A 57671-nucleotide genomic window follows, 5' to 3' on the forward strand; every position below is an offset into this window, starting at 1 on the left:
CCGGCGGCGGGGCGGCGGAGGCGCTGCGTCGCGCGGCGGCCCGCTGATCCGGCAGTGGAACTGCCGGACCCGCGGAATCCGTCCGGGTGTCAGACGCCCGCGCCGAGACCGGAGTTGATCCGCTCCGGGTCGCCGCAGACGATCAGCAGCACACCGGCGCGTTCCCGCGCCGCGGGCAGCTTCCGGGCCAGGGCGTCGGTGGCCCCTGCCTCGTCGTTCACCGCGACGACGACCACCGGACGTGCGGCGGCGCGCCCCACGGCATCGATGCCGGCGTAGAACACGTCGTCCCGGGCATCGTGCTGCGCCCAGTAGGACGCCTCGCCGAAGGACAACTCGTGGGCGGCCCACGGGTGTTGTTCACCGGTGGTGAGCACCAGCACGTCGCCCGGCGCACGGCCGGAGTCGAGGAGCAGGTCCACCGCTTCGCCCGCGGCGTCGAGCGCGCCGTTCGCGGGAGCCGGGATCAGCTGGATCTGGGCCTGCGCCGGGCCGGAAGCCGGAGCGGCGGGCGCTGCAGGCGTGGCGGGTGCGGCAGGCGTGGCGGCCGGCCCGGCAGCGGGCTGGGCGGAACGATTCTCCCCATGGGAGGCCTGGGGCCGGTTACCCGGCTCCTGCGTCCGCTGCACCGGAGGGGCGGGACGGACGGGACCGGGGCGCGGCACCGCCGCGGGGCGCGGGCCGGGTACGGGACGAGGGGTCGGCGCGGTGCGGCTGGCAGCCGGGGTGGCGCGGGGACCCTGGGCGCTCTCGTGAATCTGAGACTCCTGGTGGATGAGTGGATGAGAGGCATGCGTGGAAATCTGTCGGACGCCGCTGCGCCAGGCATCGGCGGGTGGTGCGTCGGGGCGTACGGGAGCCGTACGTACCTCACGTGTTCGTATCGTCGCGCGCGTCAGGCGCGGTACACCGTGTGTGAACAGTCAGAAGTCGAAGCCGAGTTGGCCCCCGCTTTCCAGTGCTGCGGCCTCGGCCGACATCCGGTGCTTCTTGAGGTGCCGCCACTGCGGAAGTCCGTCGAGATAGGACCAGGAGAGGCGGTGGTGCGCGGTCGGCCCGAGTTCCGCGAGGGCCGCCTGGTGCACGGGAGACGGATAGCCGGCGTTGGCCGAGAATCCGTAGGGCGCGCAGCCCCCGGACTCCGAATCCAGCTCCGCCATCATCGCGTCCCTGCGTACCTTGGCGATCACCGAGGCTGCCGCGACCGCGATGCAGGACTGGTCGCCCTTGATCACCGTACGAACCCTCCAGGGTGCCCCGAGGTAGTCGTGCTTCCCGTCGAGGATGACCGCATCGGGCCGTACCGGCAAGGCATTTAGCGCGCGTTCGGCGGCGAGTCGCAGGGCTGCCGTCATCCCGAGTGCGTCGATCTCCTCGGGCGTGGAGTGGCCGAGCGCGTACGCCGTCACCCACTCTTCGAGCAGCAGCACGAGCTCGTCGCGGCGCTTGGGGGTGAGGAGCTTGGAGTCGGTGAGTCCGGCGGGCGGGCGGCGCAGTCCCGTGACGGCGGCGCACACGGTGACCGGTCCGGCCCACGCTCCGCGCCCGACCTCGTCGACACCGGCGACGATCTTGGCACCGGTGGTGGCGCGCAGTGAGCGCTCGACGGTGTGTGTGGGTGGTTCGTACGGCATGGCGCCAGCCAGCGTACGCCGCCGGGGCCCGACCGCAACACCCCGGTCCCGGGGCGGGGCCGCAACGGGCCCCGTCCCGGGGTTCAGACCGCGAATTCCCTTGTTCGCTTCCGCACATCAACGCCCATCAAAGAGCAGCGAAGCGCAACAGCGGGCGACCCCGTCAGCGCCCGTACTCCCCGCTGTTCGCCGGTCCGGTGTTGCGGCAGTCCACGCCCCTCGTGTCGATCGGGCGCTCCGCGAGGAGGTCGAGCGCGCGCCGCTCACCGATGCTGGTGGCGTACCAGGGCCCGTCCTCCACACTGTCCGCGATGCCGAGCAGCGCACAGGTCCGCTGCGGCTCCGGGAGGCCGTTCAGTGCGGGCACCGCGTCCGCCGACAGGTCCCGGAGGTACTCGATGTCGATCGTCCCGTGGTCGGTGAAGCGCTGTACGTTGCGTTCCGCGACCAGCGCGTCCGGCGACATGAGCCCGAAGGCCAGCACCGCGGCCCCCGCACTCCCCGCGATCGCGCGCGGCAGCCAGCGGGCGCCGAACACCCCGGCGGCCATGATCAGCACGATCACCAGACCGAGCCACAGCTCCATCGCCGCCACCGAGATCCGCAGCCGCGTCAGCCCGTACTCGTCGACGTACAGGTACATCCTGCTCAGGGCGGACGCGACGACCACCAGGGTGAGCAGGCACAGGACCCCGAGCACGGACCGCACGAGCGTCCGGTCACGGGTGCCACCCCTCGGCGCCCAGCGCTTCGCGAAGGCAATGACGACGAGGGTCAGCACGGTGGCCCAGAGAAGCTGCCAGAAGCCCTGCCTGGCGTACTCGGAGTAGCTCAGCCGGGTCTCTTCGAAGACCTTCTCGTACCCGCCGATGAGCACCGTGAGCTGCACCGCGATGAAGGCCGCGAACAGCAGGTTGAGCACGACGAGCGGAAGCGCCCACTCCATGCGGCCGCGCGCACGTCCCGGCGCGATCCTGGCCTTGTCCCACTGGTGCGGTGCGGCTGCCGCACGGGCCGCCGCCAGCGCTCCGACGAGCCCCAGCCCGAAGAGCAGGATCCGCCACGGGCCGTCGGAGACCGACACCTCGGGCACGAGGTTGCCGAGCAGTTCGGCGAACGCGGCGTCCGCGCTCACGAACAGTGCCCCGAACACCACGAGCAGGACGGCGGCGACGGCGACGGTGCGCAGCACAGGACCCCAGCGGTCGCGCGAACCGCCCGCCCGCTCGCGCAGCCCCTTCCAGCCCCAGCCGATGCCCGGAATCACCGAGCCCCAGATCCCCAGGGATCCGACGAGGACACCGAACCAGGTCCGGCTGCCGTGCAGGGCGAGCGAGCCCAGTGCCAGCGCGGAGGCAACCGCGAGGAACGTCGGCCAGCCCGCGTCGCGCAGGGCGGGTACGACGAGCAGGGCGAGCCCGCCGAGCCCCCAGACGAGCGTCCAGGGGCGGATCCGCCGACCGGCCGCCTGCGCGGCGAAGTACGCGGCGAGGGCGGCGGGCACGGCCACGATCAGCAGGTTCAGGCCGAGTCCTTCGCCGAGGAACAGGGCGCTCAGCAGCGCGGTGGCCAGCACCGCCCAGAGCGAGGCGGCCCGCACCTTGGCCGGCGGGCCGGGGCGGACCCCGGCCCGCCAGGCGGGCGGCTGGGCGAGCTTCTGCTGGCGCTGCTGCTGCCAGTGCTGGTGAGCCTGCCACTGCTGCCACTGCTCCTGCTGCCGCCGCTGGAGCGCCGATTGCGGCTGCATGTACGCGGGTACGGCGGGCGGCTGCTGAGCGACGCCCTGTGGGGGCGCGGGAGCGGCAGCACCGGCACCACCAGCAACACCGGTGCCGGCACCGGCACCGGCCGATGCCGCGGAGGCTCTGGCTCTGCCGCGCTCCCCCTCCGCGGCCGAAGCGGCTTCAGCGGACGCGGCGGACTCAGCAGGCACAGTGGAATCAGCAGGTACAGCGGGCTCAGCAGCCACGGACGGCGCAGGCGCAGCAGCCGGTATCGCCGGTGGCGCATCTTCTGGTTCAGGCACGGGACCCCCTCCCGACCAGGCACTTTGCGCCTCGCGCAGTACGTGGCGGGGTGGGCCCGGTGTCTCGTTCGGCACTCGCCGGTGATGATCAACGCGGCGGCGTGGCCGTCAGACTAGCCCGGCGGCGGTGTGTCCTCCCCACCGCCTCATAGATGCGGACAGAACCGTGACGCTGCCCTCGGCGGACAACGCGTACCGAGGGCTCGCACGGAAGGCCGTACACGGGACCCACGCGGAAGGCCCGTACGCGGGACCCGTTCGGCGGGGCCCTACGGCGGACCCGTACGGCGGAAGGTCACCCCACCCGCACGGGCAACCACTCCGGCAGCGCCTCGGTCTGCCCCAGCCACTCCGTCGGCGGGCCTCCCGCCTTCGCTCCGGCGAGCACACCGCCGACAATGGCGCAGTTCGTGTCGACGTCGCCGCCCACCCTGGCGGTCACCCAGAAGGCCCGCTCGAAGTCGCCGAGCCCACGGGCCGCCGACCACAGTGCGAACGGCACGGTGTCGTGCGCGCTGGTGCGCCGGCCACAGCCGAGCACGGCGGCGACGGTGCTCGCGTCGTCGTAGTCCAGCATGTTGCGGGCCCTGCGCAGCCCGGCCGCGACGGCGCTGCGCGGGACGAGCGCGATCACGCCGTCGAGCAGCCCCTGGGGCGTGGGCGGTCCGGCGGGGTCGGCCGCGATCGCGGCGGCAGCGGCGACCGCCATCGCACCCATGACGGCTTCCCGGTGCTGGTGGGTGACGTACGCGGAGATCTCGGCCTGGTGGGTGGCCTGCTCGGGGTCGTCCGCGTACCAGGCACCGAGCGGCGCGATCCGCATCGCGGCGCCGTTGCCCCAGGAGCCTCGGCCGTCGAACAGCGCGGCGGCCAGCTCGCGCCAGTCGCCGCCCTCGCGGATCAGCCGGAGCATCCGGTTCACGGCGGGCCCGTAGCCGCGGTCGAAGTCGTGGTGGTCGGCGAAGGAGCGTGCGAGCACGTCCTGGTCGATCCGGCCGTGTCCGGCGAGTACGGCCAGTACGGAGGTGGCCATCTCGGTGTCGTCGGTCCACTGCCAGGGGCCGGACGGCAGTTCGCCCCTCTTGAGGAGCGGATAGTTGGCGGGTACGAAGAACTGGGAGCCCAGTGCGTCTCCCACGGACAGCCCGCGCAGGCTGTCCAGCGCGCGCACGAAGCGCGGGTCGGAATCGGAGTCAGCGGTCATCGCTCAGCACTCTAACCGGTGAATCAGCACTCTAACCGGTGATTCCGTACGACTCGGGGGCACACCAGCGCTCGAACGGCCGGTCCAGGGTGTACCGCCCGTCCGCACCGAGCTCCAGGACCCGTATCTCGGCGTTGCCGGGGTTGGACAGCGACTCGAACTCCGCGACCGACCAGTGGAACCAGCGCATGCAGAACAGCCGCATGGTCAGCCCGTGCGTGACGATCAGGACGTTCTCCGGATGGTCGGCCGCCTCGAAGCTGCGGTAGAGGCTCTCCAGGAAGGCCCCGACCCGGTCGTAGACGTCGGCCCCCGACTCCCCCTGTGCGAACCGGTAGAAGAAGTGCCCGTACGCGTCCCGATAGGCCTTCTGCAGCCGTACGTCGTCCCGGTCCTGCCAGTTCCCCCAGTCCTGCTCCCGCAGCCTCGGCTCCTCCCTGACCCGTACGCGCCCCGGATCCAGGTCGAAGGCGCGGAAGGTCTCGTGGGTGCGCCGGTAGGGCGAGACGTACGCGCTGATGCCCTCGTCGCCGAAGAGTGCGCGCAGCCGCTCCCCCGCCGCCCTGGCCTGCTGCCAGCCGTTGTCGGTGAGCCTGAGGGCATGGTCGGGCTCGCGTTCGTAGACGGTGTCATCGGCGTTGCCCTCGGATTCGCCGTGCCGGACGAGGACGATGCGTCGCGGTCGTGCCATGCCCGAAACCCTAGTGCGAACGGGCGGAGCGGGCTCGACCGGCCTGCTGCCGGGGCTCCATCCGGCGTACCCGGCCGCCCGGGACACCTCAAAGAGGCGTCGCACCCGAGGGGTGTGCACCGTCCGGGGCGCCTACACCGTCCAGGACGGCTCCAGCTCCACCACGTCCCCCGCCAGTGCCGCCACGTCCGCCTCGGTCTGGGCCCGCAGCGACAGCCGCTCCACCCGCTCCGCCCGGTACTTGCCGTGCTCGGCTGCCGACTGCCACATCGAGAGCACCAGGAACTCGTTGCCCGGCGCCTCCCCGAACACCCCGCGCAGCATCCCGGGCGACCCCGCCATCGCCGGGTTCCAGACCTTCTCCTGCATCAGCGCGAAGTGCTCGACCCGGTCCTCGCGCACCTTGCAGTGCGCGATCCGCACCACGTCGGCGTCGGTGAACTTCGGCTCGAAGCCCGTCTTGACGTCGAAGCGGTAGTCGAACAGCTTGACCTGGACGTCCTTGTACGTCCCGGACTGCGCGGCGGCCAGCCGGTCGTGCGAGCGCGCCATGAAGGAGTCGTAGAAGGCACGGCTCTCCCAGAAGGCGAAGACATGGGCCACCCCGTCCCGCCCTCTGCTCCAGCCGCCGCTCTGGCCCCGGAATCCGGGTTCACCGAGCAGTCCCGCCCATTTTCGCTGCCCCCGCTCAAAGCCTCGACGGTCGACCACAGTGCAGCGAATCCACTTGACCAGCACCGCGCCATCGTACGGCCAGGAGGGTGAGCCGAGTCACCCTGCGGCGGGGTGCACCCGGCGCACGGCCGCCGCGTCCCCGTCCCCGAGCTCGATGCCGAACACCTCTTTGAGGACGTCGGTCAACTCGTCGGGTGCCACGGGCCGTTCGGTGAAGCTGCCGTCGGCCCTGCCCGTACGCAGCGTGTCCGCGACGAAGCCGTAGCGGGCGTCGGGGGCGATGCGGTGCGCGACGGCCTTGCCGACGAAGCTGGAGCGGGGGTGGGTGGAGCTGTAGTGGTTCATGACGGTGAAGTCCCCCGGGTACAGCGTCTGCGGCGCGAAGGCGTACAGATCCGCCCACCCCTCGGCGCGCAGTGAGCGCAGCACCATGATCCCCTCGTCCTCCGCCCCGATCCCGAAGGTCCACCCGTCGCTCTGCCGCACTTCCGCGCCGGCCCGCAACGGCACCGGCTCCAGCGGCCCCTGCCAGCCGAACCCGCAGTCCACCAGCCACTGTTCGCCCTCGACCCGCACGACCAGAACGGCATGCGTCACCGGAAGCAGCGCATCGCCGCGCGTACGGTTGCGTGCCCCACGCCCCGCCACCTCGAAGCCCAGCCGCTCCAGCACCGCGGCCAGCAGCGAGTTCTGCTCGTAGCAGTAACCCCCGCGCCGCTGCCCGACCAGCTTCTGCTGCAGCCTCTTGAGGTCGAGGTGCACGGGCCGCTCCAGTGCGACTTCCAGGTTCTCGAACGGAATCGCGGTCACGTGTGCCCGGTGCACCGCGTGCAGCACCTCTCGCGTCGCCGCGCGCTCCCCGTCGTACCCGATCCGCGTCAAGTACGCGTCCAGGTCGATCTGTTCTCCGCCCCAAGTCGTCATGGGCACAATGATCGCCACAACCGCCCCGCTGTCCAACGCACTTGTCGCGCCCGGTGGGCCCTGTGAGGATCGGTTCACGACTGGAAGCGGAGGAACACACGGTGAGCAGCTTCAACAAGGGCATCCGGAAGGCCGACGTCGCCCTCAAGTGGGACCCCAACCCACTCGGCGCACCGGCCGCCGACCTCGACATCGTCGCCGGTGTCTACCGCACGGACGATCCGTACGGCGAGCCCGCGTACCTGGTGCACTTCGGCAGCCGTTCCCCGGACGGCACCATCACCCTGCACCGGGACAGCAAGACCGGCCAGGGCTTCGGCACGGACGAGCAGATGACCCTCGAACTCGACCGCCTGTCCCAGGAGTACGGCCGGGTGGTGCTCGGAGTGGCGATCCAACAGCGGGAAGGGCGCATGGAGTTCGGTGACATACACCGCACCCACCTGCGGCTGTCCGAGGGCTACACCGAGCTCCTGACCGACGACTTCACCACGGTCGAGCGGGCCACCGCCGCCACTGTCGCCGAGTTCGTGCGCGACTCGGACGGCAGTTGGGACCTGCACGAGACGGTGCGCGGCTTCGATGCGGAACCGGAGGAGTTCACCCGGCTGATGGGAGTGCGGCAGCGCTGAGTCCGCCGTACGACAGGAAGGGCGGCACTCCCGGGGGAGTGCCGCCCTTCCTGTGTGAACCGCTACCCGTTCAGGGCGTCAGCCGTGCGTCAGCTGCAGCCGCTGGTCGAGCCGCAGCCCTCGCAGATGTAGCAGCTGCCCGCGCGCTGCATCTTCGTGCCGCAGGAGAAGCAGAGCGGTGCGTCGGCGCTGATGCCCAGCTGCATCTCGACCAGCTCGGCCGAGGTGTGCGGTGCGTTCTGCTGCACCGCCGGGGCTGCGGTCTCCGCCTTGGGGGCGGCGACCGTGGCCAGCGGCGCGGACTGCGAAAGGCTCTCCACGTCCAGCTCGGCCTCGTCCAGCGACGGCTCGTACGAACCGGTGTCGAGGTGGCGCTGACGCTCCTCGGCGGAGTGGATGCCGAGCGCGGAACGCGTCTCGAAGGGCAGGAAGTCCAACGCCAGGCGGCGGAAGATGTAGTCGACGATCGACTGCGCCATCCGCACGTCCGGGTCGTCCGTCATGCCGGCCGGCTCGAAGCGCATGTTGGTGAACTTCGAGACGTACGTCTCCAGCGGGACGCCGTACTGGAGGCCCACGGACACCGCGATCGAGAAGGCGTCCATCATGCCCGCGAGGGTCGAGCCCTGCTTGGACATCTTGAGGAAGACCTCGCCGAGACCGTCGTCCGGGTAGGAGTTGGCGGTCATGTAGCCCTCGGCGCCACCCACCGTGAAGGAGGTGGTGATGCCCGGGCGGCCCTTGGGGAGGCGCTTGCGGACCGGACGGTACTCGATGACCTTCTCGACGGCCGTACGAATGGTGTCCTCGGCCTTGGCGGTGACCGCCTCCTTCTCCTTGTCCTTGGTCTTGGCGGAGAGGGGCTGGCCGACCTTGCAGTTGTCGCGGTAGATCGCGAGCGCCTTGACGCCCATCTTCCACGCCTCGAAGTAGACCTCTTCGACGTCCTCGACGGTCGCCGTCTCCGGCAGGTTGACCGTCTTGGACAGGGCGCCGGAGATCCACGGCTGGATGGCCGCCATCATGCGGACGTGGCCCATCGCGGAGATGGAACGCTCGCCCATCGCGCAGTCGAAGACCTCGTAGTGCTCGGTCTTCAGGCTCGGGGCGTCGATCACATTGCCGTTCTCGGCGATGTGGGCGACGATCGCCTCGATCTGCTCCTCCTGGTAGCCCAGGCGGCGCAGGGCCTGCGGGACGGTGCCGTTGACGATCTGCATCGAGCCGCCGCCGACGAGCTTCTTGAACTTGACCAGTGCGAGGTCGGGCTCAAGACCGGTGGTGTCGCAGGACATCGCGAGACCGATGGTGCCGGTGGGGGCAATGACCGAGGCCTGCGCGTTGCGGAAACCGTTCTTCGCGCCGAGGCGGACGACGTCCTGCCAGGCCTCCGTCGCGGCGGCCCAGATGGGGTTGTCCAGGTCGTCGACGTGCACGGCCGCGGCGTTGGCGTCGGCGTGCTGCTTCATGACGCGCTGGTGCGGCTCGGCGTTGCGGGCATAGCCGTCGTACGGACCGACGACAGCGGCCAGCTCGGCGCTGCGCTTGTACGAGGTACCCGTCATCAAAGAGGTGATCGCAGCGGCGAGGGCACGGCCGCCGTCGGAGTCGTACGCGTGGCCGGTCGCCATGAGGAGCGCGCCCAGGTTGGCGTAACCGATGCCGAGCTGGCGGAAGGCGCGGGTGTTCTCACCGATCTTCTCGGTGGGGAAGTCCGCGAAGCAGATCGAGATGTCCATCGCGGTGATGACCAGCTCGACGACCTTGGCGAAGCGCTCGGACTCGAAGGACTGGTTGCCCTTGCCGTCGTCCTTGAGGAACTTCATCAGGTTCAGCGAGGCGAGGTTGCACGAGGTGTTGTCCAGGTGCATGTACTCGCTGCACGGGTTCGAGCCGTTGATGCGGCCGGACTCCGGGCAGGTGTGCCACTTGTTGATGGTGTCGTCGTACTGGATGCCCGGGTCCGCACAGGCCCAGGCGGCCTCGGCCATCTTGCGGAAGAGGGACTTGGCCTCGACCTCCTCGATGACGTCGCCGGTCATGCGGGCGCGCAGGCCGAACTTGCCGCCGGACTCGACGGCGCGCATGAACTCGTCGTTCACCCGGACCGAGTTGTTGGCGTTCTGGTACTGGACGGACGTGATGTCGTCGCCGCCCAGGTCCATGTCGAAGCCCGCGTCGCGCAGGGCGCGGATCTTCTCTTCTTCCTTCACCTTGGTCTCGATGAAGTTCTCGATGTCGGGGTGGTCGACGTCGAGGATGACCATCTTGGCCGCGCGGCGGGTCGCGCCACCGGACTTGATGGTTCCGGCGGAGGCGTCGGCGCCGCGCATGAAGGAGACCGGGCCCGACGCGTTGCCGCCGGAGGACAGCAGCTCCTTGGAGGAGCGGATGCGGGAGAGGTTCAGGCCGGCACCGGAGCCGCCCTTGAAGATCATTCCCTCTTCCTTGTACCAGTCGAGGATCGACTCCATGGAGTCGTCGACGGCCAGGATGAAGCAGGCGGAGACCTGCTGCGGCTGGGGCGTGCCGACGTTGAACCAGACCGGGGAGTTGAAGCTGAAGATCTGGTGCAGGAGGGCGTACGCCAGCTCGTGCTCGAAGATCTCGGCGTCCGCGGGGGAGGCGAAGTAGCTGTAGTCCTCGCCGGCCTTCCGGTACGTCTTCACGATCCGGTCGATCAGCTGGCGCAGACCCGTCTCGCGCTGCGGGGTGCCGACAGCGCCGCGGAAGTACTTGCTGGTGACGATGTTGACCGCGTTCACCGACCAGAAGTCGGGGAACTCGACGCCACGCTGCTCGAAGTTGACCGAGCCGTCGCGCCAGTTGGTCATGACGACGTCACGATGCTCCCATGCCACCTCGTCGTACGGGTGCACGCCAGGAGTGGTGTGGATGCGCTCGATACGCAGACCCTTGCTGGCCTTGGATCCCTTGTTGCGGGAACCCCGTGCCGGGCCGCTCGTCGTCTCGGTCATGCCGCCTCCCATATCGGGCTAAAACGCCCAGAAGTGCCCAGTTCTTCCTTGGGCACGGTGTGTGTCTGAAGTCCCGGTCGCCGCGCGTGCGCGCGAGGCCGTGACAGGTCCTGATGTGTCGCCGAATGTGCCGCTGCGCGGCTGACCGACAGGAGGGTCGGTCTATTCGGCGGCGGCAGCGGGCACGGGAACCACGGGGTTCCCGCCGGGCCCGCACTCCTGGGCCGAGGGCTGCTGGTCACGGAGTTCCGTGATCGCGGCCTCGAAGTCCTCCAGCGAGTCGAACGCCCGGTACACGGACGCGAAACGCAGGTACGCGACGACGTCGAGCTCCTGCAGCGGACCGAGGATGGCCAGGCCCACGTCGTGGGTGGTCAGCTCGGCACTGCCGGTGGCCCGCACCGCCTCCTCGACCCGTTGGCCGAGCTTGGCGAGGGCGTCCTCGGTGACCGGACGGCCCTGGCAGGCCTTGCGCACCCCGGAGATGACCTTGGTGCGACTGAAGGGCTCGGTCACCCCGCTGCGCTTGATCACCATCAGCGAGGCCGTCTCCACCGTCGTGAAACGGCGGGAGCAGTCGGGGCACTGACGGCGCCTGCGGATCGACGTCCCGTCGTCCGTGGTGCGGCTGTCGACCACTCGACTGTCGGGGTGCCTGCAGAAGGGGCAGTGCATGGTTCCAAGGCCTCCTTCGCGGCACGACTGAAGAGCTCCGGCGGGCCGCGGAACGGGCCCTGGAAGCAGTACCCAGCATAAGCGATGCCCGGGCCCCGATGGACCGCGAACCACAACTTGTGGGGAGCTGCAGCGATTCAACCACTAGATCTGGGGGTTGACCGGACCACCACCCCTACGCGCGTGTCGCGGCGGAGAGGGGTCCGCCGCAGTCGCCCACGAGAGTACGGGACCCGGCAGAGGAACCGGGATTCCGGTCCCCCGGACGGCTCAGCAGAAGGCCCGCCGGAGACCTCGGGCGACTTCCCCGACAGCTCCGGGGCGGCTTTCGACCCGACGGAGAAGGCTACCGTAATGAGCCGAATTGCCGTTCGGGGGATCGACCCGGACTCCCTCCGCAGGACCGAGCCATACACCCATCCGTACGAATAGGGCAGCCATTCTGCAGTTTTTCACTCGAACGTGTGTTTGGCGCAACCTTTCGAAAGCTACTACCGTTGTCCGGTCAGGGAGACCATTTGAGAGGGGCCGACCATGACCACCACCGCGGACAGCGCAACGATCGCCGCCCAGGACCGCTCCCAGGGCCGACTTGAGCCGGTGCATGCCATGAATGACGCAGCCACGAACCCCGAGGGCGCCAAGCCCGCACGCTCGCTGCCCGGCCGACCTCCGGGAATCAGGGCGGACAGCTCCGGCCTCACGGACCGGCAGCGGCGGGTCATCGAGGTCATCAGGGACTCCGTGCAACGCCGGGGATACCCGCCGTCCATGCGCGAGATCGGGCAGGCGGTGGGGCTCTCCAGCACCTCGTCCGTCGCCCACCAGCTGATGGCGCTCGAACGAAAGGGCTTCCTCCGCCGCGACCCGCACCGCCCCAGGGCGTACGAGGTCCGCGGCTCCGACCAGCCGAGCACGCAGACCACGGACACGGCCGGCAAGCCCGCGGCTTCGTACGTCCCGCTGGTCGGCCGGATCGCGGCCGGCGGCCCGATCCTCGCCGAGGAGTCCGTCGAGGACGTCTTCCCGCTCCCCCGGCAGCTGGTGGGCGACGGCGAGCTGTTCGTCCTGAAGGTCGTCGGGGACTCGATGGTCGAGGCCGCGATCTGTGACGGCGACTGGGTGACGGTCCGCCGCCAGCCGGTCGCGGAGAACGGCGACATCGTGGCCGCGATGCTGGACGGCGAGGCCACCGTGAAGCGCTTCAAGCGCGAGGACAACCACATCTGGCTGCTCCCGCACAACGCCGCGTACCAGCCGATCCCCGGCGACGACGCGACCATTCTCGGCAAGGTCGTCGCGGTGCTCCGGCGTGTCTGACGCCCGGTGTCCGTGCGTGTAGGGCCCTGGAACCCATCGCGGGTTCCAGGGCCCTACACGCACGGAACCGCTGCGGACCCGGCTTCCGGTCGGCTGCGGAGCTACTTCGCGTCGGCCTCGGTGACCTTGGCCGCGGCGTCGATCGCGGCGAGCGAGCGGCGCACCTGATTGCGGTCCGTGGTGTACCAGAAGTCGGGCATCGAGGCCTTGAGATAACTGCCGTAACGGGCCGTGGCCAGCCGCTGGTCCAGAACCGCCACGACGCCCTTGTCCCCCGTCGCACGGACGAGACGGCCGGCACCCTGCGCCATCAGCAGAGCGGCGTGCGTCGCGGCGACGGCCATGAAGCCATTGCCGCCGTTCTCCTCGACCGCCTTCTGCCTGGCGCTCATCAGCGGGTCGTCGGGGCGCGGGAACGGGATCTTGTCCATCACGACGAGCTGGCAGCTCGCCCCGGGCACGTCGACGCCCTGCCACAGCGACAGCGTGCCGAACAGACACGTCTGCGGATCCGCCGCGAAACCCTTGATCAGCTCGCCGAGGGTGTCCTCGCCCTGGAGCAGGATCGGCATGTCGAGCCTGCCGCGCAGCGTCTCCGCCGCCGTCTGGGCCGCCTTCATCGAGGAGAAGAGCCCGAGCGTACGGCCTCCTGCGGCCTCGATCAGCTCGGCCAGCTCGTCGAGCATGTCCTCGCGTCCGGCGTCCCTGGTGGGCCTGGCCAGGTGCTTGGCGACGTACAGGATCCCCTGCTTGGGGTAGTCGAACGGCGAGCCGACGTCGAGCCCCTTCCACTCGGGCAGGTCCTCGCCGTGCGTACCCTCCGGGGCGAGACCCAGGGAGGCTCCGACGCCGTTGAAGTCGCCGCCCAGCTTGAGGGTGGCGGAGGTGAGGACGACCGAGCGCTCGGTGAAGAGCTTCTCGCGCAGCAGACCGGACACGGAGAGCGGGGCGACCCGCAGCGAGGCGGTTCCGTACCTGTCGTTGCGCTCGAACCAGACGACGTCGTACTCGGAGCCGTTGGCGATGCGCTCGGCGACTGCGTGGATGTTCTCGATCATGGCGAGGGCCTGTTTGCGGACGGCGTCCTCGTCGGTGACGGACCTGTCCTTGGTGGAGCCGAGCGCGGAGATCACCGTGCGAGAGGCGTCCCGCAGGGCCATGAGGGCGTATCCCATGTCCTCGGGGATCTCCTCCAGGCGGCCGGGCAGTGCCAGCTCCATCAGCCGCTCGAAAGTCTCGGACGCGGTCATCAGCGCGTCCGCGGCCTTCTCGTTGACGATCTTCGATGCGCGTTTGACGGCCCGGTTGACCTGGCCTGGGGTGAGTTCGCCGGTGGCGACGCCGGTGACCCGGGAGACCAGCTCGTGCGCCTCGTCGACGATCAGCACTTCGTGCTGCGGCAGGACGGGGGCGCCCTCGATGGCGTCGATGGCGAGCAGGGCGTGGTTGGTGACGACGACGTCGGCGAGCTTGGCGCGCTCGCGCGCCGCCTCCGCGAAGCACTCCGCGCCGTACGCGCACTTGCTCGCGCCCAGGCACTCGCGGGAGGAGACGGAGACCTGTCCCCACGCCTTGTCGGAGACACCGGGGGTGAGGTCGTCACGGTCCCCGGTCTCGGTCTCGTCGGCCCAGTCGCGCATCCGCAACAGGTCCTTGCCGAGCTTGCTGGAGGGCCCGCTCGCCTCGTAGCTCTCGATCGGGTTGAAGAGGCCGTCCTCCTCGTCCTGCGGGGCACCTTCGTGGAGGCGGTGCAGACAGAGGTAGTTCGACCGGCCCTTGAGCATGGCGAACTGCGGGGTGCGGCGCAGCAGCGGCTTCAGCGCCTCCACCGTGCGCGGCAGGTCGCGCTCGACGAGCTGGCGCTGGAGGGCCAGCGTCGCCGTGGCGACCACGACGCGCTCGCCGTGTGCGAGGGCCGGCACCAGATAGCCGAGGGACTTTCCGGTGCCGGTGCCCGCCTGGACGAGCAGGTGGGAATTGTCGTCGACCGCGTCGGCGACGGCCTCGGCCATGCTGACCTGGCCTGGCCGTTCCACGCCGCCGACGGAGGCGACGGCGGCGTGGAGGAGCTCGGGGAGTGAGGGCTTCGTCATAGCCCGACCAGCCTACGGTGCACCACTGACAACGGCGGTCACAGCCGATTTCACCACCGGGGTCAGGGCCGGTGTCAGGGCCGGTGAAGAGGGTTGGCGACGGTGCCGTGCACGGCGGCGTGCGGGCGGTGCGGGCGGTCCCGGTAGCCGTCGGTGTGCAGGCGGTTGCGGTTGAGGCAGAGGCGTTCCAGCCGGGGCGTCAGAAGGTCGAACGTCTCGAAGCGGTCCTTCAGTTCCGGGAAACGACTGTGGTACTTGAGGATTTCTGCCCGTACGAGTGACCAGAACTCGCCCTCGGGAATGCCCAGTTGGTCCTCGCACAGCGGCGCGAGGTAGCGGAACACCCCGATGAACAGCCCTGACTGGATGAACTGCGGCAGGAAGGAGGAGGGTTCGGTGAGCAGCGTCCTGCGTACGTCGTCCGGCATGCCGGCATGTTCCGGCAGGGGTTCCGCACTGACGTTGACGTCGTCGACGAAGTCCTTGATCGCGAGGCGGACCGGTACGTCGTGCTCGTCGAAGACGACGATGGCGTTCTCGCCGTGCGGGGAGAACACCGTTCCGTACCGGTACAGGAAGTGCAGCAGCGGCGGCAGTGTCGCGGCGAAGAGCTGGCGCAGCCAGGCTGCCGGGTCCAGCCCGGAGCGGTCGACCAGCTCCGCGGTGAAGGCCCGCCCCTGCGGGTCGGTGTGCAGCAGGGCGGCCAGCGTGCGGGCGCGCTCGCCGGGGTCGAGGCGGTCGGCGAGGGGTTCGCGCCAGATCGCGCCGAGGAGTTCCTTGTACTGGTACGGGACCTCGGGGAGATGGTCGTAGACGGGGTGCTCGACGGCCACCGAGGCGACTTCCCCGAGCAGCACGACGCGGCACTCCTCTTTGAGGAAGGGGTCGGCCGCCTGCAGTGCCTGGACCCAGGCGGTGACGGCGGGGGCGGCCACGGTGCGCTCGGTGGGCAGACCGCGCCAGACGAGGGTGTTCAGCACGGACAGCGGCAGCTTGACCGTGTGCCGGTCGGGGCGGCTGACGTTGAGGAACGTACGGATGGACTGCTGGGGCAGCCGCAGGTCGTCGTCGGCGGGCAGCGGGACGATGTCGCCGCGGGCGATCACGGGCGCGAAGAGCGGCAGGATCGACTCGTCCCACTGCCAGGGGTGCACGGGCAGGTAGAGGTACGAGGCCGGGTTCAGCCCGCGCGCCTGCAGGACGGCGTCGAAGCTCGCGCGCGTGGCGGCGTCGAGCTCGCGCGCGTACAGCTGCTCGGGGTCGGCCAGCGAGGGGACTCCCTGGTAGCGGGCGAGGGCGGTGCTGACGGCGATCCACGGGAGTCTGGTGGCCCTGCGGGCCTCGGGTGCCCAGGTGGCGGCGTCCTGGGCGGAGAAGCCGACGCGGCCCTTGTTGAGGACGAGCCAGGGGTGGCCCGTCTGGTGGCCTTCGAGCTCGGCGTACCCGAGGTCGGCGAGGCGGGCGGCGGACAGGGCTGTGTGGTCGAGGCGCGCGTCGGCGGCGAGGGTGGTGGTGAGCTCGCGGACGAGGTGGCCGAGAGTCGCACCGTCCAGGGCCAGGAGGCGCCTGGAAAGGGCGAGGAACTGCACCGGGTCGTGGAAGGGACGGCTGCCGCTGTGATCGTCGGGGTGCCGGATGCCGATGGTGTCCGGGTCGACCTGCCAGCTGCCGTAGGAGCCGCGCCGAGCACGGAAGGACAGTATTTCGCCGTTGTCGAGGCGGAGTGTGTACGGGAAGGGGGGCGCGCTCCTGCGCCCACCCGTGGCACCGCTCGGCACCTTGTCGGCCGTCGGCGCACCGTCTGCCGTCGTCATGGCATCGGCTGTCGGCGCGCCGTCGGCTGTCGTCGTGGCGTCGGCCGTCGTCGTCCCTTCGGCCGTTGTCGCCTGGGCGGTTGCCGGGACCGGTTCGATGATCTCTTCGTAGGCGAACTCGGCGAGCGTCTTGGCGAGCAGCCGGCGGGAGACCCGCTCCCATCCGGCGGCGGTCAGCTCGGCGGGAGCGAACAGGACCGGCGGGACGTGGTCCGGGGCGGGCCGCTGCGATTCGGCCTGGGACGCGGGCCGTGGCTGGGCGGGAACGGGGGCGGACGGGTGGGCGGAGGCTTGCTTCGACACGGTGACTCCTCGGGAGGGAACCAATGCGGGACGAGCGGTGTATTTGAAGCAGCGGATCGTTGTTGCGGCTGGGGCGACAGGTCGTCGTGGTGATGGATGCGACAGGTCATCGTTACAGCTGATGGCGATGGGCGCGGTCGCGCATCATCAGCGCGGCCCGCTTGTCCGGAAGGTCGATCTCGGCGGAGAGGCGGAATCCCGCTCCGAGGAAGGCGGATACGGACGGAGTGTTGCGCAGGTCCGGTTCGGCGACGACCCGCGAGCAGGTGGGGCGGTGGTCGAGGACGAGGTCGGAGACGGCCCTCAGCAGCGTGGTGCCGAGGCCGTGACCTCGGTCGGCGACACCGCCGATGAGGAGGTGGATGCCGGTGTCGTGCAGGCGGGCCGGGTAGTGACGGGCCAGCGGGTCGAGATCGGCGCGGTAGATCTCCCAGTAGCTCATGGGAGTGCCGTCGAGGACGCCCAGACAGGGCATGCTGCGTCCGTCTCCGTCGAGTTGGGTGCGCAGATGGGCGGAGGTGACGTCGACGGCACCCGCCAGCTCCCAGAACTCGGCGACGACGGGGTCGTTCATCCACCGGCTGAGCAGGGCCAGGTCCCGTGCCGGAACCACGGGCAGGAGCCGGAACTCACCGGCCGGAGTGCCGACAGGACCCCAGTGGGCGACCGAGTCGAGGAGGTCCGGGTCGCCCGGCAGGAGGTCCGGGGCGCCCGGCGCCAGCAGCGCGTCCGCCACGGGCGGGGCGTGGGCGGCCTCCTGTGCTGCGATCAGCGCGAGGAACTCGTCGGGCAGCCGGAGGTCCAGGGTGTCCTCGTTGCCCGGTCTCGTACGGGAGGCCGGGCCGGCTCCGGTGTCGGGGCTCGTTTCGGTGGGAGGCATCGCGGTGCTCTCCTGTCAGCAGGTCGGACGGGGTCGGTGCAGAGGGGCGGAACTTTCGGACGGGGGCTGAGCGTTCAGGGGTGGAGGGGGTTGGCGATGGTGACGTAGACGGACTGGGTGTCGACCGGGCCCACCAGTTCGTCCAGTCCGTGCAGCCTGGTGAGCAGGTTGGCCTTGCAGCGGAGGGTGGGGGTTTCCAGGAGCTGGGCGGGGAGTGGGGACCCCAGGTCGGCGGTCTTGCCGAGGAATTGGCGCAGGGCGGCGATCAGGACGCGTTCGTCGGCGAGACGCTGGGCGCCGAACGCCCCGATGAGACCGAGGATGTTGTTGATTCCGAGGTAGTAGGCGAACCGTTCGTCGGTGACGGCGTCGGCGACGAAGGTGTCGCTGCGGGTGCCGACGCCGGGGAGGCGGGCTTCGAGTGCTTCGCGGTGCGACTCGCGGAAGTAGTAGCCCTGGTTGTCGCGGTAGCGGCCGCCGACGGGCCAGCCGTCGCGGTCGAGGAGGACCAGGGTGTTCTGCTGGTGGGCCTCCAGCGCGATGCCCGCCTGCCCGTCGAGCCAGAGCACGGGTCGTACGACCTGGTCGAGGTAGCGCAGGAACCACTCCGCTGCGACGGCCCCGGCGGGCCGGCCGGTGCGGGCGGCGAGCCTGGCCACGCACTCCGCGAGGCGGGAGTACATACCGGCCCGTCCCGGCCAGGGGCGGGGCGCGGTGAGGCTCGCGATGCAGACGGCGTCGTCGTCGGGGCCGAAGGGGTTGTGCCGCAGGACGATGTCGAAACCGGGGACCGGTGTCCCGTCCGGGGCGTCGACACCGAGCCAGGCCGGGTCGCGGACGATGTCGAAGCCGGGGTGGGCGGCGCGCCATTCCTCGGCGAGGCCGCCGCGCAGCAGGCGTTGGACCTCGACGCCCCGGTGGAGTTCCTTGCGGAGGTTCTCGCGGCGCGAGTTGGTGATCCGTACGCCGAGGGAGAGCTTCAGCATCGCCGCGGCGCCCGGCCGGTGGACGGTGCGCACGGAGGAGGTGGGGAACCAGGGATCGCCGTACGGACCGAGGTCGTGCAGGAGTCCCTCGTCGAGGAGGTCGGCCACGGCGGGCCGGAGGGTCAACTCGCGCGCCTGCCAGGGGTGGAGGGGAAGAGCCTCCGTGCCCTCGGGAAGCCGCAGGCCACCGGCCAGGCGGGAGACGACCTGCTCCGCCTGGAGCGTGCGCCCGCGCTCGGTCCAGGCGGATTCCCCGGCGAGCACGGACCGGTCGACTGCCATCCAGTGCAGGGGGAAGGAGCCGCGCAGCTCGGGCGAGTACCTGCGGGCCTCGGCCTCGGAGAGTCCTTCCCTGCTCTTGGGGGTGGGGTGCATGGGGTGGCCGAGCAGCAAGGACTGCTCGGCGGTGAGGAAGAGGTCGGCGCCGTCGGCCGGTTCGGGGTTGCTGCGGCGCGCGGCGATGAACTCGGCGGTGCGGCGCACCGAGTCGGCGACACGGCCGACCAGGTCCGTGCCCGTACCGGCTTCGGCGGCGTCCGTACCTGCGGCGGAAGCGGATTCGTCGGTTTCGGCAACGTCCGTGTCCACCGCGGCGGTCGATCCACCCGGGAGGGCGGATCCGCCGCTGGATTCCCGGCCGAGGAGGGACGCGACGGTGACCGCGTCCACGGGCGGGGCGTGCCGCGGCCCGCAGGCCAGCACCGGTGTACCGAAGCGGTGCCAGCCGGCCTCGGACCAGTAGCGGACGGGGACCAGGAAGGAGGTGCCGCTGCTGTCGAGCGGGATCCGCAAGGTGCGCCCCTGGGGCCGGGGCAGGCCGTTCTCCCGTACCCAGCAGCGCAGCAGATTCTCGACGGCGGCCGCGTCCGCGGCCGTGAGCGGGTCGGGGTGGTTGAGAAGGTCCGGCTGGGCACGCAGCGCATCCGGTGCCGGGACGTGCTGCGCGCCGTGTGCCTTGGACTTCTGCCGGGGCACCGTCACCGGATCGGTCAGGTCGGTCGTCACATCGGTCACATCGGTCATGTCGTTCACATCGGTCACGTCGCTCGCCACGTCGGTCGTCCCTGCCATCGATGCGGTGGTCGCCTCTGCTGTGGCGTCCTCGTACGTGTCGGGTGCGGGTGTGGGGTTCACGGAGAGCTTCCTTGTGAGGTTGTCCCGGCATCGGCCGGTGTCGGATCGGCCGGTGCCGGTTACGACGTCTTGATGGGTTCCCGGTGGTACTTCTTCTGGCCGCGCTGCTCCTGTCCGTACGACGACCGTTCGGCGGTGGCGAGCGCGTCGGCGAACCGGTCCAGGACCGCGACGGCCTGCTCGTCGGTGAGGGTGAGCGGAGGCAGCAGGCGCACGACCGCGGAGTGCCGCCCGCCGACCTCGACGATGAGCCCGCGTCGCAGGCACTCCTGCTGCACGGCTGCGGCGAGCGCGGGCGACGCGGGTGCCGGGCCGGCGCCGGGTCCACCGTCTCCGAAGCCGCCCGTGCCCACCGGCCCCTCCGGATCCACCAGTTCGACGCCGATCATCAGGCCGCGGCCCCGGACGTCGCCGATGACCGGGTGCTCGGCGGCCAGTTGCCGCAGCTGCCCGAGCATGCGCGCCCCGAGCTCCCCGGCGCGCTGTGCCAGTCCGTTCTCCCGTACGTACGCCATGGTGGCCGCGCCAGCCGCCATGGCGAGCTGGTTGCCGCGGAACGTGCCCGCGTGAGCTCCGGGCTCCCAGGCATCCAGGTCCGCCCGGTAGACGATCACGGCCAGCGGGAGGCTGCCGCCGATGGCCTTGGACATGACCATGACGTCGGGCACCGTCCCGCTGTGCTCGACCGCCCAGAACGTCCCGGTCCTGCCGACTCCGGTCTGCACCTCGTCGACGATCAGCGGGATCGACCGGGCCGCCGTGATCTCCCGCATCCGCCGCAACCAGCTGTCGGGCGCGGGAATCACACCGCCCTCCCCCTGCACCGCTTCGAGAATCATCCCGGCGGGCCGCGGCACTCCGCCCTTGGGATCGTCGAGCAGATTCGCGGTCCAGCGGGCGGACAGGTCGGCGCCGCGCTCCCCGCCGGTCCCGAACGGGCAGCGGTAGCCGTACGGATAGGGCAGCCGGGTCACTCGTACGTCCGACGCCCCGCCCGAGACGTCGAGCGCTCCCGCGGTCATCCCGTGGTACGCCCCGGTGAAGGCCAGCAATCCGCTGCGCCCGGTGGCGGTGCGGACCAGTTTCAGCGCGGCCTCGACCGCGTCCGTCCCCGCCGGACCGCAGAACTGCACCCGCGCGTTGTCGGCCAGCGGCCCCGGCAGCGTCTCGAACAGTTCGGTGGTGAAGGCGTCCTTGACCGGTGTGGCCAGGTCCAGGACGTGCAGCGGAGCCCCCGAGTCGATGACCTTCTTGATCGCTTCGAGGACCACCGGGTGGTTGTGCCCGAGTGCGAGCGTGCCCGCCCCGGAGAGGCAGTCGAGGTAGCGCTGCCCGTCCGCCCCCTCGATCGTCAGCCCGCGCGCGCGTACGGGAACGATGGGCAGCGACCGCGCATAGGTACGGGCCGCGGACTCGCGCAGCGACTGCCGCCGCAGGATGCCTTCATGAGCAACGGTCGGCCGGTCGGCGGGCACCACCGCCGGAGCAGGTTCGGTCACGGCCACGACTGCTGGTCCTCCCCCAGGTGTACGTACGTACGGATTCGCGCGCATTGCCCCGCAGGGCTGAACGGCGTCCCGATGTCCCTCGTACGTACCAACGACTGTGAACCCGAAGGATCACGGGCAATCAGAAGATCCTTCCGGCGGGGGAACCACGCCCCTGCCGTTCGCCGTCCCCATCGTCACCGGCATAGTGGGGCCGAACCAGATCCATCCGTTCCATCGGCTCCACCCGCCTTGCCCGCCACGTTCGAAGTCCCAGGGGGATCAAGACATGCGACCCATCCGCCCAGCCTGCACCGCAACCCGTAGGAGGAGCGCACGTCGCAGAACCGCGCCCTTGCTCTCCGTCGTCGGCCTCACCGCCGCGCTCGCCCTGACCGCGACCGCATGCGGCCCCACCGAGAACGGCGCTTCCGGTGCGCCCGGTTCGCAGGTCACCAACTCGGCGGGCGCTCCCGGCGGTTCCGACAAGATCACGATTCCGGACGACCTCAAGGACCGGCTCAAGGAGCACGGCGTCGACCTGGACAAGTGGAAGAACGGCGAGTGGAAGAACTGGAACAAGGACGACTGGCTGCGCGAGGCCGAGGACTTCATCAACCCGATCATCGCGGGCCTGTGGGACCCGGACCGCATGAAGGACGCGGACAAGCCCCCGAAGCAGCCCGTCGACAATGACATTTCGGGCGACAAGGGTGTGACGGACCCGACCCCCGCGCGCCTTCCCGCGAAGGCCGTCAAGGCTCCGTACCACTCCAGCGCCGCGGAGTCCGGCCGGCTCCTCTTCGACGGCCCCGAGGGCTCGATGGCCTGTTCCGCCACGGTCGTGAAGGACCCCGCGCACCCGGGCAAGTCCAACCTGGTGTGGACCGCGGGGCACTGTGTGCACGCGGGCGCGAAGGGCGGCTGGTACCGCAACATCGCCTTCGTGCCGTCGTACAACGACCAGGCGAAGCCCGTGACCAAGACCACTCCGCGCGAGCAGGTCGCGCCCTACGGCGTGTGGTGGGCCAAGAGCGCGCTCACCTCCGACCAGTGGATCTCGCAGGGCGGCCCGACCGGCGGCGACGGCGCCCCGTACGACTTCGCGGTGCTGAGCGTGACGCCCGAGGGCGGCACCGGCAAGTCCCTGGAGGAGACGGTCGGTTCCGCACTCCCGGTCGAGTTCGACGCACCGGCCGTACCGAAGATCGCGAACATGCGGGCGACCGGCTACCCGGCTGCCCCGCCGTTCGACGGCGAGCGCATGTTCCAGTGCACCGACAAGCCCGGGCGGCTCTCCGTGAAGCCCGCGCAGCCGACCATGTACCGCATCGGCTGCACCATGACCGGCGGTTCGTCCGGCGGCGGCTGGGTCGCGCAGGGCCAGGACGGCAAGCCCGCGCTGGTGTCCAACACCTCGATCGGCCCGGTGACGGCAGGCTGGCTGGCCGGTCCGCGGCTCGGTCCCGAGGCGAAGGCCATCTACGACAAGGCCGGCACGAAGTAGCGACGGCTGCAGAGGGCCTCCGGAACGCACCCCGGGGGCCCTCTGCTACGTTCCGCACTGCACTTCGTTATGACACGCTCATGACACAAATGAAAGATCAACTGAAAGCACACAGGGGGAACGTTTCCATGCGATCCATACGTCCGCTGCTGGCCGTCACCGGCCTCGCCGCGGCCCTCGCCCTGACGGCCACGGCCTGTGGCCCCACCGAGGACAAGGTCGGCGGCAACCCTGCCGACAAGCCCGCGGCCCCGGCCGCCTCCACTCCCGCCGACGGCCAGGGCAACGACGACGTCGCACTTCCCAAGGACCTCGCCGACAAGCTCAAGGAGCACGGCGTCGACCCGGACAAGTGGAAGAACGGCGAGTGGAAGAACTGGGACAAGGGCAAGTGGCTGCGCGAGGCGAAGGACTTCGTCAACCCGGTCATCGCCGGACTGTGGAAGCCGGAGCGGATGCAGACCGCCAAGGACCCCGCGAAGACGATGACGGCCGGTGACCTCTCCAGCGGTCAGGGAGTCTCCGACCCGGAGCCCCGCCCGGTCCAGGCGGTGCGCGAGCAGACCCCGTACACCAAGCACGGAGCCCCGGTCGGCAAGCTCTTCTTCGACTCGCCCAAGGGCCACATGGTCTGCTCCGGCACCGTGATCAAGGACGTGAACAACCCCGGGAAGTCCAACCTCGTCTGGACGGCCGGGCACTGTGTGCACGCGGGCGGTGCGGGTGGCTGGTACCGCAACATCGTCTTCGTCCCCGCGTACAACAACCACGCGAAGTCGCCTGCCGCACTGCGGTCCGCTCCGCCGCAGGAGGAGGCTCCGTACGGCGCCTACTGGGCGGACTGGGCATCGACCTCCGGCGAGTGGATCCGTGACGGAGGCCCGACGGGCGGCACCGGCGCGCCGTACGACTACGCGGTCCTGCACGTGAAGCCGGAGAACGGCGGCAAGTCCCTGGAGGAGACCGTCGGCGCCTCGATCGCGGTGAACTTCAACGCACCGGACACCCGGCGGATCAGCGCGATGGGCGCCTGGGGCTACCCGGCGGGGCCGCCGTACGACGGCTTCATCATGCACAAGTGCGTCGACCGCCCGAACCGGCTCTCCATCAGCCCGACCACGCCCACGATGCACCGCATCGGCTGCACCATGACCGGCGGTTCCTCGGGCGGCGGCTGGTTCGCCAAGCAGCCCGACGGGCAGCTGGCGCTGGTGTCCAACACCTCCATCGGCCCGGTCACGCACGGCTGGCTGGCCGGCCCGCGGCTCGGCAAGGGCGCGGAGCAGATCTACACGATGATGAGCAAGAAGTACGGCAGCAAGTAGCACGCGGCGCAAAGGCCGGTGGCCCGCACCCCCGTCACGGGGGTGCGGGCCACCGGCCTTTGCTTCCTGCTGCGGTGTGTCGTCAGGTACGGACGGGGTGTCCGGTACGGGACGGCTCAGTGCGCAGTGGGCACGAACGAAGCGAACTCCGCCGCCAGTTCCGCATGCACCCGTGCCTTGAGCTGCGTGCCCTCCGGGGTGTGCTCCTCGGAGATCACCTCGCCCTCGGCATGCGCCCGCGAGATCAGCGCACCCTGGATGTACGGCACGAGGGCCTCGATCTCGACCGAGGGGCGCGGCAGTTCGCGGTCGATGAGCTCCAGGAGCTCCTCGATGCCCTGACCCGAGCGGGCCGAGACCGCGATGGCGTGCTTCTCGATGCGCAGCAGCCGCTGGAGGACGACCGGATCGGCCGCGTCCGCCTTGTTGATCACGACGATCTCCGGCACGTCGAGCGCGCCGACCTCACGGATCACCTCGCGCACGGCGGCCAGCTGCTCCTCCGGCGCCGGGTGCGAGCCGTCCACCACGTGCAGGATCAGGTCGGAGTCACCGACCTCCTCCATGGTGGAGCGGAACGCCTCGACGATGTGGTGCGGCAGGTGCCGGACGAATCCGACGGTGTCCGCCAGCGTGTAGAGCCGCCCGCTGGGCGTCTCGGCACGGCGCACGGTCGGGTCGAGGGTGGCGAACAGTGAGTTCTCCACCAGCACGCCCGCGCCCGTGAGGCGGTTGAGCAGCGAGGACTTGCCCGCGTTGGTGTACCCGGCGATGGCGACCGAGGGCACCTTGTTGCGCCTGCGTTCCTGGCGCTTGAGCTCGCGGCCGGTCTTCATCTCCGCGATCTCCCGGCGCATCTTCGCCATCTTCTCGCGGATCCGGCGCCGGTCCGTCTCGATCTTGGTCTCACCGGGACCACGGGTGGCCATGCCGCCACCGCCGCCGCCACCCATCTGACGGGACAGCGACTGACCCCAGCCGCGCAGTCGCGGCAGCATGTACTGCATCTGCGCGAGTGCGACCTGTGCCTTGCCCTCTCGGGACTTGGCGTGCTGGGCGAAGATGTCGAGGATCAGCGCGGTCCGGTCGACCACCTTGACCTTGACGACGTCTTCGAGGTGGATGAGCTGGCCGGGGCTGAGCTCACCGTCACAGACCACGGTGTCGGCGCCGGTCTCCAGGACGATGTCCCGCAGCTCCAGGGCCTTGCCCGAGCCGATGTACGTGGCCGGGTCCGGCTTGTCGCGCCGCTGGACCACGCCGTCGAGCACCAGGGCTCCGGCCGTCTCGGCGAGCGCCGCCAGCTCCGCGAGGGAGTTGTCCGCGTCCTGGGCGGTCCCCGACGTCCACACACCGACCAGCACGACGCGCTCAAGGCGCAGCTGCCGGTACTCGACTTCGGTGACGTCCTCAAGCTCGGTGGAGAGTCCTGCCACACGCCGCAGCGCGGCACGCTCGGAGCGGTCGAACTGGTCGCCGTCCCGCTCTCCGTCGATCTCGTGGCTCCAGGCGACGTCCTCTTCCATCAGGGCATCGGCCCGCAGGCTGTCTGTGATGTTGTCGTTCGTGGAAGGGGAAGAAGTGGAGGGGGTCATTGGATCCTTAGGTCGTGTGTCGGTGGACTGGAGAGTCCCTGCGGAAGCCGGAAGACTTCCGTCGACAGTCACAACGCGTGACGGGCCCGGATGATTCCCGGGGATTCGCGTGGGATCCCGGTAATTTTCCGCCGTCAGGCCGTGCCGCCGACCCGTTGATGGTCGCACGGCACGGCCCAGTCGTCACAGGGGTTTATCGGCTCGCGGCGCCCCTGCTCAGCGCCGGCTCTCCGGCTCCTGAGGGGCCGCGCTCGTCCAGTCCGGGTGCCCCGGCATCGGCGGGGTCTGCTGCCCGTAGAGCCACTTCTCGAAGAATCCGGAAAGGTCGCGTCCGGCCACGTCCGAGGCCAGCTCCACGAAGTCCGCGGTGGTCGCCACCGAGTCCCGGTGCTCGCTCACCCAGCGCCGCTCGACCTTGTCGAACGCCGTCTCGCCGATCTCCTGGCGCAGCGCGTAGAGGACGAGGGCGCTGCCCTCGTACACGACCGGCCGGAAGATGCTGATCTTCTGCCCGGGCTGGGACGGCTTCGGGGCCGCCGGGGCGCCGCCCGCCCGCCGCCACTCGTCGGAACTGCTGTACGCGGCCTTCATGCGCTCCTCAAGAGGGCGCTGTTTCTGTGCGTACAGGGCCTCGTACCAGGTGGCGTGCCCCTCGTTGAGCCACAGGTCGGACCAGGAGCGGGGCGAGACGCTGTTGCCGAACCAGTGGTGCGCCAGTTCGTGCACCATGATCGAGTCGACGTACCACTCCGGGTAGCCGGCGCCGGTGAACAGCGACCGTTCGAAGAGCGACAGGGTCTGCGTCTCCAGCTCGAACCCGGTGTTCGCCTCCGCGACGAGCGCTCCGTACGTCTCGAAGGGGTAGCGCCCGACGCGTTCCTCCATCCACTCCAGGTGTGCCGGGGTCTTCTTCAGCCACGGCTCCAGCCGCTTCACGTCGGCGGCCGGCACCACGTCCCTGACGGGCAGGCCGTGCGGCCCCGTCCTGTGCAGGACGGCGGACCTGCCGATCGACACCTGGGCGAGCTCGGTCGCCATCGGGTGGCCTGTGCGGTACGTCCAGGACACTCCGCCCTTGGCGCCCTTGAGGCCCTTGAGCTGCCGCGGCATGGCGGACGGCAGTCCGTTGGCGACGACGGTCTGTCCCTCGGGCGCGGTCACCCGGAAGGTGAAGTACGCCTTGTCGGAGGGGTGGTCGTTGCACGGGAAGACGCGGTGTGCGGCGTCCGCCTGGTTGGCCATGACGAGCCCGTCACCGGTGCGCACCCAGCCGCCGTCGGAGATGTCACCGGCGGGGTCGCTGGTGTGCCGGACGGTGATGACCGTCCGGGTCCCCTCCCGGAGGGCCTGCTCGGGCGTGACGACCAGGTCCTCGCCGGTGACGGCGAACCTCGCGCGCACGCCGTTGACGTCGACCGACTGCACGGTGCCGTGCGCGAAGTCGAGGTTGATGTTCTCCAGTGGCGCCGTCGCCCGTGCCTCGATCCTGGTGACGGCGTCCAGCGGCTTGCTGTTGTCGCCGCGGTAAGTGAGCCCGATGTCGTACGAGAGGACGTCGTACCCGGGGTTGCCGAGGTGCGGGAAGAGCGGATCGCCGATGCCGAGGGGTACGGGGGCGGGCAGGACGGCGCCGACGAGGGAGGCGGAGGCCGAGGCCAGCAGAACGGCACGCAGGCGCCGGGAGGTGAGCAGCATGAACTACCGCTATCAGCGCCCGAGTCCGCACGGGGGGACGGCACGCACCGCACCACCCGAACGAGGGTCGGCCGCCCTGTGCGTCCGGTCAGCCACGCGACCGCTTTGTGGCCGCGGTCCTGTCGGCGGTCCTCGTGCCGGCGGTCAGGCGGTCGCCGGGTGCTGGGCGCGGCTGACGTCGTACACCCCGGCCACCTCCCGCATCGCCCGCATGAGCGCGGGCAGTCCCGCGGCGTCCGGGAGCTGGAGGGTGTACGTGTGCCGGACGCGCTGCTCGGAGGGCGGTTCGACGGTGGCCGATACGACTTCGGCCCCCGCCGTCGCGATGGCCTCCGTGAGGTCGGCCAGCAGGTGCGGCCGGCCGAAGGACTCCGCGACCAGGGTGACCCGGCAGTCCGTGGTGTCCTGCCAGCGCACGGCGACGGGCTCCCGGCCGAGGGCCCGCATCCGGGCGACGGCGGCACAGCCCTCGCGGTGCACCGTGACGACGCCGCCGCGCACCGCGAAACCGAGTACCCGGTCGGGCGGAACGGGTGTACAGCATCCGGCCAGGCGCACACTTACGTCCGGCAGGTCGGTCACCGCGTTCTCCACCTCGGGCCGCGAAGCCCCCTCTACGGCCGCAGGAGCGCCGAGGACCGCCGGAGCGACCCCTTGGGTCTCCGCCGTCTCTCCGTCCGGCCTGCCGCGCTTGGGCAGCCCTGCGTCGTGCGCGGTCCCGGGGTCGGCGAGCCAGCCCGCGATCGCGATCCGTGCGGCGGGGGTACGCGCGTGGTCGAGCCAGTCCGGCGAGGGTCCGGAGGCCGCGTCGTGGGCGAGCAGCAGCTGCACGCTGTCGCCGTCGCGCAGCACCGTGCTGAGCGTCGCCAGACGGCCGTTGACGCGCGCACCGATGCAGGCGTGGGCGGCCTCGCCGTACTGCGCGTACGCGGCGTCCACACAGCTCGCGCCCGCGGGCAGCCCGATCGTGCCGCCGTCGGAGCGGAACACGGTGATCTCCCGGTCCTGCGCGAGGTCCGCCCGCAGCGAGGTCCAGAAGGCGTCCGGGTCGGGCGTGGACTCCTGCCATTCCAGGAGCCTCGACAGCCAGCCGGGCCGGGTCGGGTCCACGCGCTCGCCGTCGGGCACGGATTCGGCGGCGTCCGGCTGGGCGTACGGGTTGCCGAGCGCGACGACGCCCGCCTCGGCCACTTTGTGCATCTGGTGCGTACGGATAAGGACTTCGGCGACCGCCCCGTCGCCGCCTGCGACGGCGGTGTGCAGCGACTGGTACAGGTTGAATTTGGGCGAGGCGATGAAGTCCTTGAACTCGGAGATCACCGGGGTGAAGCAGGTGTGCAGTTCACCGAGGACGGCGTAGCAGTCGGCATCCTCGCCCACCAGCACGAGCAGCCGCCCGAAGTCCGTGCCCCGCAGGTCGTCGCGTTTGCGGGAGACCCGGTGCACGGAGACGGAGTGCCGCGGCCTGACGACGACCTCGGCGGTGATGCCCGCCTCTTTGAGGACGCCGCGGACGTTGTCGGCGATCGGGGCGAGGAGGTCGCCCTGGGCCGCGTTGCCGTCGATCAGCGCGCGGGTGCGGGCGTAGTCGTCGGGCTGCAGGATCGCGAAGACGAGGTCCTCCAGCTCGGTCTTGAGCGCCTGCACGCCGAGCCGCTCGGCGAGGGGGATGAGGACCTCGCGGGTCACCTTGGCGATGCGGACCTGTTTCTCGGGGCGCATCACGCCCAGGGTGCGCATGTTGTGCAGCCGGTCGGCGAGCTTGATCGACATCACTCGTACGTCGTTGCCGGTGGCGACCAGCATCTTCCGGAAGGTCTCCGGTTCGGCGGCGGCCCCGTAGTCGACCTTCTCCAGTTTGGTGACGCCGTCGACGAGGAAGCACACCTCGTCGCCGAACTGCTCGCGCACCTGCTCCAGGGTCACGTCCGTGTCCTCGACGGTGTCGTGGAGGAGGGACGCGGTCAGGGTGGTGGTCTCGGCGCCGAGCTCGGCGAGGATCAGCGTGACGGCCAGTGGGTGCGTGATGTACGGCTCGCCGCTCTTGCGCATCTGTCCGCGGTGCGAGGACTCGGCGAGGACGTAGGCCCGGCTGAGGATCGTGAGATCGGCTTCCGGATGGTGCGCGCGGTGGGCCTCGGCCACATGGGCGATCGCGTCGGGGGTGCGGCCCCGCGCGGCGGAACCGAGCAGGGCGGCCCTGCCCAGCCGACGCAGGTCGATCCGGGGACGGCCGCGCCTGCGGCCCTGTGCGGTCCGCTGGAGCGCCGCCGGCTGGGTCAGCGGGCGAAGCTCTGGCGACACACCGTTGGGATTGGTGGCCTCTGCACTCATGGGCACCTCCGGCAGCCTCGACCGGCGGTGGGCGGGTGGCGACTCCCCCTGCCTTCGTACGGGAGTGTCCCGTCGGGGCCGGTGCTTGATGCTACCGAGCCCACCATGCGGTGCTGACCGGGTCCCGCCGGGCGTGAACCGGATCACCCATTCGAGCGAAGGTCTATGCGGTGCTGTTTTCGATGGTTCCGAGCCATGAAGGCTCGATGTGTCCCTCTGCGACGATCACGGCGGGACCGGTCATCTCGACTGTGCCGTCCGGCCGTTCGGTGATCAGGAGGCGTCCGCCGAGGACGTCCACGGTGTACGTCACGGGGGCGCCGGTGACGGCGGGGTCGGCCCCGTCGCGGCGGGCGGCGGCCACCGCCACGGCGCACGCGCCCGTACCGCAGGAGCGTGTTTCGGCGGCGCCGCGCTCGTGGACGCGCATCGCGACGTGCCGCGGGCCGCGGTCGACGACGAATTCGACGTTCACACCCTGCGGGTAGGCGGCGGCCGGGCTGAACGGCGGCGGAGTGTACAGATTCCCGGCGTGCGCCAGGTCCTCGACGAAGGCGACGGCGTGCGGGTTGCCCATGTTGACGTTGCGGGCGGGCCAGCTGCGGTCGCCGACGGAGACGGTGACGTCGCCCTCGGGGAGCGCGGCGCGGCCCATCGAGACGGTGACGTCGCCGTTCTTGTCGAGGTGGACGCGCTTGACGCCACCGCGGGTGGCGATGTCGATGTCGCCCTCGTCGATGAGGCCGGCGTGCTGCAGGTAGCGGGCGAAGACGCGTACGCCGTTGCCGCACATCTCGGCGACGGAGCCGTCGGCGTTGCGGTAGTCCATGAACCACTCGGCCGTGTCGGCCATCGCGTGCGCGTCGGGGTGCGCGGCGGACCGCACGACGTGCAGCAGTCCGTCGCCGCCGATGCCGGCCCGGCGGTCGCACAGCCGGGCGACGACGGGCGCGGGCAGGTCGAGGACGTTGTCCGGGTCGGGAACGATCACGAAGTCGTTCTCGGTGCCGTGGCCCTTGAGGAAGGCGATCGGCGCGGGGGCGGCGGATGCGGTGGTCACGCGATCCATCGTAGAGGGAGCGTCCGACAACGGATCTTCGGCGGCTGCGCCCACCCGAGCTGTACGGGAGGCCGCGGAGCGCACCAGAACCGCGCGGGAAGCCGCGGCTCGCACCAAAGCTGTGCGCGAAGGTGCTCGGGGCGACGGTGTCAGCGGAGCCGGGCGACGCGCCAGACAGCGAGGGCGACCAGTACCGCGCACACCGCCGCATAGAGCGCGGCGACCCGCCAGTCCGCGCGCCCGCCGGAGCCCCGGACGGGAAGGCCGGGCCAGGTGTAGCCGACGCGGCGGGCGGCCATCATGCCCCAGCCCGCGGCGCAGCCGCTGATGAGCAGGCCCAGCATGGCGACGACCGCTCCCCCGTCGCCGATCTCGAAGGCCAGGGGGAACGCGAACATCAGCGATCCGAGGGCGGCGAGCATCACGATCGGGGCAAGCTGCCAGATCCGCAGGCGACGCTGCGGCCGCAGCTCCACCTCGACCTCGGCCTCGATGTCGGGCAGGCCGGGGACTTCTGGGATCTCCGGGACGTCGGGAAGCTCTCCCGGTGTACCGGGCTGGTCTTCGGGCCCGTCAGGACTCAACCGCTCCGGTTCTTCCTGTGCTCTGTCACGAGGGCCGGCCTCCATCGCCACGCGCCCTCCCCACTCGGACTCCAACGGTCGATCGAAGCTCGATGATGGCACGCGCCCGGGCACCCGAATGACGGGCGGAGCGTCCCGATGCCATCACGTGATCAGGCTGTGACCGCCCGTTCGAGCAACGCCAGCGCCTGGCGCGGGAGTTCCGCACGGTGCTCGGCCGCGCCGCTCAGCCAGTGCACCCGGGGGTCACGGCGGAACCAGGAGTCCTGACGTCGGGCGAACCGCTTGGTGGCGCGGACCGTTTCTGCACGTGCCTCGTCGTCGGTGCAATCACCCACGAGGGCGGCCAGTACCTGCTGGTATCCCAAGGCCCGCGAGGCGGTGATGCCTTCGCGCAGCCCCTGCTCCGCCAGCGTGCGCACCTCGTCCACCAGACCGGCGTCCCACATGCGGTCCACGCGCGTGGTGATGCGTTCGTCGAGCTCCGGGCGGCCGACGCCCACGCCGATCTGCACGGTGTCGTACACCGACTCGTGGCCGGGCAGATTGGCCGTGAAGGGGCGCCCGGTGATCTCGATCACTTCGAGGGCGCGGACGATGCGGCGGCCGTTGCTGGGAAGGATCGCGCGGCCCGCGTCGGGGTCGGCTGCCGCGAGGCGCAGATGCAGGGCGCCGGGGCCCTGTTCGGCCAGTTCGGCCTCCAGGCGGGCGCGCACCTCGGGGTCGGTGCCGGGGAATTCCATGACGTCGATGGCGCCTTTGACGTACAGCCCGGAGCCTCCGACGAGGACGGGGGTACGCCCCTCGGCGAGCAGCCGGTCGATCTCCTTGCGGGCGAGCCGCTGGTACTCGGCGACGTTCGCCGTGACGGTGACGTCCCAGATGTCCAGCAGACGGTGCGGGATGCCGCCGCGCTCCTCCGGGGTCAGCTTGGCGGTGCCGATGTCCATCCCCCGGTAGAGCTGCATGGAGTCGGCGTTGACGACCTCGCCCCCGAAATGCTGGGCAAGGGCCACGCCCAGATCGGACTTTCCGGCCGCGGTCGGTCCGACGACGGCGATGACCCGCGGTGCGGGAGCTGCGCTTCTCACCGCCCCAGTCTCGCAAACCTCACGACCGGTCCCCGAACGAGCGACGTGACGGCACACGCGCGGGGTCGTTTCCTGTTGCGAGGTTCCGCACGCCGGTTTAGGGACCGGTGCCCCCGGGCGGCGCAATGGGACGCACCGGAGGGCGCGGGATTTCGCCCACACGAGTACGGTATGGAGTAGATATGGGCGTTTTTGCAATGTTTCGCCGGAAGTCCAAGGACGCCGCCGAGGTGTCGACCGAGGAGAGCCAGGAGGCCACTCCGAAGGCCGCCGACACCTCGGAGTCCGTGACCGCCGAGGAAACGGAAGCAACGGAATCCTCGACGGCCGAAGCGGCTTCCTCCGACAAGGCCCCTGCTGAGGCAGCGACCGCGGAGGCCGGGGCCCCGGAAGCTGCGGCCGAAGGCGCCGAGGCGGCCGCCACGGACAGCTTGGAGATCCCCAAGCAGCAGTCCGCGGAGGAAGCAGCGGACAATGAGGTCGGCGAAAGCGTCCGGAAGTAGATCCTCCGGATCCAACAAGGAACGAATACGTCCCCACGAGGGAAGGTGACCCATGGGCTTCCTGGACAATTTGAAGGCCAAGCTGGCTCCGGCGAAGGAGAAGGCCGCAGACCTCGCGCAACAGCACGGGGGCAAGATCGAGCAGGGCCTCGACAAGGCCGCTCAGGCTGTCGACTCCAAGACCAAGGGCAAGTACAGCAACCAGATCCAGTCCGGGACGGGCAAGGCCAAGGACGCCCTCGACCGTCTCTCCACGAAGGACGACGGCGGCACTGCGCCGCCCCCGCCGCCTGCTTCCTGAAGCTTTCGGCGCGATACGGGAACGGCCGCGGAACCATTTCGGTTCCGCGGCCGTTCCCGTACTACCAACGCACCTTGGAAATTCAACAAGGCAGCAAGTCCGGCCCTTCCCGGGGCCGGCGGGCCCGCTTCCGGGCCGTCAGGGCCCTTTCCCGGGGGCCTTCAGGGACCTTTCTCTGGGGCCTTCAGGACCAGGCGGCGACGAAGTACCCCACGCCGTACGGAGCGCCCTCGTACAGCAGCTGCCCGCCCAGGCCCGTCCCCTCCGCGGCGCCCGCGAGCATCTGCCAGGGGGCACGGCCCGCGGCCTTCAGCGCGCACGCCAGGTCCTCGTCCAGCGCGAGCAGGGCTTCGGTGTCGGCGGTGCCCAGCGCCCGTGCCGCGGCGGCGTCGAAACCCTCGGCGCGCTCGTCGAGGTAGCCGGGCGCCTTGAGAGTCCGGCAGGCGCTGCCGTCGCCCATCACCAGGAGGGCCACCCGGTCCGCCCTCTTGGCGATCTCCCGACCCGCTTCCACGCATCGGGTCACGGCCATGGGCTCTCCGACACCGAGTCCTTCGACGGGAGCGTCCGCCCAGTTCGTACGGCCGAGGAGCCAGGCGGCGACGGAGAGGGAGACGGGGAGCGTGCGCTCCGGGGCTGAACCGTCGACGCCAGGGCCTGTTCCGACGCCGGACCCGAGCCGTACTTCCAGGTACACGCCGAAGCCCGCGAAGCTCCCCCTGGTGCCCTGCGGGTGCACTCCCCTGCCGTCCTGCTCGGCGGGGCCGATCACGACCAGCAGGTCGGGCCGGGACGCGGCGAGCACGCCCAGTGCGTCGGCACAGGCGTCCCGTGCGGCGTCGAGCTCCGCCGCGGCACCTGCGGCGACCTCGGGGACGAGCAGCGGCGGACAGGGGCATACAGCAGCGGCTACGAGCATGTCCGGCAGCCTAACGCGGGGTACCCGCCGTGGGCCCCGGTGCACCGGCCCGAACAGGGGCCCACAGCTCCGGTGCACCGACCGGTGCCGGGCCCGCAAGGCCCGGCACCGTCCCGTCGGAGTGTCAGCCGACGCTGCAGCCGCCCGTGGCGGCCGGCAGCGGTTCCGGGACGCCGATCTTCGGCAGGCCCAGCATGACGCCGGGGCCCTGCTGCGGCTCGGCGTTGCGCTTCTCCCAGGCGTCGCCGGCACGGGTGCGGCGTACGGCCTGTGTCTCACCCTCGGCGAGCAGGTGGTGCGGCGCGGCGTAGGTGATCTCGACCGTCACCACGTCTCCGGGGCGTACGTCCTGCTCGGGCTTGGTGAAGTGGACGAGCCGGTTGTCGGCGGCACGGCCGGACAGCCGGAGCGTCGCACCGTCCTTGCGGCCCTCGCCCTCGGCGACCATGACGTCCAGCGTGCGGCCGACCTGCTTCTTGTTCTCCTCCCAGGAGATCTCCTCCTGCAGGGCGACCAGCCGCATGTAGCGCTCCTGGACGACCTCCTTGGGGATCTGGTTCTCCATGGTGGCCGCGGGGGTGCCGGGGCGGATGGAGTACTGGAAGGTGAAGGCGTTGGCGAAGCGGGCCTCGCGGACCGTGTGCATCGTCTGCTCGAAGTCCTCCTCGGTCTCGCCGGGGAAGCCCACGATGATGTCGGTGGAGATGGCGGCGTCCGGCATCGCGGCGCGCACCTTCTCGATGATCCCGAGGAAGCGCTCCTGGCGGTACGAGCGGCGCATCGCCTTGAGAATCGTGTCCGAGCCGGACTGGAGCGGCATGTGCAGCTGCGGCATCACGTTCGGCGTCTCGGCCATCGCGGCGATCACGTCGTCGGTGAAGTCCCGCGGGTGCGGCGAGGTGAAACGGACCCGCTCCAAGCCGTCGATCTTCCCGCAGGCACGCAGCAGCTTGCTGAAGGCCTCACGGTCGCCGATGTCGGAGCCGTACGCGTTGACGTTCTGCCCGAGGAGGGTGATCTCGGAGACGCCCTCCTCGACCAGGGCCTCGATCTCGGCGAGGATGTCGCCGGTCCTGCGGTCCTTCTCCTTGCCGCGCAGCGCGGGCACGATGCAGAAGGTGCAGGTGTTGTTGCAGCCCACGGAGATGGAGACCCAGGCGGCGTAGGCGCTCTCACGGCGCGTGGGCAGCGTCGAGGGGAACGCCTCCAGCGACTCGGCGATCTCGACCTGCGCCTCTTCCTGGACGCGGGCGCGCTCCAGCAGCACCGGCAGCTTGCCGATGTTGTGCGTGCCGAAGACCACGTCGACCCAGGGGGCCCGCTTGGTAATGGTGTCGCGGTCCTTCTGGGCCAGGCAGCCACCGACGGCGATCTGCATGCCGGGCCGCTTCGTCTTCATCGGCGCGAGTCGCCCGAGATTGCCGTACAGCTTGTTGTCGGCGTTCTCGCGGACCGCGCAGGTATTGAAGACGACGACGTCGGCGTCACCGTCGGCCCCTTCGGGCGCACGGACGTATCCCGCGCCCTCCAGGAGGCCCGACAGGCGCTCGGAGTCGTGGACGTTCATCTGGCACCCGTAAGTGCGCACCTCGTATGTCTTCTCGCTCATCTCGCCCACCAGGGTACGGGGCCCGCGGTGTCCGGGGCGTCGCGCGGTGTCCGCTGCCGGATTCCTCTGGTCGGCGGGGCCGGTGAGCTGGCAGGATCGCGGGCATGCCCACCCTCCTCGCCCGTATCGGACGCCGCCGTGCCCTCCAGGGCGTGGTCGCCGCGCTGGCGGTGTGCGGGCTGCTGCTGTGGTGGTTGCTGCCGTCAGGTGCACCGTCGCCGAAGGGGCAGATCACGTTCAGCACGGGCGTGCGGACCGGTGTGTACCAGCGGTACGGGGTACTGCTCGAACAGGCGCTGCGCCGGGACATGCCGGAGGTCGGCGTCGCACTGCGCACCAGTGAGGGCTCGCAGCAGAACCTGGCACGGGTCGCCACCGGCAGGGCGGACTTCACGATCGCGACCGCCGACGCCGTCGCGAAGTACCAGCGGGACCACCGGGCGGGCGCGGAGCGGCTGCGCGGCTGCGCGCGGCTGTACGACGACTACGTGCAGCTGGTGGTGCCGGACGAATCGAAGATCCGTACCGTTGCCGATCTGCGTGACAAGCGGGTCGCCGTGGGGCAGGAGGGATCCGGAGTGCGGCTGGTGTCGAACCGGCTGCTGGCGGCGGCCGGGCTGGACGCCGAGCGGGACGTCAAGCCGGTGTCGATAGGGATCGACACGATGCCGGGGCAGCTGGAGGCCCGCTCCATCGACGCCTTCTTCTGGTCGGGCGGGCTGCCCACCAGCGCGGTCCGCGACCTGTCGGAGCGGATGGCGGTACGGCTGATCCCGCTCGGTCCCGACCTGGTGGAGGCGCTGCAGAAGCCCGGCGACATCACTCGCTACTACCGGTCGGCCGTGATGCCCGCCGACGCCTACGCGAAGGTGCGGAACAGGGCGGCCGTGCCGACGGTGGCGGTGGCCAATCTGCTGGTGACCACGGAGCGTACGGATCCGGAGCTGACAGAACGGTTCACCCGGACGGTGATCGCCAGCCGGGACCGGATCGGGCGGGAGGTGCACGCCGCGCAGTTGGTGGACCTGCGCACCGCGATCTACACGGATCCGCTGCCGCTGCACGAGGGCGCGGCGCGCTACTACCGGTCGGCGAAACCGTGACCGCGGGGCGAGTCGGGCCTCGCGGGGCGTGGTGGTTCAGGGCTCGGTGCGCGGGACGGTGACCGTCACACGCAGCCCGTGGGGTTCGTTCGCCCCGTAGTCGATCGTGCCGCGGCCCGCGAGGAGCAGGGCGCGGGAGATGGACAGGCCGAGGCCGGATCCCTTGACGTTCTGGTGGCGGTTGCTGCGCCAGAACCGGTCGCCGACGCGGGCCAGTTCGTCCTCGGTCAGGCCGGGACCGCCGTCGGCGACGACGACCGTGCAGGTGTCCCTCTGGGACTCGACCGTGACCGTCACCTGCTCGCCGGCGGGCGTGAACTTCAGGGCGTTGTCGACCACCGCGTCGAGCGCGCTGGAGAGCGCCACCGGGTCGGCCCACGCGGTGACGGCCGCGGGTCCGCTGCGCAGCAGGCGTACGCCCTTGTCGTCGGCGAGCGGGGACCAGGCGGCCACCCGTTCCGTGGCCATCTCGCCGAGGTCGACCAGCCGGAGGTCCGCCGGGGCGTGTTCGGCCTGTGCCAGGTCGAGGAGGTCGTCGAGGACCCGGGCCAGGCGCTTGCCCTCGGTGCGTACCGAGGCGATCTCCTCGTTGCCCTCGGGGAGTTCTAGGGCGAGCAGTTCGATGCGCAGGAGCAGGGCGGAGAGCGGGTTGCGCAGTTGGTGCGAGGCGTCGGCGACGAAGGCGCGCTGCTGCTCCAGCACGTCCTCGACGTTGTCCGCCATCTCGTTGAACGAGCGGGCGAGGCGGCGGAGTTCCGGCGGGCCGCCGGCGGGCGCGACCCGTGAGTTCATCCGGCCGGTCGCTATGTCGTGCGTGGCGGCGTCCAGGACGCGTACCGGCCGGAGCACCCACCCCGTGAGCCGGAAGGCCGCGCCGATCGCCACGAACAGGGCCGCGAACTCGCCCGCCGCGATGAGCAGCCAGTCGTGCAGGATGCGTGAACGCAGCTGCCCGGTGGGCGAGTCGGTGACCACCACCGCGACCACGTCGCCGTCCCGTACGACCGGCGAGGCCACCACCAGGGTGTGGTCCTGCCAGGGCCAGACCTGGGGCGGGTCGTGGCTGCGCCGCCCGGCGAGGGCCTCCTGGAAGGCCTCCTTGCCGATGTCTCCGGCCGCCTGCACGGTCCAGTCGGCCGGGGCTGCCGCCATGACGTCGCCGTCGCGGTAGAAGACGCCGACCCGGATGCCGTAGACCTCCTGGTAGCGGCCGAGTTCGGTCTCCAGGGTGCCCAGGCGTTCGTCCTTGGCCACGGTCCGCTCGGTGACGAACTGGGCGAGGGCGGCGAAGCGCGCGGTGTCGTCGATCCGGTCGATCACCACCTGCTGCTGCTGCGCCGCGGCCACCCGTACGGCGAGCGGGAAGCCGAAGGCGATCAACATGCCCGTGAGCAGGATGAGGAGGAGCGGGAGGAGGCGGGTGCGCACGGGGAGTTACGTGGCCCGGGGCGCGCCGGGGCCGCCTGCGCCGCCCGGGGCACCGGGAGCACTAGGGGCAGCGGGGGCACTCGGGACACCAGGGGAGCCGGGCACGGCAGGGGAGCCAGGAACAGCAGGGGAGCCGGGGGTCCCAGGGGCGGCCGACGTACCACGAGCGCCGCCCGGCGGCTCCGGGGCGACCAGCCGGTAGCCGACGCCCCGCACCGTCTCGATCAGGGTCGGCATCCGCAGCTTGGAGCGCAGCGACGCCACATGCACCTCCAGCGTGCGCCCCGTGCCCTCCCAACTCGTGCGCCACACCTCGCTGATGATCTGCTCCCGGCGGAAGACGACGCCCGGGCGCTGGGCGAGGAGCGCGAGCAGGTCGAACTCCTTGCGGGTCAGCTGGACGGCCGTCCCGTCGACGCTGACCCTGCGGGTGGGGAGTTCGATGCACACAGGACCGAGGTGTACCGCCGGGTCGCCGGAGGCGGCGGGTGCGTCCCCGGTGACCGTGCGCCTGCTCACCGCGTGGATACGGGCCAGGAGTTCGCCGGTGTCGTACGGCTTGGTGACGTAGTCGTCGGCACCGAGGTTCAGTCCGTGGATGCGGGAGCGGACGTCGGCGCGCGCGGTCACCATGATCACCGGAGTGCTGGTGCGCTTGCGGATCTTGCCGCAGACCTCGTACCCGTCCTGGTCGGGCAGGCCGAGGTCGAGCAGGACGACACCGAAGGGCTCCTGCTCGTGAGGGGTGCGGTCGTCGGGGAGGAACGCCTGGAGCGCCTCTTCGCCGTTGCGGGCGTGAACGACCTGGAAGCCGTGCCGGGAGAGGACGGCGGACAGGGCGGCGGCGACGTGGTTGTCGTCCTCGACGAGCAGCAGTCTCATGGTCCTCCCCCTTCCCCGCGCAGCTTTCGTATTGTTGGCCTCAGGGCATCCACGCCGATCCGGACACTCTGCGTCAAGACCCTCCTCATCACGGGCATGTTCCGTTATGGAGCCGGTATCCCCACCCGGTGCCCTGTTCACGCAGAGTGTCCGGTTGCGGCCGGATCGTTATGCTCAATTTCCGCTCAGATGTAATGACGCTGGTCGCACTGGGTGACTAGGGTCCTCCCCAACCGAGGAGGACGGAGCAAAAGCCGATGAGCGGAGTTTCAGTGACCAAGGGCGCCCAGGACGCAGTACCGGCGTCAGGCGATCTGGTCGTGCTGAGCAACGTCAACAAGCACTTCGGCGCGCTGCATGTGCTCCAGGACATCGACCTGACCATCGCCCGTGGCGAGGTCGTCGTCGTCATCGGACCCTCCGGGTCCGGGAAGTCCACGCTGTGCCGCACGATCAATCGCCTGGAGACAATCGACTCGGGCGCCATTCGCATCGACGGGAAGCCCCTGCCCCAGGAGGGCAAGGAGCTGGCGCGGCTGCGCTCCGACGTCGGCATGGTGTTCCAGTCGTTCAACCTCTTCGCCCACAAGACGATCCTGGAGAACGTCACACTGGGCCAGATCAAGGTCCGGGGGACGGACAAGAAGACCGCGGAGGCGAAGGCGCGCACCCTGCTGGACCGGGTGGGTGTCGGTGCGCAGGCGGACAAGTACCCCGCGCAGCTCTCCGGCGGTCAGCAGCAACGCGTCGCCATCGCACGGGCGTTGGCCATGGAACCGAAGGTCATGCTCTTCGACGAGCCCACGTCGGCGCTCGACCCGGAGATGATCAACGAGGTCCTGGAGGTCATGCAGCAGCTGGCCCGCGACGGCATGACCATGGTGGTCGTCACCCACGAGATGGGCTTCGCGCGCTCGGCGGCGAACCGGGTCGTCTTCATGGCGGACGGGAAGATCGTCGAAGAGGCCACGCCGGACCAGTTCTTCAGCAACCCTCGAAGCGACCGGGCCAAGGACTTCCTGTCGAAGATCCTTCACCACTGACGGACCGTCGGCCGTTGTGCCGATTCCCCGTCCGCCGGAGAATCCCGGCCAACGACACAACGACGTAAGGGATGTTCACCATGAAGCTCCGCAAAACAGCCGCTGTGGCAGCTATGGCCGCCGCGCTCGCCCTGACCGCGACCGCCTGTGGTGGCAAGGAGGGCTCGGCCGGTGACGGCGCCAAGGCCCCCGGCGGCGCCGACGCGCCCAAGGCCCCGAAGTACGCGGTCGCCAAGGACGTGAAGCTCGACGGCTCCGCCGGCTACAAGGCGGCCAAGTCGCGCGGCAAGCTGGTCATCGGCGCCAAGGCCGACCAGCCGTACCTCGGCTTCGAGGACCAGTCGACGAAGGTCCGCTCCGGCTTCGACATCGAGATCGCCACGATGATCGCCGCCGACCTGGGCTTCTCTCCCGACCAGATCGAGTGGAAGACGGTCAACTCCGACCTCCGCGAGACGACCATCGCGCAGGGCCAGGTCGACTACTACGTCGGTACGTACTCGATCAACGACAAGCGCAAGAAGCAGATCGGCTTCGCGGGCCCGTACTACAAGGCCGGCGCGGACCTCCTGATCCGCCAGGACGAGACGGCGATCAAGGACAAGACCACCGTCAAGGGCAAGAAGGTCTGCTCCATCAAGGGCTCCACCCCGCTCCAGGAGATCAAGAAGCCGGAGTACGGCGCCTCGGTCGTCGAGCTGGGCAAGTACTCGGACTGCGTGCAGCAGCTCCTGACCAAGCAGGTCGACGCGGTCACCACCGACGACGCGATCCTCAAGGGTTACGCCGCGCAGAACCCGACCAAGCTCAAGGTGGCGAACAACCCGTTCACCACCGAGCTGTACGGCGTCGGCCTGAACAAGGAGGACAAGGTGCTGCGCGACGCGATCAACGAGTCGCTCACCAAGCACGTCAAGGACGGCACCTACAAGAAGATCTACGACGCCACGCTGGGCCTGTCCGGCTCGACGTTCGCCGAGCCGCCGGCCGTCGACAAGTACTGATCCCGGCCGGTCGACCGCTGCCGATTCCGGTCGACTGACGCGCCCCGTACGCCTGTTGGGACCGTACGGGGCGCTGCTCCCCCTGCCCTCCAGCCGCTGACCGCCGACGCGGAGACCTCATGAACGTACTGACCGACCATCTGCCTTTGTTCTGGGAAGGTTTCATAGGCACCGTCTTCATCACGGCGTTCAGCAGCGTGATCGCGATGGTCCTGGGACTGCTCATCGCGGGCTTCCGGGTCTCGCCCGTGCCCCCCTTGAGGTTCTTCGGAACCGCCTGGGTCACGATCCTGCGCAACACCCCGCTGACCCTGCTGTTCCTGGTCACCACGTTCGTCGTGCCGGAGATCTTCTTCCCGGGGATGAGCCCGTTCCTGCTCGGTGCGATCGCGCTCGGCTTCTACACCTCGTCGTTCGTCTGCGAAGCGGTCCGCTCCGGCATCAACACGGTGCCGGTCGGCCAGGCCGAGGCGGCCCGATCGCTCGGCATGACCTTCGGACAGACGCTGCGGATGGTCGTCCTGCCGCAGGCCACCCGGACCGTACTGCCGCCGCTCAGCAGCATCTTCATCGCGCTCACCAAGAACACGGCGATCGCGGGCGCGTTCGCCGTCGTCGAACTCTTCGGTGTGCAGAAGACGTTGAGCGAGGACGGCTACGCGATCCTGCCGATCTTCATCTTCGTCGCCCTCGGCTACCTGATCGTCACCTTCGCCATCAGCGGCCTCTTCCGACTCCTTGAGCACCGTATGGAGGTCGCACGATGAGTGCCAGCGTTCTCTACGACGCCCCCGGCCCCAGGGCCAAGGTCCGCAACCGGATCTTCTCGGTCGTCGGCACGCTTGCCGTCCTGGCCCTGATCGCCGTCGCGATCGTCCGCCTGGGGGCCAAGGGCCACCTCGCCCCCGAGATGTGGGACATCTTCAACTACGCGGGCATCCGGCAGAACATCGCCGAGGCCCTGCTCGCCACCCTCAAGGCCTTCGGACTGGCAGCGGTCGGCTCCCTGATCGTCGGTGTGATCCTGGCCGTCGCCCGGCTCTCCGACCACAAGGCGATCAGCTGGCTGGCCACCGGGTTCATCGAGCTGTTCCGCTCGATCCCGCTGCTGATCACGATCTACGCGGTGTGGGCCGGCTTCCTCTCCGACGTACCGCTGTGGGCGCTGGCCATCGGCCTGTCGATCTACAACGGCTGCGTGCAGGCGGAGGTGCTGCGCGCGGGCATCAACTCGGTGCCGCGCGGCCAGAGCGAGGCGGCGTACGCGCTCGGTATGAGCAAGACGCAGGTCATGGTCAGCGTGCTGATCCCGCAGGCTGTCCGGGCGATGCTCCCGACGATCATCAGCCAGCTGGTGGTGACCCTGAAGGACACCTCCCTCGGCTTCATGATCCTTTACCCGGAGCTGCTGAACACCGCTCGCCTGATCGCGAGCAACACCATGGTCAACGGCATGTACCCGTACGTCTCGACGATCGTCGTGATCGGTCTGCTGTACATCGTGCTGTGTCTGCTGCTGTCCGCGCTCGCCACCTGGATCGAGAAGCGGGGTCGGCGCGCCAAGACGGGCATCGCACCGACCAAGACGGAACCGATCGGCGGCGGCGTGAGTATCCCGTAACGGGAAGCGCTCTGCGCCGTAGCACCCGAAAGCGCCCCCGCGCACAGCAAACTGACGATTAATGAGGCAGTGGCCCCGCGCCGCTGCCTCCGTCACTTGACGCAAGCACCCGCAGTGGGTTGCATACGTTCTGTGATCGAGCACCGGGTTTCCACAGCCTCACGTATGGCTTCTCGTACAGCTTTCCGCTTGTCCGTACGGGGCGGAGGGGCCGCGTCGTGGACCCGGTGATCGTCGTCGGCGCCGGACCGGTCGGGCTCGCGCTCGCCCTGTCCCTCGCCGCACAGCAGGTCCCCTCCGTCGTCCTCGACGAGGGCGACGGCACACAGGAACCCCGCACGGCCAGGACCGTGGTGCTCCGGCCGGACACCGCGGCCCTGGTCGGACGGCTCGGCTGCACCGCCGCCCTCGACCAGGGGGCGCTCTGGTCCGGTTGGCGGTCGATGCGGCGCAAGCAGGTCGTACGAGAACTAACGCTCGGTGACGACAGCGAGTTCCCGGCCCCCCTGCACCTTCCGCAGCACACCCTCACCCAGGGGCTGTACGACGCCGCCGTCGCACACCCCCTGATCGAGCTGGCGACGCTCGCGCGCGTGGACACCATCGAGCAGGACGCCAAGGGTGTCACCGTGCACACCCGCGAGCCGGGATACCTGTACTGGCGCGGCAGTTACCTGGTCGGCTGCGACGGCGCCCGCTCCACGGTCCGCAAACTCCTCGCCATCCGCTTCGCCGGCCGTACCGCCGTCGAACGGCACGCCGTCGCCGCCCTGCGCACCGAACTCCCGTGGCCCGGCACCACTTTGCTGCACCGCCAGCCACCCTGGCCGGTCGGCGGCCCCGAAGTGACGGCCCGCCCGCTCCCCGACGGCGTGTGGCGCCTCGACTGGCTGCTTCCGCCGCGCGGCGACCTGGTCACCCCCGACGCCCTGGTGTCCCGGATCCGCGACACCCTGGCCGGCTGGTGCGGCGAGACACCCCCGTACGAACTCATCGACACCGGCGTGTACACGCTGCACCACCGCCTCGCCCAACGCTGGCGCGAGGGGCGGTCCTTCCTCGCCGGGGACGCGGCGCACCTGCTGGGCGCGCTCGGCACCCAGGGCGTCGACGAAGGCCTGCGGGACGTCGAGAACCTGGCGTGGAAGCTGGCGCACGCCTACCACCACGAGGCTTCCCCGACCCTGCTCGACAGCTATGAGGCGGAGCGGCGCACCGCCGTCGCGGCCCGGCTGCGCGCCGCCGACCAGGTGCTGCCGATCCTGCGGGGCGGCGGCGGGCTGCGCACGGTCCTGCCGGGCTCCGCGCGCAACCACGACAGCCTGCTCGCGGACGGCCATCTGGGCGGCGGCGCGCTGGGTGCCCCGCCCGTCTACACGCACTCCCCGCTCGCCTCCCCACCGCACGGGGACGCGGAGGCCGACGTCGCCACCGCGAGTGGTGCGCCCGTCGAGGACGTACCGGTGACCGCGCCGGACGGCACCACCGTCCACCTGCGGGACCGGCTGGGGCAGGGACACCTGCTGGTGGTCCTGGTCGCGCCGGGCACCGGGGTGTGGGACCGGCGGCACTGGATGTCGGCGGGCGTGATGCCCCGGCTGGCCGCGGCGGTGACCGCCCTGCCCGTGCCGGCGGAGCTCCTCGTCGCCGAGGGCTACCCGGGGGCGACGGCCCACACCGTGCTGCTCGTACGCCCGGACGGGCACCTCGTCGCAGCCTTCGACGGAGTGCGTCCGGCGGAGCTGCACGCGGCGGCGGACGCGGCGCGCGGGGGCGCTCCCGAGGCCGCCGAAGCGCCCGCCGACGCTTCGGGCGCCCTCGTGCCCACCGATCGGACCGCGGACATCAATTGACCGGCACAGGCGCACATGGTGTACTCCGGAACGTGAGCGACACCGATGTGTGCCTGTGGCGGAGGGTCCATATGGACCTGGTCCGCTACGCGGGCTGCGTCTGTCGCCCGTCCTGTTGATTCGCCCCTTCTCTCCGCGCGGCGTGCTGCCACCTCGACCTCTTTGAGGCTTCGGGCCCTTTTGAGCTACGAGGATTTCCGGCCCTGGGCACCCGCGCGTACCCGCGAACCTCTCAGGACGGTCTTCCCGTGTCTCTTCCCGCACCCGTACGCACCCCTGCCCGCGCCTCCGCTCCCACGCGGACGGCGCCCACCCCCGCCGAACTCCTCGACTTCGTACGACGCACCGCGGCCGACGCCGCACTGGTGGCCTCCCTTCCGCTCGACCCGGAGGGACGTACCTGGGTACGTCTCGACGGGCCCGGCGGCAGCGAGGCATGGCTGATCGGCTGGCCGCCGGGGACCGGGACCGGGTGGCACGACCACGGCGGCTCGCACGGCGCGTTCGCGACGGCGGCGGGCGACCTGACCGAACAGTCCCTGGCCGCCCGGCTGCCCACCGAGGGGTGGAAGACCCTGGAGCTGGCCGACGGGGTGGACAGGGAACGGCAGTTGGGGACCGGGCGGGGGCGCGCCTTCGGGGAACACCATGTGCACCAGGTCCTCAACGAGTCGGACGAGGCACATGCGATCTCGGTGCACGCCTACTACCCGCCGCTGCCGCTGATGCGGCGGTACAGCCGTACGGGCGCGGTACTGCGCCTGGAGCAGGTCGAGCGCCCGGAGGAGTGGCAGTGAGCGAGCCGGAACAGACGAGTGAACGTCAGAGTCCGCTGAGGATCGACGAGTTGCTGGAGCGGGTGCGCGAAGGTCTCGACCGGGTCGGACCGCGGGAGGCGTACGACGCCGCGGCCTCGGGGGCACTGCTGGTGGACATCAGGTACGCGGCCCTGCGCGAACTGGACGGGCTGATTCCGGGTGCGCTGGTGGTGGAGCGCAACGAACTGGAATGGCGGCTCGATCCGCAGGGCAGTCACCGGGCGGCGGAGGCCACCGGGCACGATCTGCGCGTCGTGGTGATCTGCAACGAGGGGTACGCGTCGAGTCTCGCGGCGGCGTCCCTGCGGCAGTTGGGACTGCACCGGGCCACCGACCTGGACGGCGGATTCCAGGCATGGCGGACGGCGGGCCTGCCCGTCGTGCCGGTACGGGACGAGCAGTAGGTACGGGGCGACGGATTCGGGTCAACGCGTACGGGGCCGGTCAACGGATACGGGGCCATGGGTACGGGCGTGCCCCGCGGACCCCCTGGTCCCAGGGGGTCCGGCGGACAACAACCTCCCGCTGAGAACCGAACCGCGGCAGCACACGCGGCACACGGCCCGAGCCAGAGCACACCCGGTCCTGGTCGGAAACGGCTCGCGGGCCTGGCCGCAACGGCTCGAAGTCCGAGCCGGGCCGGACTGTGCCGGGCCGGACTGTGCCGGGCCAGGCCGGACTGTGCAGCCGGGATCAGAACGGCTCGTAGTCCAGGCCGTCCGTGTCCTCGCCCTCTTCCTCCAGGGCCTGCCTGACCAGCCGCAGGGCCAGGCCCTCCGGGTAGCCCTTGCGGGCCAGCATCCCCGCGAGACGGCGCAGCCGCTTGTCCCGCTCCAGCCCTCGGGTGGAACGGAGCTTGCGGGCCACCAGCTCGCGGGCGGTCGCCTCCTCCTGCTCGGAGTCGAGCTGCCCGACGGCCTCGTCGATCAGGCTCGGCTCGACTCCCTTGGTGCGCAGCTCACGGGCGAGCGCCCGCCGGGCCAGTCCCTTGCTGTGATGGCGGGACTCGACCCAGGCGTCCGCGAACACCGCGTCGTTGATCAGACCCACTTCTTCGAAGCGGGACAGCACCTCGTCCGAGACGTCCTCGGGGATGTCCCGCTTGTGCAGGGCGTCCGCGAGCTGCTTGCGGGTACGGGGGGTGCCGGTGAGCAGGCGCAGGCAGATCGACCGCGCCCGCTCCGCCGGGTCCTGGGGCGGCTTCTCCCCACCGTCCCCGCCGTCCCCGCCGTCTCCGGAAGCGCGGGAGCCCCGGGAGTCCCCTGTGCTCCCGGGTCCCCCTGCGCCCCGGGAGCCACGCGAGGACCGGGAACCCCGGGTGCCTCTGCGGCCTCTCCCGGACTCCCCGAACCCCTCGGCCGCCCCCGGCCCCTCGGCGTCCCGGGAGGACCAGGGGAGGCTGGGAGGCCCGTCGGGTGCCCCAGCCTCCCCCGCTCCGCCGTCGCGCCCCGTGGCACCGTCACGCCACGTACGTCCTTCACGCCGCGCGCTGCCGCCGCGCCCGCCGCCGCCTCTTTGAGCGGCACCGGCCGCGGACTCGCCGTACCCGCCGTGCTCGTCGTCCGTGCTGCCCGGCCAGTCCGTTCTCCGGGTCACGGACTAGCTCTTGGCCGCCGCGGCCTTGGCCGTCTTGGCCTTGGTCGCCGGAGCCGGTACGGACTTCGCGTCGGCGGCCGGTGCGGCCCCCGCCGCGTCCGCGCCGGACTCGCCCTCGGGCGCGTCCGTCTTGGGCTTGACGCCGACGCCCAGCTTCTCCTTGATCTTCTTCTCGATCTCGTCGGCGAGATCGGGGTTGTCCTTCAGGAAGTTACGGGCGTTCTCCTTGCCCTGGCCGAGCTGGTCGCCCTCGTACGTGTACCAGGCGCCCGCCTTGCGGACGAAGCCGTGCTCCACGCCCATGTCGATCAGACCGCCCTCGCGGCTGATCCCCTGGCCGTAGAGGATGTCGAACTCGGCCTGCTTGAAGGGCGGCGCGACCTTGTTCTTGACGACCTTGACGCGGGTGCGGTTGCCGACCGCGTCCGTGCCGTCCTTGAGGGTCTCGATGCGGCGGATGTCGAGACGCACCGAGGCGTAGAACTTGAGCGCGCGGCCACCGGTCGTGGTCTCCGGCGAGCCGAACATCACACCGATCTTCTCGCGGAGCTGGTTGATGAAGATCGCGGTGGTCCCGGACTGGTGCAGCGCACCAGTGATCTTGCGCAGCGCCTGGCTCATCAGCCGGGCCTGGAGACCGACGTGCGAGTCGCCCATCTCGCCCTCGATCTCCGCACGCGGCACGAGCGCCGCCACGGAGTCGATGACGATCAGGTCGATGGCGCCGGAGCGGACCAGCATGTCCACGATCTCCAGCGCCTGCTCACCGGTGTCCGGCTGGGACAGGATCAGGTTGTCCGTGTCGACGCCGAGTGCCTTGGCGTACTCGGGGTCGAGCGCGTGCTCCGCGTCCACGAAGGCCACGGTGCCGCCGGCCTTCTGCGCGTTGGCCACGGCGTGCAGCGTCAGGGTCGTCTTGCCGGAGGACTCCGGTCCGTACACCTCCACCACACGGCCGCGCGGCAGTCCGCCGACGCCGAGGGCGATGTCCAGGGCGGTGGACCCGGTGGAGATGACCTCGATGGGGTCGTTCGGCCGGTCGCCCAGGCGCATCACTGCGCCCTTGCCGAATTGTCGTTCAATCTGTGCGAGGGCGGTGTCCAGCGCCTTCTCGCGGTCGGTGCCTGCTGCCATGGGTTCCACCCGATTTGCTTGAGTCGATCGCTTCACGTCAATGACGCTAACGCCTGCCACTGACAATCGGCCTCGGCGCCGCCCTGACCTGTGGATAACCCCGTGAGAACCACCGGAACCACAGGGCCGGACCACCAATGAGAATGGATGTTCGATTTTGCTGTCAAGTGAGACCCGCGGGCCTCCCGGCGGCACTCTCAGGGGTTCAGGCGTCGTCCTCCGGCGCGGGCGGAGGCGGCTGCGGTTCGTCGCGGCCGCGGCGCAGGGCGACCCGCACCCGGGCCAGCGCCGACGCCCTCCTGCTCCGATGGCCGTGCACCCTGGGGTCGTCGGTCACGTCGTACCGCTTCACGTACGCCCCCAGGAACGCCTGGAGCGTGGCGACGGCCGGGATCGCGATGAGCGCGCCGACCGCGCCCATCAGCGCGGTGCCCGCGACGACCGAGCCGAAGGCGACGGCCGGGTGGATGTCGACCGTCCTGGCGGTGAGCTTGGGCTGCAGGATGTAGTTCTCGAACTGCTGGTAGACGACCACGAACCCGAGCACCCACAGCGCGTACCAGGGGTTCACCGTGAAGGCGATCAGCATCGGCAGCGCGCCCGCCAGATACGTGCCGATGGTCGGGATGAACTGCGAGATCAGTCCCACCCACACCGCGAGCGCCGGCGCGTACGGCACGCCGAGGATCACCAGCAGGATGTAGTGCGCGATGCCCGAGATCAGGGCCATCAGGCCGCGCGAATAGAGGTAGCCGCCGGTCTTGTCGACGGCGATCTCCCAGGCGCGCAGCACCTCCATCTGGCGGGCGGGCGGCAGTACGGAGCACAGCGCACGGCGCAGCCGGGGCCCGTCGGCTGCGAAGTAGAACGAGAACAGAAAGATCGTCAGCAGCTTGAACAGGCCGCCCAGCACCGTCGTGGAGACGTCCAGAACGCCGCTCGCGCTGTTCTGTACGTACTTCTGCAGCCAGTCGGAACGCAGCAGGCTGTCCTGCACCTCGACCCTGGACAGCTCGGTGTTGAAGGTGTGGTTGATCCAACTGATCACCGAGTCCAGGTACTTGGGGAACTCGTCGACCATCTCCACGATCTGACCGGCCAGCATCGATCCCAGCATCACGACGAAGCCGAGGCCCGCGATCATCACGCCGAAGAAGACCAGGAAGGTGGCGAGGCCGCGGCGCATCCCCCGGGCCGCCATCCGCCCGACCGCCGGCTCCACCGCGAGGGCGAGGAAGAAGGCGATCACGATGTTCAGGAGCAGCGCGATGAGCTGGTGGAACGCCCAGTCGCCGAGTTGGTAGCAGGCGTAGAGGGCAAGGGCGAGCACCATTGCGCGCGGCAGCCAGCGGGGCATGCGCGCCGGTCCGGTGGGCGCGGCCCCGGGGGGTGCGGTGCTCGGCCGGTCGGTTGCCTGGGCTTGCGCGGGATCCGGGGTTCTCGCCCGGTCCTGGGCGCTCTCATCAGTCGGGGCCACGGGGCCAAGTGTCACTCATGAGTACGACAACGACGCACCCGTGTCACCTCATAGAGGCAGCTCACCGCACCGGTGGCGTACGCGAGGGGGACGAGTACCCGTCCGGCGCCCGGTGCCTGTCCCGGAGGTCAGCGCCTGTCCCGGGGGATGTCCATCGCACCGCACACGGCCTGCCACACGCTCTTCGCGTCCCAGCCCGCGTCGAACGCCTCGTACACCGTACGGCCGCCGAGTTCGGACATCACATGGTCGCGGGCGAAGGAATCGGCGTAGCCCTCACCGAAGTGCGCCGCCATCCGCTCCCAGAAAATCGTCAACCGCATGACACCAGTATCGCGCCCCTGAGAGTGCAGAGCGGTCCGCACCCCTTGCCTCCCGCGCCATCCGCCCTACCGTCGGCACATGGCTGGAAATGGAGTTTCCCCCCTCGCCCGCGCCGAGCACTTCGTCTGGCTGACCGCCCGGGTCCTGGAGCAGCGGCGTTTCGCTTACCACTTCCTCGGCGGCGGTGCGGATCAGGTCGAGACCGCGCTCACCGCGTACCTGGGAGAGGACGGTGGTTTTGGCCACGCGCTGGAGCCCGATCTGCGGGGCCCGGTGAGCCAGCCGCTGCACACGGCGCACGCACTGCGCGTGCTGGAGTCCATCGGCCGGTGCGGCGGCACGCGCGTGGAGCGCATCTGCCGCTATCTGACCGAGGTGTCGGCGAAGGACGGCGCGCTGCCCGCCGTGCACCCCTCGCAGCGGGGCTATCCGGCCGCGCCCTTCGTCCCCGTCCTGGACGATCCGCCGAGCGAGCTGCTGGCGACGGGTCCGGTGGTGGGGCTGCTGCACCGCAACGAGGTGTGGCACGCCTGGCTGTTCCGGGCCACCGACTTCTGCTGGGCCGCCGTGGAGTCGCTCAGGACGTCGCATCCGTACGAGATCCAGGCCGCCGTCGCGTTCCTGGACGGCGTCCCGGACCGCTCCCGCGCCCAGGCCGCCGCGGACCGGCTCGGCCGGCTGGCGCGCGAGCAGGGGCTGGTGGTGCTGGACCCGGCCGGGCGCGACCGGATGCCGGTGGCGCCCGGCTACGCCCCCGGCGAGCACCACTTCGCGTACGACTACGCACGTGTGCCGGACTCCCTGGCGCGCGGCTGGTTCACCGACGAGGAGATGGCACGCTCCCTGGACTTCCTGGCGGCGGAGCAGCAGGAGGACGGCGGCTGGCCGCTCCGGTGGCGGGCGTGGGCACCGGGGGCGGTGCTGGAGGCGCGCCCCCTGGTGACCATCGAGGCGCTGCGCACGCTCCGGGCGTACGGGCGTGCCATCGACTGACCGAGAGGGAGGCACCAAGAGGGCGGCACCGGGAGAGGGCACAGAAGGGGGCACCGGGAAGGAGGTTCCGGAGGAGGGCACCTCAAGAGGGTGCCGGGAGGGGCTGCCCGAGGGTGCCGGAAAGGGCTGCGGCTCAGGACCCGAAAGGTGCTCCGTGCCCGGAGGCCACCTCGTCCAGCCACAGCTCGTACACGTAGATTCCGCCCACCGAATCGTCGTCGACCGGGCCGATCTTCTTCGACCGGAACTGGAATCCCTGCTCTTCCAGAATGTGCTCGTACAGCGAACGGGACAGTTTGAAGTCCCCCTGCCGGGTCAGCCCCGACTGCAGGGCCGCGGATTCCAGCTGGATCAACTCGCGGTGCGCGTGGGCCCCTTCCGGCTCTCCGCGTTCCTCGTGCTCGTCGGCCCGCTCGGCGGAACAGTTCATGATGTGCCCGTGGTAGCGGCGGAGTGCGTCCCGCCAGTCGTCGGGGTCCTCCGGATCGTATTCCGGGAGGAATTCGTCACCGACGATGATGCGGCCGCCGGTGGCGAGGTTCTGCTTGATGTTGTTGAAGTAGCGGGCCTTGTCGGCCGGGTTGATGTGATGGTCCGCGAAGGAGGAGAAGACGAACTGGAAGCGGTCCTCCTCACTGTCGGCCACGTACGTACGGCTGTCGGCGTTGACCGCGACGGCATTCGCGTGCGCGCGCAGATTGCGCTCCAGTTTGTTGCTGCAGGCGAAGTCGATCTCGACCGCGGTGCAGTCGACTTCGCTCTCGCCCACCAGGCGGCGGGTGAATATCCCCGTACCGGCACCCAGTTCCAGGACCCGGCAGCGCTCCCCCGGTCCGGTGTATCCGACACTGCGTCGGCGAGCCCGGAAGACCTCCAGCATCTCGTTCATCATCTCGATGTAGTAGGCGTGCCGCTCTTCGAACTCGTCGTAGTCGTCAATGGCGATGTAGAGGGACATCTCCGCGGTCCTGAGCATGAGCGGGGTAATCTTCCAGTCCTCGAATATCTGCTGGCTCATCGCTTCGACACCGCCGCGGGCCTCCGCGCCTATCTGGCACGACACGGAGACGATCTTTTCGAATACCCGGTCGTGATCGACCACCTCGTTCAGATCGGCGGAGAATCTCATGACTTTCTCTCTGGCCGAACCGGAGTACGTGCCCAGGATCCTGTCCCCGTCCACCTCTATGACGGAGAAATCCTTGCCGAAGGCGCCGAACTTGGCCACCAGGTGCTCGTAGCTGATGGCATAGACCCGGTACACCGAGGCGTAGTAGACGAGGGTTTCGTACATGCGGTGGAAGTCACTGTTCGCATTGAAGGCATAGACCCGAATGCTTTCCGGCTGTGACGTCTCATTGATCTCCCGCCCCAGCCCCTGCTGCCAGAAGAGCTCCTCCTGGTCCACCAGGGCGAGCGCCTTGACCCGTGCGTTCATGACGCGCTGGACGGAAAGCAGGTAGTGCGCGTACTGGGTGGCGGGCACCAAATACTGCGATCCGTCACCGAGGAGTTCCAGCTGGCTGCCCATCTCCCGGAGCGACTGGCTCACTATGTGCCGGAAACACCTGTTGCTGCGGAAATCGAGGTTCTCCCGGATGTGCCGGGCGGCATTCTGTACGACCTCGAACCCCTCGGTGAAGTCACGAGGAGTGGTGGGCAAGGAGTTGAGAGTGCTGATGAGGTCGCCCCACGGGGCCGAGTGGCGCTGGAAGTTGAAACTGTGCAGATGATCGAGGCGAGAAGGGCGCGCCGTCGATTCAAAGCGCAGCGGGAAGACCGGAACACCCACTCCGAGCGCATAGGCCCATTCCGAGGTGACTTCCTCGGAAATACGCGCGGATTCCGTGAGAATGACGAGGATCGCTTCCGACGACCGGATCAGCCGTAACAACTCGTTGCGCCAGTCCTGGCCGGCCTGAAGTGCGTCCCGGTCGACAAGCACGTCGAATCGCGCCGATTTCAGTTGGCGAATGACGCGGTCCGCATACGACTTGTTGCTGTGGCTGTACGAGATGAATACCCTCATCGTCGCCCCCTCCGCATACGCCGAGACGGCGTCACCGAAACTGTAGCAAGGCGGCTGAACTCTCGGGTAGAGCCCAAAACCGTTACGGAAACGGCCGGTTCAGGCCGCTTCCCGGCGTGCCAGCCACATGGTGTGCTCACGGGAGATCGCGTCCTCGGCCTCGCTGCAACGACGCGCCCATTCCGCTTCGCTTCCGGAGAAGTCGACAAGTCCTGCCTTGACCTGCAGCAGTTCCCTGGCGGTGAGCGCGTATGCCGCGGCCAGCGGCCGGTACTGCTTCAGCTGCAGCCACGCGGTGCCCGCGGCGGCGATGGCCGAGGCGCTGCCCAGGCCGTCGTAGTCGACCACGCCGAACCCCTTCAGGAAGCCGCCGCCCAGCCCCGCCACCGTGGCGACGAAGGTGACGGCCGCCCAGCGGTGTGCCACCCGGCTGAACCGTGCGGCCTTCCGGGCGTACCAGTCGTGCTCCACGTCCAGGCGGCCTTCGATGTACACCCGGTGCCTCGCGGCCAGCGGACGGCCGCGCACCCGCCGCATCTTCTCGGTGATCTCGTCGGGGCCGCCCGAACCGTCCGACCAGCCCACGTCCAGCAGGTCCTGCCGGATGGCCGCCATGTCCTGCAACAGCCGTTCCTCCGCCGCGGCTTCGGTCCCGGCGAAGGGTTCCGCCCGTACCGCGTACTTCCACGAGAGGGTACGTATCGACTCGGCCGCCGCCCGCCCCTGGTACCACCCGCGCTGGGGGTTGCGCAGGGTCAGCCAGAGCCCGGGGACCAACGACACGGCGAGCGCGCAGGCCGCCATCAGGGAACTCAGGTTGAGCCCGCCCTCGGTGGTGAAGTCGAAGGCGCCCAGGACGGCGCCGACGATCAGCAGGGCCAGCTGCAGCGCGGACCAGCGCAGCGTGTCCGTCTGGCCGCCCAGTGACGCCCGGTCGGCCGAACGGAACATGGCGGGGAGATCACCGTCGGTCAGAATCAGATCGCGCGGGCCCTCTGGCATGTCCAGGATGATGGCGACCCCGGCTCTGCGGCGCAAGAAGGCCCGGGGCCGCCCCGCCACCCCCGCGTTGTCAGTGGCACGGTGCACGATGGGGGACATGGCCAAGACCGCGCTCGATTCGTTCTCCCCCGCGACCAGCAGCTGGTTCACGGGAGCCTTCCGTACGCCCACCGCGGCGCAGGAAGGCGCCTGGCGGGCCATCGGCGAGGGCGCGGACGTGCTGGTCGTCGCCCCGACCGGCTCGGGCAAGACGCTCGCCGCCTTCCTGGCCTCGCTCGACAGGCTCGCGTCCACTCCTCCGCCCGCGGACGCGAAGAAGCGCTGCCGGGTGCTGTACATCTCGCCGCTGAAGGCCCTCGCCGTCGACGTCGAGCGCAACCTCCGCAGCCCGCTGACCGGCATCCGACAGGAGTCCGTGCGGCTGGGGCTGCCCGAGCCCGACATCCGGGTCGGCATCCGCTCGGGCGACACCCCGCCCGCCGAGCGCCGGTCGATCGCGACGAGGCCGCCGGACATCCTGATCACCACCCCCGAGTCGCTGTTCCTGATGCTCACCTCCTCCGCGCGCGACGCCCTGGAGGGCGTGGAGACGGTCATCCTGGACGAGGTGCACGCCGTGGCGGGCACCAAGCGCGGGGCGCACCTCGCCCTGTCGCTGGAGCGGCTGGACGAGCTGCTGCCCCGGCCGGCCCGCCGGATCGGCCTGTCCGCGACGGTCCGCCCGGTCGACGAAGTGGCCCGCTTCCTGTCCCCGCAGCGCAGGGTCGAGATCGTCCAGCCGCCGTCGGGCAAGGTCTTCGACCTGTCGGTGGTGGTGCCCGTCGAGGACATGGGCGAGCTGGGCGGCTCCCCCGCCAGGGACGACGACCAGGGCGACAAGCCGTCCATCTGGCCGCAGGTGGAGGAGCGGATCGCCGACCTCGTCCAGGCGCACCGCTCGACGATCGTCTTCGTCAACTCCCGCCGCCTCGCCGAGCGCCTGTGCAACCGGCTGAACGAGATCGCGTACGAGAGAGCCACCGGCGAGGCCCTCCCCGAGGGCGGTTCCCCCGCCGAACTCATGGGCCAGGCCGGCGCCGCGCAGGGTGCCCCTCCCCTCCTCGCCCGCGCGCACCACGGCTCGGTCTCCAAGGAGCAGCGCGCGCTCGTCGAGGAGGACCTGAAGGCGGGCCGGCTGCCCGCCGTCGTCGCCACCTCCAGCCTCGAACTGGGCATCGACATGGGCGCGGTGGACCTGGTGATCCAGGTCGAGTCGCCGCCGTCGGTCGCCTCCGGCCTGCAGCGCGTGGGCCGCGCGGGCCACCAGGTGGGCGCGGTGTCGACCGGCGTCGTCTTCCCCAAGTACCGGGGCGACCTGGTCCAGGCGGCCGTGGTCACCGAGCGGATGCGCAGCGGCTCCATCGAGTCCCTGCGCGTCCCGGCCAACCCCCTCGACGTCCTGGCGCAGCAGCTCGTCGCGATGGTCGCCATGGACACCTGGCAGGCCGACGACCTCCTTGCGCTGGCCCGCCGCGCGGCCCCGTTCGCCTCGCTGCCCGAGTCGGCGTTCACCGCCGTCCTCGACATGCTCGCCGGACGCTACCCCTCCGACGCATTCGCCGAGTTGCGCCCACGCGTCGTCTGGGACCGCATCGCCGGTACGGTCACCGGCCGGCCGGGAGCGCAGCGGCTCGCCGTCACCTCGGGCGGCACCATCCCCGACCGCGGGCTCTTCGGCGTCTTCCTGGCCGGGTCCGACCCGAAGAAGGGCGGCGGCCGGGTCGGTGAGCTCGACGAGGAGATGGTCTACGAGTCCCGTGCGGGCGACGTCTTCACCCTGGGGACGACGTCCTGGCGCATCGAGGACATCACCCGCGACCGCGTCCTGGTCTCCCCCGCCCCCGGCGTGCCGGGACGCCTCCCCTTCTGGAAGGGCGACCAGCTGGGCCGCCCGCTCGAACTGGGCCGCGCGCTGGGCGCGTTCCTCCGCGAGATCGGCAGCCTGAAGCCCGACAAGGCCCGCACCCGTCTCCGGGCGGCCGGCCTGGACGACTGGGCCGCCGACAACGTCCTGTCCTACCTCGACGAGCAGCGCCGCGCGGCGGGTCACGTCCCGGACGACCGCACGATCGTCGTCGAGCGGTTCCGTGACGAGCTGGGCGACTGGCGGGTCGTCGTGCACTCCCCCTTCGGCGCGCAGGTGCACGCCCCGTGGGCGCTGGCGCTCGGTGCCCGTCTCTCCGAGAAGTACGGCATGGACGCCCAGGTGATGCATGCCGACGACGGCATCGTGCTGCGCCTGCCGGACGCGGACCTGATGGGGCTCGACCTGATGGGTCTGGACCCGCTGGACGCCCCGGCGAAACCCCTGGGCACCGAGTACGACAACGACCAGGCCCCGATCAGCGCCGCCGACACCCTCTTCGACCAGGGCGAGGTCGCGCAGATCGTCACCGACCAGGTCGGCGGCTCCGCCCTGTTCGCCGCCAGGTTCCGCGAGTGCGCCGCCCGTGCCCTGCTGCTCCCCCGCCGCAGCCCTGGCAAGCGCACCCCGCTCTGGCAGCAGCGTCAGCGCGCCTCCCAGCTCCTTCAGGTGGCGAGCGAATTCGGCTCGTTCCCGATCGTCCTGGAGGCGGTCCGCGAGTGCCTCCAGGACGTCTTCGACGTACCGGGCCTGACCGAGCTGATGGGCGACATCGAGGCCCGCCGCGTCCGCCTCGTCGAGGTCACCACCCCCGAGCCGTCCCCCTTCGCCCGCTCCCTCCTCTTCGGCTACGTCGCGCAGTTCCTGTACGAGGGCGACTCGCCCCTCGCCGAGCGGCGCGCGGCGGCACTCTCGCTCGACTCCCGCCTCCTCGCCGAGCTGCTCGGCCAGGCGGAGCTGCGCGAACTGCTCGACGCGGACGTCCTGACCCAGCTGGAGCAGGAGCTCCAGTGGCTGACCGAGGACCGCCGCGTCAAGGACGCCGAGGGCGTCGCCGATCTGCTGCGCGTCCTCGGCCCGCTCACCGGGGCCGAGTTGGCGGAGCGCGGCGCGGACCCCCGGTGGCCCGCCGACCTCGCCGACGCCCGCCGCGCCATCCGGGTCCGCGTCGCCGGGACGGACCACTGGGCGGCGATCGAGGACGCGGGACGGCTGCGCGACGCGCTCGGCACCGCGCTGCCGGTGGGCGTCCCCGAGGCGTTCACCGAGCCCGTCAAGGACCCTCTCGGCGACCTTCTCGCCCGGTACGCCCGCACACACGGCCCCTTCACGTCCACCACGGCCGCCGCCCGCTTCGGCCTCGGCACCGCGGTCACGGACGGCGCCCTGCACCGGCTGGCCGCGGGCGGCCGAGTCGTACAGGGCGAGTTCCACCCCTCCGGCATCGGCCAGGAGTGGTGCGACGCCACGGTCCTGCGCCGG

The 57671-nt window shown here is 70.5% G+C and carries 47 protein-coding genes and 1 pseudogene (2 of these 48 running past the window's edge); 18 read left to right on the forward strand and 30 right to left on the reverse strand.

Annotation, left to right across the window (positions count from 1 at the left end; translation table 11 throughout):
• Positions 1-47 carry the 3' portion of a hypothetical protein gene (locus ACH4SP_RS38270; protein ID WP_398422333.1) on the forward strand. 583 nt of this gene lie to the left of the window's left edge, so the window shows 47 of its 630 coding nt (coding positions 584-630); the start codon falls outside the window, past its left edge; its stop codon occupies positions 45-47.
• Positions 48-89: 42 nt separating this feature from the next.
• Here the strand turns inward: ACH4SP_RS38270 and ACH4SP_RS38275 are convergent, their stop codons facing one another.
• From ACH4SP_RS38275 to ACH4SP_RS38305, 7 genes are all read right to left on the reverse strand, one after another.
• Complete coding sequence (locus ACH4SP_RS38275) at positions 90-803, reverse strand: hypothetical protein (protein ID WP_398422451.1); 714 nt, start codon at positions 801-803, stop codon at positions 90-92.
• Between the two features lie 120 nt (positions 804-923).
• Positions 924-1634: a ribonuclease HII gene (locus ACH4SP_RS38280; RefSeq protein WP_398422335.1), complete on the reverse strand. Its 711-nt coding sequence runs from the start codon at positions 1632-1634 to the stop codon at positions 924-926.
• Positions 1635-1797: 163 nt separating this feature from the next.
• On the reverse strand, positions 1798-3381 hold the full coding sequence (locus tag ACH4SP_RS38285; RefSeq protein ID WP_398422337.1) for a DUF4153 domain-containing protein: 1584 nt from the start codon (positions 3379-3381) through the stop codon (positions 1798-1800).
• A 574-nt stretch (positions 3382-3955) separates the two neighbouring features.
• Positions 3956-4864 (reverse strand): ADP-ribosylglycohydrolase family protein, encoded by a 909-nt coding sequence (locus ACH4SP_RS38290; protein ID WP_398422339.1) that lies wholly within the window; start codon positions 4862-4864, stop codon positions 3956-3958.
• Positions 4865-4895: 31 nt separating this feature from the next.
• The gene (locus tag ACH4SP_RS38295; RefSeq protein WP_398422340.1) at positions 4896-5555 is read right to left on the reverse strand and encodes a histidine phosphatase family protein; all 660 of its coding nucleotides are present in this window, start codon (positions 5553-5555) and stop codon (positions 4896-4898) included.
• Positions 5556-5687: 132 nt separating this feature from the next.
• On the reverse strand, positions 5688-6293 hold the full coding sequence (locus ACH4SP_RS38300) for a YdbC family protein (protein WP_398422342.1): 606 nt from the start codon (positions 6291-6293) through the stop codon (positions 5688-5690).
• 33 nt (positions 6294-6326) lie between these two features.
• Complete coding sequence (locus tag ACH4SP_RS38305; protein ID WP_398422344.1) at positions 6327-7154, reverse strand: arylamine N-acetyltransferase; 828 nt, start codon at positions 7152-7154, stop codon at positions 6327-6329.
• A 101-nt stretch (positions 7155-7255) separates the two neighbouring features.
• On the opposite strand from ACH4SP_RS38305, the gene ACH4SP_RS38310 reads away from it, so the two are divergent.
• A complete protein-coding gene (locus ACH4SP_RS38310; protein ID WP_398422346.1) occupies positions 7256-7786 on the forward strand; it encodes a TerD family protein in 531 nt (176 codons plus the stop codon).
• Positions 7787-7875: 89 nt separating this feature from the next.
• Here ACH4SP_RS38310 and ACH4SP_RS38315 read toward each other — a convergent pair whose 3' ends face one another.
• The gene (locus ACH4SP_RS38315) at positions 7876-10764 is read right to left on the reverse strand and encodes a vitamin B12-dependent ribonucleotide reductase (RefSeq protein ID WP_398422348.1); all 2889 of its coding nucleotides are present in this window, start codon (positions 10762-10764) and stop codon (positions 7876-7878) included.
• A gap of 162 nt (positions 10765-10926) precedes the next feature.
• The gene (gene nrdR, locus ACH4SP_RS38320) at positions 10927-11439 is read right to left on the reverse strand and encodes a transcriptional regulator NrdR (RefSeq protein ID WP_398422350.1); all 513 of its coding nucleotides are present in this window, start codon (positions 11437-11439) and stop codon (positions 10927-10929) included.
• Positions 11440-11973: 534 nt separating this feature from the next.
• On the opposite strand from nrdR, the gene lexA reads away from it, so the two are divergent.
• Entirely contained in the window at positions 11974-12759 is a 786-nt protein-coding gene (lexA, locus tag ACH4SP_RS38325) for a transcriptional repressor LexA (RefSeq protein WP_398422352.1), read from the forward strand.
• Positions 12760-12860: 101 nt separating this feature from the next.
• On the opposite strand, the gene ACH4SP_RS38330 is transcribed toward lexA, so the two are convergent.
• The 5 genes from ACH4SP_RS38330 to ACH4SP_RS38350 form a co-directional block, all read right to left on the reverse strand.
• On the reverse strand, positions 12861-14852 hold the full coding sequence (locus ACH4SP_RS38330) for an ATP-dependent DNA helicase (RefSeq protein WP_398422354.1): 1992 nt from the start codon (positions 14850-14852) through the stop codon (positions 12861-12863).
• A gap of 74 nt (positions 14853-14926) precedes the next feature.
• Entirely contained in the window at positions 14927-16969 is a 2043-nt protein-coding gene (locus ACH4SP_RS38335) for an IucA/IucC family protein (protein WP_398422356.1), read from the reverse strand.
• A 112-nt stretch (positions 16970-17081) separates the two neighbouring features.
• Entirely contained in the window at positions 17082-17849 is a 768-nt protein-coding gene (locus ACH4SP_RS38340; protein ID WP_398422358.1) for a GNAT family N-acetyltransferase, read from the reverse strand.
• Positions 17850-17923: 74 nt separating this feature from the next.
• Positions 17924-19969, reverse strand: coding sequence for an IucA/IucC family protein (locus tag ACH4SP_RS38345; protein ID WP_398422360.1), 2046 nt, complete (start codon positions 19967-19969; stop codon positions 17924-17926).
• Positions 19970-20028: 59 nt separating this feature from the next.
• Positions 20029-21474 (reverse strand): diaminobutyrate--2-oxoglutarate transaminase family protein, encoded by a 1446-nt coding sequence (locus tag ACH4SP_RS38350; RefSeq protein ID WP_398422362.1) that lies wholly within the window; start codon positions 21472-21474, stop codon positions 20029-20031.
• Positions 21475-21745: 271 nt separating this feature from the next.
• On the opposite strand from ACH4SP_RS38350, the gene ACH4SP_RS38355 reads away from it, so the two are divergent.
• A complete protein-coding gene (locus ACH4SP_RS38355; RefSeq protein ID WP_398422364.1) occupies positions 21746-22963 on the forward strand; it encodes a trypsin-like serine peptidase in 1218 nt (405 codons plus the stop codon).
• Between the two features lie 128 nt (positions 22964-23091).
• Positions 23092-24288: a trypsin-like serine peptidase gene (locus ACH4SP_RS38360; RefSeq protein WP_398422366.1), complete on the forward strand. Its 1197-nt coding sequence runs from the start codon at positions 23092-23094 to the stop codon at positions 24286-24288.
• A 116-nt stretch (positions 24289-24404) separates the two neighbouring features.
• On the opposite strand, the gene hflX is transcribed toward ACH4SP_RS38360, so the two are convergent.
• From hflX to miaA, 6 genes are all read right to left on the reverse strand, one after another.
• A complete protein-coding gene (gene hflX, locus ACH4SP_RS38365; RefSeq protein ID WP_398422368.1) occupies positions 24405-25883 on the reverse strand; it encodes a GTPase HflX in 1479 nt (492 codons plus the stop codon).
• Between the two features lie 216 nt (positions 25884-26099).
• Positions 26100-27578 (reverse strand): M1 family metallopeptidase, encoded by a 1479-nt coding sequence (locus ACH4SP_RS38370; RefSeq protein ID WP_398422370.1) that lies wholly within the window; start codon positions 27576-27578, stop codon positions 26100-26102.
• A 144-nt stretch (positions 27579-27722) separates the two neighbouring features.
• Positions 27723-29912, reverse strand: coding sequence for a RelA/SpoT family protein (locus tag ACH4SP_RS38375; protein ID WP_398422372.1), 2190 nt, complete (start codon positions 29910-29912; stop codon positions 27723-27725).
• Positions 29913-30075: 163 nt separating this feature from the next.
• A complete protein-coding gene (dapF, locus tag ACH4SP_RS38380) occupies positions 30076-30972 on the reverse strand; it encodes a diaminopimelate epimerase (RefSeq protein WP_398422374.1) in 897 nt (298 codons plus the stop codon).
• Between the two features lie 149 nt (positions 30973-31121).
• Positions 31122-31601, reverse strand: a complete 480-nt coding sequence (locus ACH4SP_RS38385) for a hypothetical protein (protein WP_398422452.1) — start codon at positions 31599-31601, stop codon at positions 31122-31124.
• Positions 31602-31708: 107 nt separating this feature from the next.
• Positions 31709-32647 carry a tRNA (adenosine(37)-N6)-dimethylallyltransferase MiaA gene (gene miaA, locus ACH4SP_RS38390; RefSeq protein ID WP_398422376.1) on the reverse strand — a complete coding sequence of 313 codons (939 nt, stop codon included), beginning with the start codon at positions 32645-32647 and terminating at the stop codon, positions 31709-31711.
• A gap of 182 nt (positions 32648-32829) precedes the next feature.
• On the opposite strand from miaA, the gene ACH4SP_RS38395 reads away from it, so the two are divergent.
• Together ACH4SP_RS38395 and ACH4SP_RS38400 are read left to right on the forward strand one after the other, a co-directional pair.
• Positions 32830-33150, forward strand: a complete 321-nt coding sequence (locus ACH4SP_RS38395; protein WP_398422378.1) for a hypothetical protein — start codon at positions 32830-32832, stop codon at positions 33148-33150.
• Positions 33151-33202: 52 nt separating this feature from the next.
• Positions 33203-33451, forward strand: coding sequence for an antitoxin (locus tag ACH4SP_RS38400; protein WP_398422380.1), 249 nt, complete (start codon positions 33203-33205; stop codon positions 33449-33451).
• A 184-nt stretch (positions 33452-33635) separates the two neighbouring features.
• Here the strand turns inward: ACH4SP_RS38400 and ACH4SP_RS38405 are convergent, their stop codons facing one another.
• Complete coding sequence (locus ACH4SP_RS38405; RefSeq protein WP_398422382.1) at positions 33636-34370, reverse strand: class III extradiol dioxygenase subunit B-like domain-containing protein; 735 nt, start codon at positions 34368-34370, stop codon at positions 33636-33638.
• Positions 34371-34494: 124 nt separating this feature from the next.
• Positions 34495-35979, reverse strand: coding sequence for a tRNA (N6-isopentenyl adenosine(37)-C2)-methylthiotransferase MiaB (gene miaB / locus ACH4SP_RS38410; protein WP_398422384.1), 1485 nt, complete (start codon positions 35977-35979; stop codon positions 34495-34497).
• Between the two features lie 104 nt (positions 35980-36083).
• On the opposite strand from miaB, the gene ACH4SP_RS38415 reads away from it, so the two are divergent.
• On the forward strand, positions 36084-37082 hold the full coding sequence (locus ACH4SP_RS38415; RefSeq protein WP_398422386.1) for a TAXI family TRAP transporter solute-binding subunit: 999 nt from the start codon (positions 36084-36086) through the stop codon (positions 37080-37082).
• Positions 37083-37118: 36 nt separating this feature from the next.
• On the opposite strand, the gene ACH4SP_RS38420 is transcribed toward ACH4SP_RS38415, so the two are convergent.
• Both ACH4SP_RS38420 and ACH4SP_RS38425 read right to left on the reverse strand, forming a co-directional pair.
• Entirely contained in the window at positions 37119-38510 is a 1392-nt protein-coding gene (locus tag ACH4SP_RS38420; protein WP_398422387.1) for a sensor histidine kinase, read from the reverse strand.
• A 183-nt stretch (positions 38511-38693) separates the two neighbouring features.
• Positions 38694-39392, reverse strand: a pseudogene (locus ACH4SP_RS38425) (response regulator transcription factor); the annotation flags it as partial.
• Positions 39393-39649: 257 nt separating this feature from the next.
• On the opposite strand from ACH4SP_RS38425, the gene ACH4SP_RS38430 reads away from it, so the two are divergent.
• The 8 genes from ACH4SP_RS38430 (at position 39650) to ACH4SP_RS38465 (ending at position 46135) form a co-directional block, all read left to right on the forward strand.
• Complete coding sequence (locus tag ACH4SP_RS38430; protein WP_362430087.1) at positions 39650-40435, forward strand: amino acid ABC transporter ATP-binding protein; 786 nt, start codon at positions 39650-39652, stop codon at positions 40433-40435.
• An 80-nt stretch (positions 40436-40515) separates the two neighbouring features.
• Complete coding sequence (locus ACH4SP_RS38435; RefSeq protein WP_398422390.1) at positions 40516-41439, forward strand: glutamate ABC transporter substrate-binding protein; 924 nt, start codon at positions 40516-40518, stop codon at positions 41437-41439.
• Positions 41440-41558: 119 nt separating this feature from the next.
• On the forward strand, positions 41559-42206 hold the full coding sequence (locus ACH4SP_RS38440) for an amino acid ABC transporter permease (RefSeq protein WP_398422392.1): 648 nt from the start codon (positions 41559-41561) through the stop codon (positions 42204-42206).
• Positions 42203-43060, forward strand: a complete 858-nt coding sequence (locus tag ACH4SP_RS38445) for an amino acid ABC transporter permease (RefSeq protein WP_398422394.1) — start codon at positions 42203-42205, stop codon at positions 43058-43060. Before ACH4SP_RS38440 ends, ACH4SP_RS38445 begins: the two co-directional genes overlap by 4 nt.
• 218 nt (positions 43061-43278) lie before the next feature.
• Entirely contained in the window at positions 43279-44913 is a 1635-nt protein-coding gene (locus tag ACH4SP_RS38450; protein ID WP_398422396.1) for an FAD-dependent monooxygenase, read from the forward strand.
• A gap of 47 nt (positions 44914-44960) precedes the next feature.
• Complete coding sequence (locus tag ACH4SP_RS38455; RefSeq protein ID WP_316247164.1) at positions 44961-45032, forward strand: putative leader peptide; 72 nt, start codon at positions 44961-44963, stop codon at positions 45030-45032.
• Between the two features lie 129 nt (positions 45033-45161).
• Positions 45162-45710: a cysteine dioxygenase gene (locus ACH4SP_RS38460; RefSeq protein WP_398422398.1), complete on the forward strand. Its 549-nt coding sequence runs from the start codon at positions 45162-45164 to the stop codon at positions 45708-45710.
• Positions 45707-46135, forward strand: a complete 429-nt coding sequence (locus ACH4SP_RS38465) for a rhodanese-like domain-containing protein (RefSeq protein WP_398422400.1) — start codon at positions 45707-45709, stop codon at positions 46133-46135. Before ACH4SP_RS38460 ends, ACH4SP_RS38465 begins: the two co-directional genes overlap by 4 nt.
• Positions 46136-46424: 289 nt before the next feature.
• On the opposite strand, the gene recX is transcribed toward ACH4SP_RS38465, so the two are convergent.
• From recX to ACH4SP_RS38485, 4 genes are all read right to left on the reverse strand, one after another.
• Positions 46425-47327, reverse strand: a complete 903-nt coding sequence (gene recX, locus ACH4SP_RS38470; RefSeq protein ID WP_398422402.1) for a recombination regulator RecX — start codon at positions 47325-47327, stop codon at positions 46425-46427.
• Positions 47328-47330: 3 nt separating this feature from the next.
• A complete protein-coding gene (recA, locus tag ACH4SP_RS38475) occupies positions 47331-48461 on the reverse strand; it encodes a recombinase RecA (RefSeq protein WP_398422404.1) in 1131 nt (376 codons plus the stop codon).
• A 205-nt stretch (positions 48462-48666) separates the two neighbouring features.
• The gene (locus ACH4SP_RS38480) at positions 48667-49818 is read right to left on the reverse strand and encodes an AI-2E family transporter (protein ID WP_398422455.1); all 1152 of its coding nucleotides are present in this window, start codon (positions 49816-49818) and stop codon (positions 48667-48669) included.
• A 248-nt stretch (positions 49819-50066) separates the two neighbouring features.
• Positions 50067-50261: a DUF3046 domain-containing protein gene (locus ACH4SP_RS38485; RefSeq protein ID WP_398422406.1), complete on the reverse strand. Its 195-nt coding sequence runs from the start codon at positions 50259-50261 to the stop codon at positions 50067-50069.
• A 79-nt stretch (positions 50262-50340) separates the two neighbouring features.
• On the opposite strand from ACH4SP_RS38485, the gene ACH4SP_RS38490 reads away from it, so the two are divergent.
• On the forward strand, positions 50341-51255 hold the full coding sequence (locus tag ACH4SP_RS38490; protein WP_398422408.1) for a hypothetical protein: 915 nt from the start codon (positions 50341-50343) through the stop codon (positions 51253-51255).
• A gap of 133 nt (positions 51256-51388) precedes the next feature.
• On the opposite strand, the gene ACH4SP_RS38495 is transcribed toward ACH4SP_RS38490, so the two are convergent.
• Both ACH4SP_RS38495 and ACH4SP_RS38500 read right to left on the reverse strand, forming a co-directional pair.
• Entirely contained in the window at positions 51389-53284 is a 1896-nt protein-coding gene (locus tag ACH4SP_RS38495; RefSeq protein WP_398422410.1) for a TIR domain-containing protein, read from the reverse strand.
• 99 nt (positions 53285-53383) lie between these two features.
• On the reverse strand, positions 53384-54286 hold the full coding sequence (locus tag ACH4SP_RS38500; protein ID WP_398422412.1) for a DUF4231 domain-containing protein: 903 nt from the start codon (positions 54284-54286) through the stop codon (positions 53384-53386).
• A 97-nt stretch (positions 54287-54383) separates the two neighbouring features.
• Here ACH4SP_RS38500 and ACH4SP_RS38505 point away from each other — a divergent pair, with 97 nt between their 5' ends.
• A protein-coding gene (locus tag ACH4SP_RS38505) for a DEAD/DEAH box helicase (protein WP_398422414.1) crosses the window boundary here: on the forward strand, positions 54384-57671 show its 5' portion. Its footprint extends 1443 nt past the window's final position; the window shows 3288 of its 4731 coding nt (coding positions 1-3288); the start codon lies at positions 54384-54386; its stop codon lies off the right edge, out of view.

The organism is Streptomyces sp. NPDC021093 (assembly GCF_044333135.1).
Lineage (GTDB): Bacteria > Actinomycetota > Actinomycetes > Streptomycetales > Streptomycetaceae > Streptomyces.

Bases quoted from the DNA above. Each gene is read 5' to 3' on its own strand.
- ACH4SP_RS38355 (WP_398422364.1), top strand. From the start codon at position 21,746: ATGCGACCCATCCGCCCAGCCTGCACCGCAACCCGTAGGAGGAGCGCA.
- ACH4SP_RS38285 (WP_398422337.1), bottom strand. From the start codon at position 3,381: ATGCAGCCGCAATCGGCGCTCCAGCGGCGGCAGCAGGAGCAGTGGCAG.
- ACH4SP_RS38435 (WP_398422390.1), top strand. From the start codon at position 40,516: ATGAAGCTCCGCAAAACAGCCGCTGTGGCAGCTATGGCCGCCGCGCTC.
- ACH4SP_RS38495 (WP_398422410.1), bottom strand. From the start codon at position 53,284: ATGAGGGTATTCATCTCGTACAGCCACAGCAACAAGTCGTATGCGGAC.
- ACH4SP_RS38440 (WP_398422392.1), top strand. From the start codon at position 41,559: ATGAACGTACTGACCGACCATCTGCCTTTGTTCTGGGAAGGTTTCATA.
- ACH4SP_RS38385 (WP_398422452.1), bottom strand. From the start codon at position 31,601: ATGGAGGCCGGCCCTCGTGACAGAGCACAGGAAGAACCGGAGCGGTTG.
- ACH4SP_RS38340 (WP_398422358.1), bottom strand. From the start codon at position 17,849: ATGCCTCCCACCGAAACGAGCCCCGACACCGGAGCCGGCCCGGCCTCC.
- ACH4SP_RS38375 (WP_398422372.1), bottom strand. From the start codon at position 29,912: ATGAGTGCAGAGGCCACCAATCCCAACGGTGTGTCGCCAGAGCTTCGC.
- hflX (WP_398422368.1), bottom strand. From the start codon at position 25,883: ATGACCCCCTCCACTTCTTCCCCTTCCACGAACGACAACATCACAGAC.
- ACH4SP_RS38295 (WP_398422340.1), bottom strand. From the start codon at position 5,555: ATGGCACGACCGCGACGCATCGTCCTCGTCCGGCACGGCGAATCCGAG.
- ACH4SP_RS38330 (WP_398422354.1), bottom strand. From the start codon at position 14,852: ATGACGAAGCCCTCACTCCCCGAGCTCCTCCACGCCGCCGTCGCCTCC.
- ACH4SP_RS38415 (WP_398422386.1), top strand. From the start codon at position 36,084: ATGCCCACCCTCCTCGCCCGTATCGGACGCCGCCGTGCCCTCCAGGGC.
- miaB (WP_398422384.1), bottom strand. From the start codon at position 35,979: ATGAGCGAGAAGACATACGAGGTGCGCACTTACGGGTGCCAGATGAAC.
- ACH4SP_RS38480 (WP_398422455.1), bottom strand. From the start codon at position 49,818: ATGCCCCGCTGGCTGCCGCGCGCAATGGTGCTCGCCCTTGCCCTCTAC.
- nrdR (WP_398422350.1), bottom strand. From the start codon at position 11,439: ATGCACTGCCCCTTCTGCAGGCACCCCGACAGTCGAGTGGTCGACAGC.
- lexA (WP_398422352.1), top strand. From the start codon at position 11,974: ATGACCACCACCGCGGACAGCGCAACGATCGCCGCCCAGGACCGCTCC.
- ACH4SP_RS38430 (WP_362430087.1), top strand. From the start codon at position 39,650: ATGAGCGGAGTTTCAGTGACCAAGGGCGCCCAGGACGCAGTACCGGCG.
- ACH4SP_RS38405 (WP_398422382.1), bottom strand. From the start codon at position 34,370: ATGCTCGTAGCCGCTGCTGTATGCCCCTGTCCGCCGCTGCTCGTCCCC.
- ACH4SP_RS38315 (WP_398422348.1), bottom strand. From the start codon at position 10,764: ATGACCGAGACGACGAGCGGCCCGGCACGGGGTTCCCGCAACAAGGGA.
- ACH4SP_RS38360 (WP_398422366.1), top strand. From the start codon at position 23,092: ATGCGATCCATACGTCCGCTGCTGGCCGTCACCGGCCTCGCCGCGGCC.
- ACH4SP_RS38490 (WP_398422408.1), top strand. From the start codon at position 50,341: ATGGCTGGAAATGGAGTTTCCCCCCTCGCCCGCGCCGAGCACTTCGTC.
- ACH4SP_RS38445 (WP_398422394.1), top strand. From the start codon at position 42,203: ATGAGTGCCAGCGTTCTCTACGACGCCCCCGGCCCCAGGGCCAAGGTC.
- ACH4SP_RS38395 (WP_398422378.1), top strand. From the start codon at position 32,830: ATGGGCGTTTTTGCAATGTTTCGCCGGAAGTCCAAGGACGCCGCCGAG.
- ACH4SP_RS38370 (WP_398422370.1), bottom strand. From the start codon at position 27,578: ATGCTGCTCACCTCCCGGCGCCTGCGTGCCGTTCTGCTGGCCTCGGCC.
- ACH4SP_RS38485 (WP_398422406.1), bottom strand. From the start codon at position 50,261: ATGCGGTTGACGATTTTCTGGGAGCGGATGGCGGCGCACTTCGGTGAG.
- ACH4SP_RS38500 (WP_398422412.1), bottom strand. From the start codon at position 54,286: ATGCCAGAGGGCCCGCGCGATCTGATTCTGACCGACGGTGATCTCCCC.
- ACH4SP_RS38280 (WP_398422335.1), bottom strand. From the start codon at position 1,634: ATGCCGTACGAACCACCCACACACACCGTCGAGCGCTCACTGCGCGCC.
- ACH4SP_RS38290 (WP_398422339.1), bottom strand. From the start codon at position 4,864: ATGACCGCTGACTCCGATTCCGACCCGCGCTTCGTGCGCGCGCTGGAC.
- ACH4SP_RS38400 (WP_398422380.1), top strand. From the start codon at position 33,203: ATGGGCTTCCTGGACAATTTGAAGGCCAAGCTGGCTCCGGCGAAGGAG.
- ACH4SP_RS38305 (WP_398422344.1), bottom strand. From the start codon at position 7,154: ATGACGACTTGGGGCGGAGAACAGATCGACCTGGACGCGTACTTGACG.
- recA (WP_398422404.1), bottom strand. From the start codon at position 48,461: ATGGCAGCAGGCACCGACCGCGAGAAGGCGCTGGACACCGCCCTCGCA.